52 protein-coding genes and 1 CRISPR repeat array (2 of these 53 cut by a window edge) are annotated in these 56,359 nt (G+C 68.4%); of the genes, 21 read left to right on the top strand and 31 right to left on the bottom strand.

Going from position 1 to position 56,359, the window contains the following annotated elements:
* The 8 genes from lipA to ABD104_RS09610 all read right to left on the bottom strand — a co-directional run.
* Nucleotides 1–461: the 5' end (the start) of a lipoyl synthase gene (gene lipA / locus ABD104_RS09645; protein ID WP_087836787.1), read on the bottom strand. It extends 544 nt beyond the left edge of the window; 461 of the gene's 1,005 nt are visible here — the first part of the coding sequence; its start codon is at nt 459–461; the stop codon falls past the left edge of the window.
* A 60-nt stretch (nt 462–521) separates the two neighbouring features.
* Nucleotides 522–1,208, bottom strand: a complete 687-nt coding sequence (gene lipB / locus ABD104_RS09640) for a lipoyl(octanoyl) transferase LipB (protein WP_087836786.1) — start codon at nt 1,206–1,208, stop codon at nt 522–524.
* A 6-nt stretch (nt 1,209–1,214) separates the two neighbouring features.
* Nucleotides 1,215–1,493 carry a DUF493 family protein gene (locus tag ABD104_RS09635; protein WP_087836785.1) on the bottom strand — a complete coding sequence of 93 codons (279 nt, stop codon included), beginning with the start codon at nt 1,491–1,493 and terminating at the stop codon, nt 1,215–1,217.
* A gap of 6 nt (nt 1,494–1,499) precedes the next feature.
* Nucleotides 1,500–2,363: a D-amino acid aminotransferase gene (locus ABD104_RS09630; protein WP_087836784.1), complete on the bottom strand. Its 864-nt coding sequence runs from the start codon at nt 2,361–2,363 to the stop codon at nt 1,500–1,502.
* Between the two features lie 228 nt (nt 2,364–2,591).
* Nucleotides 2,592–3,842 (bottom strand): D-alanyl-D-alanine carboxypeptidase family protein, encoded by a 1,251-nt coding sequence (locus tag ABD104_RS09625; RefSeq protein ID WP_425543323.1) that lies wholly within the window; start codon nt 3,840–3,842, stop codon nt 2,592–2,594.
* 177 nt (nt 3,843–4,019) lie between these two features.
* Nucleotides 4,020–4,679: an alpha/beta hydrolase gene (locus ABD104_RS09620; RefSeq protein ID WP_343927430.1), complete on the bottom strand. Its 660-nt coding sequence runs from the start codon at nt 4,677–4,679 to the stop codon at nt 4,020–4,022.
* Between the two features lie 7 nt (nt 4,680–4,686).
* Complete coding sequence (locus tag ABD104_RS09615; RefSeq protein WP_087836781.1) at nt 4,687–5,004, bottom strand: (2Fe-2S) ferredoxin domain-containing protein; 318 nt, start codon at nt 5,002–5,004, stop codon at nt 4,687–4,689.
* Between the two features lie 33 nt (nt 5,005–5,037).
* Nucleotides 5,038–6,120, bottom strand: a complete 1,083-nt coding sequence (locus tag ABD104_RS09610) for a VanZ family protein (protein ID WP_165963025.1) — start codon at nt 6,118–6,120, stop codon at nt 5,038–5,040.
* Nucleotides 6,121–6,339: 219 nt separating this feature from the next.
* Here ABD104_RS09610 and ABD104_RS09605 point away from each other — a divergent pair, with 219 nt between their 5' ends.
* The 3 genes from ABD104_RS09605 to ABD104_RS09595 all read left to right on the top strand — a co-directional run bounded on the left by ABD104_RS09605 (nt 6,340) and on the right by ABD104_RS09595 (nt 9,083).
* Nucleotides 6,340–7,179 carry a biotin--[acetyl-CoA-carboxylase] ligase gene (locus ABD104_RS09605; RefSeq protein WP_176400633.1) on the top strand — a complete coding sequence of 280 codons (840 nt, stop codon included), beginning with the start codon at nt 6,340–6,342 and terminating at the stop codon, nt 7,177–7,179.
* A gap of 158 nt (nt 7,180–7,337) precedes the next feature.
* The gene (locus ABD104_RS09600; RefSeq protein ID WP_176400632.1) at nt 7,338–8,186 is read left to right on the top strand and encodes a type III pantothenate kinase; all 849 of its coding nucleotides are present in this window, start codon (nt 7,338–7,340) and stop codon (nt 8,184–8,186) included.
* A gap of 21 nt (nt 8,187–8,207) precedes the next feature.
* Entirely contained in the window at nt 8,208–9,083 is an 876-nt protein-coding gene (locus tag ABD104_RS09595) for an SPOR domain-containing protein (protein WP_343927429.1), read from the top strand.
* A gap of 6 nt (nt 9,084–9,089) precedes the next feature.
* On the opposite strand, the gene rfaE2 is transcribed toward ABD104_RS09595, so the two are convergent.
* Nucleotides 9,090–9,569 carry a D-glycero-beta-D-manno-heptose 1-phosphate adenylyltransferase gene (rfaE2, locus tag ABD104_RS09590; protein WP_087836777.1) on the bottom strand — a complete coding sequence of 160 codons (480 nt, stop codon included), beginning with the start codon at nt 9,567–9,569 and terminating at the stop codon, nt 9,090–9,092.
* A gap of 120 nt (nt 9,570–9,689) precedes the next feature.
* Here rfaE2 and ABD104_RS09585 point away from each other — a divergent pair, with 120 nt between their 5' ends.
* The 3 genes from ABD104_RS09585 to ABD104_RS09575 all read left to right on the top strand — a co-directional run bounded on the left by ABD104_RS09585 (nt 9,690) and on the right by ABD104_RS09575 (nt 13,463).
* Entirely contained in the window at nt 9,690–10,349 is a 660-nt protein-coding gene (locus ABD104_RS09585) for a response regulator (protein ID WP_087836776.1), read from the top strand.
* Nucleotides 10,346–11,671 (top strand): ATP-binding protein, encoded by a 1,326-nt coding sequence (locus tag ABD104_RS09580; protein ID WP_279814709.1) that lies wholly within the window; start codon nt 10,346–10,348, stop codon nt 11,669–11,671. Before ABD104_RS09585 ends, ABD104_RS09580 begins: the two co-directional genes overlap by 4 nt.
* 337 nt (nt 11,672–12,008) lie before the next feature.
* Nucleotides 12,009–13,463 (top strand): DegQ family serine endoprotease, encoded by a 1,455-nt coding sequence (locus ABD104_RS09575; protein ID WP_343927428.1) that lies wholly within the window; start codon nt 12,009–12,011, stop codon nt 13,461–13,463.
* Between the two features lie 38 nt (nt 13,464–13,501).
* Here ABD104_RS09575 and ABD104_RS09570 read toward each other — a convergent pair whose 3' ends face one another.
* From ABD104_RS09570 to ABD104_RS09535, 8 genes are all read right to left on the bottom strand, one after another.
* On the bottom strand, nt 13,502–14,341 hold the full coding sequence (locus ABD104_RS09570) for a ferritin family protein (RefSeq protein WP_087836773.1): 840 nt from the start codon (nt 14,339–14,341) through the stop codon (nt 13,502–13,504).
* Between the two features lie 145 nt (nt 14,342–14,486).
* Nucleotides 14,487–15,920: a high affinity choline transporter 1 gene (locus ABD104_RS09565; RefSeq protein ID WP_343927427.1), complete on the bottom strand. Its 1,434-nt coding sequence runs from the start codon at nt 15,918–15,920 to the stop codon at nt 14,487–14,489.
* Nucleotides 15,921–16,074: 154 nt separating this feature from the next.
* Nucleotides 16,075–16,833, bottom strand: a complete 759-nt coding sequence (locus tag ABD104_RS09560) for a sulfite exporter TauE/SafE family protein (RefSeq protein WP_132979100.1) — start codon at nt 16,831–16,833, stop codon at nt 16,075–16,077.
* Nucleotides 16,834–16,918: 85 nt separating this feature from the next.
* Nucleotides 16,919–18,472: a ubiquinone biosynthesis regulatory protein kinase UbiB gene (gene ubiB, locus ABD104_RS09555; protein WP_087836771.1), complete on the bottom strand. Its 1,554-nt coding sequence runs from the start codon at nt 18,470–18,472 to the stop codon at nt 16,919–16,921.
* 3 nt (nt 18,473–18,475) lie between these two features.
* On the bottom strand, nt 18,476–19,105 hold the full coding sequence (locus ABD104_RS09550) for a ubiquinone biosynthesis accessory factor UbiJ (RefSeq protein ID WP_087836770.1): 630 nt from the start codon (nt 19,103–19,105) through the stop codon (nt 18,476–18,478).
* Between the two features lie 129 nt (nt 19,106–19,234).
* On the bottom strand, nt 19,235–20,215 hold the full coding sequence (locus ABD104_RS09545) for a Tim44 domain-containing protein (protein WP_279814702.1): 981 nt from the start codon (nt 20,213–20,215) through the stop codon (nt 19,235–19,237).
* Between the two features lie 235 nt (nt 20,216–20,450).
* Nucleotides 20,451–21,230, bottom strand: a complete 780-nt coding sequence (ubiE, locus tag ABD104_RS09540) for a bifunctional demethylmenaquinone methyltransferase/2-methoxy-6-polyprenyl-1,4-benzoquinol methylase UbiE (protein ID WP_132979102.1) — start codon at nt 21,228–21,230, stop codon at nt 20,451–20,453.
* On the bottom strand, nt 21,227–21,652 hold the full coding sequence (locus ABD104_RS09535) for a gamma-butyrobetaine hydroxylase family protein (protein WP_087841593.1): 426 nt from the start codon (nt 21,650–21,652) through the stop codon (nt 21,227–21,229). The genes ubiE and ABD104_RS09535 overlap by 4 nt, the downstream gene beginning before the upstream one ends.
* A gap of 141 nt (nt 21,653–21,793) precedes the next feature.
* Here ABD104_RS09535 and phoB point away from each other — a divergent pair, with 141 nt between their 5' ends.
* Entirely contained in the window at nt 21,794–22,492 is a 699-nt protein-coding gene (phoB, locus tag ABD104_RS09530; RefSeq protein ID WP_087841592.1) for a phosphate regulon transcriptional regulator PhoB, read from the top strand.
* A gap of 191 nt (nt 22,493–22,683) precedes the next feature.
* A complete protein-coding gene (gene phoR, locus ABD104_RS09525; RefSeq protein ID WP_132979103.1) occupies nt 22,684–23,970 on the top strand; it encodes a phosphate regulon sensor histidine kinase PhoR in 1,287 nt (428 codons plus the stop codon).
* 168 nt (nt 23,971–24,138) lie between these two features.
* On the opposite strand, the gene ABD104_RS09520 is transcribed toward phoR, so the two are convergent.
* Both ABD104_RS09520 and ABD104_RS09515 read right to left on the bottom strand, forming a co-directional pair.
* On the bottom strand, nt 24,139–25,032 hold the full coding sequence (locus tag ABD104_RS09520; protein WP_343927426.1) for an isocitrate lyase/PEP mutase family protein: 894 nt from the start codon (nt 25,030–25,032) through the stop codon (nt 24,139–24,141).
* A gap of 26 nt (nt 25,033–25,058) precedes the next feature.
* Nucleotides 25,059–25,799 (bottom strand): GntR family transcriptional regulator, encoded by a 741-nt coding sequence (locus tag ABD104_RS09515; RefSeq protein WP_087841589.1) that lies wholly within the window; start codon nt 25,797–25,799, stop codon nt 25,059–25,061.
* A gap of 265 nt (nt 25,800–26,064) precedes the next feature.
* Between ABD104_RS09515 and acnA the strand changes: the two genes are divergently transcribed.
* The 11 genes from acnA to serA all read left to right on the top strand — a co-directional run bounded on the left by acnA (nt 26,065) and on the right by serA (nt 39,801).
* Complete coding sequence (gene acnA / locus ABD104_RS09510; protein WP_087841588.1) at nt 26,065–28,758, top strand: aconitate hydratase AcnA; 2,694 nt, start codon at nt 26,065–26,067, stop codon at nt 28,756–28,758.
* Nucleotides 28,755–30,119, top strand: a complete 1,365-nt coding sequence (locus ABD104_RS09505) for a dihydroorotase (protein WP_087841587.1) — start codon at nt 28,755–28,757, stop codon at nt 30,117–30,119. The genes acnA and ABD104_RS09505 overlap by 4 nt, the downstream gene beginning before the upstream one ends.
* Nucleotides 30,120–30,136: 17 nt before the next feature.
* On the top strand, nt 30,137–30,868 hold the full coding sequence (locus ABD104_RS09500; protein WP_087841586.1) for an isochorismatase family protein: 732 nt from the start codon (nt 30,137–30,139) through the stop codon (nt 30,866–30,868).
* An 11-nt stretch (nt 30,869–30,879) separates the two neighbouring features.
* A complete protein-coding gene (locus ABD104_RS09495; protein ID WP_087841585.1) occupies nt 30,880–31,887 on the top strand; it encodes a CobW family GTP-binding protein in 1,008 nt (335 codons plus the stop codon).
* 36 nt (nt 31,888–31,923) lie between these two features.
* Entirely contained in the window at nt 31,924–33,474 is a 1,551-nt protein-coding gene (locus tag ABD104_RS09490) for an aldehyde dehydrogenase (RefSeq protein WP_132979106.1), read from the top strand.
* A gap of 97 nt (nt 33,475–33,571) precedes the next feature.
* Nucleotides 33,572–34,387, top strand: a complete 816-nt coding sequence (locus ABD104_RS09485; protein WP_087841583.1) for a GntR family transcriptional regulator — start codon at nt 33,572–33,574, stop codon at nt 34,385–34,387.
* A 187-nt stretch (nt 34,388–34,574) separates the two neighbouring features.
* Nucleotides 34,575–35,771 carry an FAD-dependent oxidoreductase gene (locus ABD104_RS09480; RefSeq protein WP_338617414.1) on the top strand — a complete coding sequence of 399 codons (1,197 nt, stop codon included), beginning with the start codon at nt 34,575–34,577 and terminating at the stop codon, nt 35,769–35,771.
* An 8-nt stretch (nt 35,772–35,779) separates the two neighbouring features.
* Complete coding sequence (locus ABD104_RS09475) at nt 35,780–36,514, top strand: maleate cis-trans isomerase family protein (RefSeq protein WP_140416920.1); 735 nt, start codon at nt 35,780–35,782, stop codon at nt 36,512–36,514.
* A gap of 47 nt (nt 36,515–36,561) precedes the next feature.
* Nucleotides 36,562–37,542 carry a Bug family tripartite tricarboxylate transporter substrate binding protein gene (locus ABD104_RS09470; RefSeq protein ID WP_165963029.1) on the top strand — a complete coding sequence of 327 codons (981 nt, stop codon included), beginning with the start codon at nt 36,562–36,564 and terminating at the stop codon, nt 37,540–37,542.
* A 4-nt stretch (nt 37,543–37,546) separates the two neighbouring features.
* A complete protein-coding gene (locus ABD104_RS09465; RefSeq protein ID WP_343927425.1) occupies nt 37,547–38,521 on the top strand; it encodes an aldo/keto reductase in 975 nt (324 codons plus the stop codon).
* A gap of 80 nt (nt 38,522–38,601) precedes the next feature.
* Nucleotides 38,602–39,801 (top strand): phosphoglycerate dehydrogenase, encoded by a 1,200-nt coding sequence (serA, locus tag ABD104_RS09460; protein ID WP_087841580.1) that lies wholly within the window; start codon nt 38,602–38,604, stop codon nt 39,799–39,801.
* Here serA and ABD104_RS09455 read toward each other — a convergent pair.
* From ABD104_RS09455 to ABD104_RS09435, 5 genes are all read right to left on the bottom strand, one after another.
* Nucleotides 39,798–40,268, bottom strand: coding sequence for an HIT family protein (locus ABD104_RS09455; protein ID WP_343927424.1), 471 nt, complete (start codon nt 40,266–40,268; stop codon nt 39,798–39,800). The genes serA and ABD104_RS09455 overlap by 4 nt on opposite strands.
* A 19-nt stretch (nt 40,269–40,287) precedes the next feature.
* Nucleotides 40,288–41,040: a flagellar brake protein gene (locus ABD104_RS09450; RefSeq protein WP_343927423.1), complete on the bottom strand. Its 753-nt coding sequence runs from the start codon at nt 41,038–41,040 to the stop codon at nt 40,288–40,290.
* Nucleotides 41,041–41,083: 43 nt separating this feature from the next.
* Nucleotides 41,084–45,013 carry a DUF3683 domain-containing protein gene (locus tag ABD104_RS09445; protein ID WP_132979112.1) on the bottom strand — a complete coding sequence of 1,310 codons (3,930 nt, stop codon included), beginning with the start codon at nt 45,011–45,013 and terminating at the stop codon, nt 41,084–41,086.
* Nucleotides 45,014–45,166: 153 nt separating this feature from the next.
* Entirely contained in the window at nt 45,167–45,529 is a 363-nt protein-coding gene (locus ABD104_RS09440; RefSeq protein ID WP_087841576.1) for an arsenate reductase, read from the bottom strand.
* Nucleotides 45,530–45,548: 19 nt separating this feature from the next.
* Nucleotides 45,549–46,109 carry a YqaA family protein gene (locus ABD104_RS09435; RefSeq protein WP_087841575.1) on the bottom strand — a complete coding sequence of 187 codons (561 nt, stop codon included), beginning with the start codon at nt 46,107–46,109 and terminating at the stop codon, nt 45,549–45,551.
* A gap of 112 nt (nt 46,110–46,221) precedes the next feature.
* Between ABD104_RS09435 and ilvA the strand changes: the two genes are divergently transcribed.
* Entirely contained in the window at nt 46,222–47,733 is a 1,512-nt protein-coding gene (ilvA, locus tag ABD104_RS09430; RefSeq protein ID WP_087841574.1) for a threonine ammonia-lyase, biosynthetic, read from the top strand.
* Between the two features lie 48 nt (nt 47,734–47,781).
* On the opposite strand, the gene ABD104_RS09425 is transcribed toward ilvA, so the two are convergent.
* Complete coding sequence (locus tag ABD104_RS09425) at nt 47,782–48,192, bottom strand: DUF3830 family protein (RefSeq protein ID WP_087841573.1); 411 nt, start codon at nt 48,190–48,192, stop codon at nt 47,782–47,784.
* A 91-nt stretch (nt 48,193–48,283) separates the two neighbouring features.
* Nucleotides 48,284–48,898, bottom strand: a complete 615-nt coding sequence (locus ABD104_RS09420; RefSeq protein ID WP_087841572.1) for an LOG family protein — start codon at nt 48,896–48,898, stop codon at nt 48,284–48,286.
* A 140-nt stretch (nt 48,899–49,038) separates the two neighbouring features.
* On the opposite strand from ABD104_RS09420, the gene ABD104_RS09415 reads away from it, so the two are divergent.
* Complete coding sequence (locus ABD104_RS09415) at nt 49,039–50,445, top strand: alkaline phosphatase PhoX (RefSeq protein ID WP_087841571.1); 1,407 nt, start codon at nt 49,039–49,041, stop codon at nt 50,443–50,445.
* Nucleotides 50,446–50,588: 143 nt separating this feature from the next.
* Nucleotides 50,589–53,366: direct repeats of the CRISPR family, unit length 29 nt; unit sequence CGGTTCATCCCCGCTCACGCGGGGAACAG.
* Between the two features lie 64 nt (nt 53,367–53,430).
* Here ABD104_RS09415 and cas2e read toward each other — a convergent pair.
* The 5 genes from cas2e to ABD104_RS09390 all read right to left on the bottom strand — a co-directional run.
* Nucleotides 53,431–53,730, bottom strand: coding sequence for a type I-E CRISPR-associated endoribonuclease Cas2e (gene cas2e, locus ABD104_RS09410; RefSeq protein WP_343927422.1), 300 nt, complete (start codon nt 53,728–53,730; stop codon nt 53,431–53,433).
* A gap of 453 nt (nt 53,731–54,183) precedes the next feature.
* A complete protein-coding gene (locus ABD104_RS09405; RefSeq protein ID WP_087841569.1) occupies nt 54,184–54,537 on the bottom strand; it encodes a HepT-like ribonuclease domain-containing protein in 354 nt (117 codons plus the stop codon).
* Complete coding sequence (locus tag ABD104_RS09400) at nt 54,534–54,824, bottom strand: nucleotidyltransferase family protein (RefSeq protein ID WP_087780757.1); 291 nt, start codon at nt 54,822–54,824, stop codon at nt 54,534–54,536. Before ABD104_RS09400 ends, ABD104_RS09405 begins: the two co-directional genes overlap by 4 nt.
* Before the next feature lie 692 nt (nt 54,825–55,516).
* Nucleotides 55,517–56,314, bottom strand: coding sequence for an ABC transporter permease (locus ABD104_RS09395; RefSeq protein ID WP_087841568.1), 798 nt, complete (start codon nt 56,312–56,314; stop codon nt 55,517–55,519).
* Nucleotides 56,311–56,359: the final stretch of an ABC transporter ATP-binding protein gene (locus ABD104_RS09390; RefSeq protein ID WP_343927421.1), read on the bottom strand. 815 nt of this gene lie beyond the right edge of the window; 49 of the gene's 864 nt are visible here — the last part of the coding sequence; its start codon lies beyond the right edge, outside the window; the stop codon is at nt 56,311–56,313. The genes ABD104_RS09395 and ABD104_RS09390 overlap by 4 nt, the downstream gene beginning before the upstream one ends.

Raw genomic sequence — 56,359 nt, 5'->3', positions numbered from 1 at the left:
AGGTCGTCGCGGTCCACCGAGGTGATCACGACATAGTTGAGCTTCAGCGCGGCGATGGTGCGGGCCAGGTTCAGGGGCTCGTCGGTGTCCAGCGGATCGGGACGGCCGTGGCCCACATCACAGAACGGACAGCGGCGGGTGCACTTGTCGCCCATGATCATGAACGTGGCCGTGCCCTTGCCGAAGCACTCGCCGATGTTCGGACACGAGGCTTCCTCGCACACCGTGTGCAGGTTGTGTTCGCGCAGGATGCGCTTGATGTCGTAGAAACGCGACCCCGGGGACGCCGCCTTCACGCGGATCCATTCCGGCTTCTTGAGCCGCTCCACCTGCACGACCTTGACGGGAATGCGCGAGACCTTGGATTCGGATTTCTGCTTCTGCAGCGGATCGTAGGCCGGTGCCGCCACGGGTGCGTCGGCATTGCCGCCCACGGCGGACGTTTCGGGCACAGAGCTCATCGACTGGTTCCTGTTCGGCGTGACCGGGGTAGAACCGGGGGCCGGGATTAGTAAAGACCCTTATTCTACCGCCGCCGGCGCCGGGGCGGCCAAAGCCCCTGCCGGCGCCCGGGCCGTCAGCGTCCGTTCAAGGTGGCGCGCCAGGCGGTTGCCGGCCTCTTCCAGGCCGATCCCGCAACCGCAGGACGCCAGGTCCACGGTCCTCAATCCCGCGTAGCCGCAAGGGTTGATCCAGGTGAAGGGCGACAGGTCCATCGCCACGTTCAGCGCCACGCCGTGATAGGTGCAGCCGCGATGGACCTTGATGCCCAGCGCGGAAATCTTGGCCAGCTCCAGCGCCGCCTGGGGCGGCCGGGGCCAGTCGACGTAGACGCCGGGGGCGTCCGGCTTGCGGCGCGCATCGGGCAGGCCCAGGCCGGCCAGCATGTCGATCACCGCCTGCTCCACCCGCGCCACGTATTCCTTGACGAAGTACCCCGCCCGCTTCAGGTCCAGCAGCACATAGGCCACCACCTGGCCCGGGCCGTGGTAGGTCACCTGCCCGCCCCGATCGCTCTTGACCACCGGCACGTCGCGCGGCGCCAGCACGTGTTCGGGCTTGCCGGCCAGGCCCAGCGTGAAGACCGGCGGATGCTCCACCAGCCAGATCTCGTCCGGCGTCTCGGGCCCGCGCGCGGCCGTGAAGGCCTTCATGGCCTCCCAGGTCTCGTGGTAGTCGGCGGGGGACGGCAGCCAGCGGATCAGCATGCGGCGTTACAGCACGTACTTGACCATGGGGTGCGAGGTCAGCTCGCGATACAGGGCGTCCAGCTGCTCGCGCGAGGTGGCCCGCACGATGAAGGTCAGGCCCAGGTAATTGCCGCCCGAGCTGGGCCGCCTTTCCACCGTTTCTGGGTCGAACCCGGGATCGTGGCGCAGGACGACCTCGGTCAGCACCGCGACGAAATCGGGGTGATGGGCGCCCATGACCTTGATCGGAAAGTCCGACGGGTATTCGATCAGCGAATCGGGAACTTCAGGTAAATCTGCCATGATGAATCAAAGCCTTGCGATCGCCTCGTCGTATCCCTCGCGCAGCCGCGCATAGACCGGCCCGGGTCGGCCATTGCCGACGGGCTTGCCGTCCAGGGATACGACGGGCAGGATTTCCTTGGTGGCCGACGACAGCATCAGTTCGTCGGCCGCGTCGACCTCGGCCCGGGAAATCTGCCGCATCTCCAGCGGAATGCCCCGGGCCGCGGCCATGTCCTCGATGAAACCGTAGCGGATGCCTTCCAGGATGAGGTTGTCCTTCAGGGGCGCCAGCAGCCGGCCGTCCTTGACGACCCAGACGTTGCTGGACGAGCCCTCGGAAAGATGGCCGTCGCGGAACATCACCACCTCGGGCACGTCGCGATCGGCCGCGAACTGCCGCGCCAGCACGTTGCCCAGCAGCGAGGTGGACTTGATCTCGCAATGCAGCCAGCGCTCGTCCGGCATGCTGACCGTCTTCACGCCGTTTTCCCGCGCCTGCGCCGAGGGCCGCGCGAACGGGCTGCTCATGCCGAACACCGTGGGCACTACCTGCGCCGGAAAGGCATGGTCACGCTTGGCCACGCCCCGGGTCAGCTGCAGGTAAACGATCTGGTCCTGTGCATCCGAGGTTTCGATCAGCTTGCCCACCAGATCCTGCCACTGCTGAACCGTATGCGGATTCGGAATCCGGATCGCGGCCAGGCTGCGCTCCAGCCGGGCCAGATGCTGCGCCATCCGGAACGGCTTGCGCCCATACACCGGCACGACCTCGTAGATCCCGTCGCCGAAGATGAACCCCCGGTCCAGCACGGATATCTTGGCCTGCGACAACGGCGTGAACTCGCCGTTCAGATAGACCCGAGGATCACCCTCGATACCAGGAATCATCACATCTCCTCCCCCCCTACGCGCTTCGCGCGCCCCCCAGGGGGCGACGCGGGTGGACCGGCAAAGCCGGATCCACCGCATCCTGAGTCTAGTACGGTTAGCTTGGATTGTGGCAACGGTGAACCAATCCAAGAGGCTGGTACTAGACCCAGGAAACTGCGGATCTGGCTCCGCCAGTCCGCCGGTTTCGCCCCCTGGGGGGCGCGCGTAAGCGCGTAGGGGGGTGCTTCAATTGAACCAGAGACGAACCGCGTCGAACGCCCGGCCGAAGATGCCGGCCACGTCCACGGGTTCGAGCACGGTCAGCGGCACTTCGCGCACCGGCTTGTCGTTCAGGGTCAGCTTGACCGTGCCCACCTGCTGGCCCGCCTGCAGCGGCGCGACCAGGGGATCGGTGCGTTCGATGGTGGACTTGACGTTGCCGGCCTGGCCGCGCGGCACGGTCACCCAGATCGCCGACGGCGAACCCAGCTTGGCCTTGCCCACGCTGCCCTTCCAGACCTTGGGCTCCACCACCGCCTGCTTGGCGTCGTAGACCTTGACGGTATCGAAGTTCTGGAAGCCCCAATTCAGCAGCTTCAGGCTTTCCTGCGCCCGGGCGTTCTCGCTCGAGGCGCCCACCAGCACCGTCAGCACGCGACGGTCGCCCCGCATCGCCGAGGCGATCAGGCAATAGCCCGCGGCATCGGTATGGCCGGTCTTCATGCCATCCACCGACGGATCCACCCACAGCAGCCGGTTGCGATTGGGCTGGGTGATCTTGTTGTAGGTGAACTGGCGTTCCTTGTAGTAGCCGTAGTAATCGGGATGATCCTGGATCAGCCGCTTGGCCAGCAGGGCCAGGTCGCGCACGGTGGTCACGTGCTGCGGGTCGGGCAGGCCCGTGGAGTTGGTGAAGTGCGTCTCCTTCAGGCCCAGGCGCGCGGCTTCCTGGTTCATCAGCGCGACGAACGCGTCCTCGCTGCCGGCCACGGCCTCGGCCAGCGCCACGGTGGCGTCGTTGCCGGACTGCGTGATCATGCCGCGGATCAGTTCTTCGACCGTGACGGGCTTGCGCGGCTCGATGAACATGCGCGAGCCGCCCGTGCGCCACGCCTTCTGCGACACGTTGACCGTCTGGGCCAGCGTCAGGCGCTTTTCCTTGAGCGCGTTGAACACCAGGTAGGCCGACATGACCTTGGTGAGCGAGGCGGGCTCGATGCGTTCGCTCGAACGTTCCTCGGCCAGGACCTGGTCGCTGGTGACATCGATGGTCACCCACGCGCGCGCCGCGATCGCGGGTGCCGGCACGGAAGCCAGCAGGCCGACGGTCGACATCGGCGGCGCGGACGGCGTCGCGGTGGAAGTGGTGGCGGGCGGTGCGGCGGCGGCCAGGGCGGAGGCAGGCATGGCGGCCGGGAACGCGAGAAAGCAGGCGGAAGCCACGGTGGCCAGTGCGAACCGACGTCCCGGACCAGACGAGAAAAAGCGCAGTTTCATGTGGGAGGATGGTCGTGCAAGAGGGGCATGCCGCCGGGCATGCCCTGGGGCCGCCTGGCGCTCGCCCCGCGATGCGGGGTGGAAAACGTGATTATAGGCACCCGGGCCGCCGGGCCGGCGACGCGGTGCCGGACACCTGATGCAACCGAATGCTACAGCTGGATCGCGTCGCGGCGGTCATCCCAGGACCCGGGCCAGGTAGGCCAGCACCAGCCGCTTCACGACCACCAGGTTGCCGTGGAAGAAGTGGCCCGAGCCAGGGATGACCGTTACCGGAAGGCTTTGCGGGCGCGCCCAGTCCATGACGGATTGCAGCGGCACGGTATCGTCCTGTTCGCCGTGAATGACCAGGGTGTCTTCCGGCACGCTGGCCACGGAAAACCGGCTGGCCGCGGTCCCCAGCAGCACCAGGCCCGCGATGTCCAGCCCGCGCTCGCTCCGCGGTCCGCAGCCGGCGTGGACCTGGCTGGCCACCGCGCTGCCGAACGAGAATCCGCCCAGCACGAAGCGCCCGCCGGCCAGGGCCGGGTAACGGTCGCGGAACTGGTCCACCACGCCCAGCATGTCGGCGGCTTCGCCCTGGCCGTTGTCGAATTCCCCCGCCGATGCGCCCACGCCCCGGAAGTTGGGCCGCAGCGCCGCCAGCCCCTGCTGGAGGCAGGCACGCGCGATCGTGGTGACCACCTTGTTGTCGCGCGTGCCGCCGAACAGCGGATGCGGATGCAGGACCAGCGCCCACCCGCGCGCGGCTTCCAGGCCGACTTCGGGAATATCGAGCGCGCAATCGACGGCGCCGGCGCCGCCCTCCAGGACCAGGTGTTCCGTGGTGATGGCCATGCGAACCTCAGATCCTCAGGCGTTCGACCGGCTCGCCCCGCACCAGGTGCGAGTCGATGATCTCGTCGATGTCGCTCTGGTCCACGTAGGTGTACCAGACGCCCTCGGGATAGACCACCAGCACGGGGCCTTCCTCGCAGCGATCCAGGCAGCCCGCCTTGTTGATGCGGATCTCGCCCTTGCCGGCCAGCCCCAGTTGCTTGATGCGTTTCTTGGCGTAGTCCTGCATGGCTTGCGCACCCTGGCGCGCACAGCTGGGCCGGGGGGCATCGGCCCCGCGCTCGTTCAGGCAGAAGAAGACGTGGTGTTTGTAGTAGGACTCCATACCGGCTCGCAAAGGAATGGGGACTTCGGGTGGTCAGGCGGAACGCCGCCGGGCCAGGAAAAAGAGAGCCGCCAGCGGCCAGATCACGGACAGGCCGAGCGTGAGCGACTCCAGGTGCAGCCAGCCCGTGCGGGCCATCGCGGTCGTCATGTCGAAATACTGGTCGGACGGAAACAGGTTGACGATGCCCAGTTGCACGCACAGCGCCGTGATGCCCAGGGCCCGCTGCCAGGCCGGTTTCAGGTAGGCCATGCCCGTCGCCAGCAGCAGTCCGGCCGCCGTGCCCACGGCGGCCCCGGCGGTGACCCACGCGCCAGGCGCCTGCCCGGGGACGGCCAGGGGCTGCAGGGCCGCCTTCGCCAGCACGGCGCAGGCGACCAGCACGAGAGGAAGGATACCGCGCGCCGGCACCGGGCGCGCCACGTGCAGGAGCAGCATCGCGGCCCCCACCACCGCGGCGGCGGTGCAGATCTGTTCGGCAACGATGCGCTGCGCCGGCTCGGGCGACCACAGGAAGCCCACCACGTCCGATGGCAGCGCGGCCCAGTCGCCCAGCAGCAGCCACAGCTCGCCGGTGCCGAACAGCATGGGCTGGCGCGGGATCTGCATAAACACCCACAGCATCGCCAGGATCAGCGCAGGGCCGGCCTCGGGGCGGAACCACCGCTGGCGCCAGCGCGCCAGCGCGCCATGGCCGATCAGCCAGGAGGCCGTGGCGGTGCCGGCCAGCGCGCCCAGCAGGGCGCCGGCGGTATTGGCGGCGAGGTCCACGTTCGAGGCGATGCGATTGGGCAGATAGGTCTGCAATGCCTCCAGCGCACCCGACAGCAGTCCGCAGCACACCGTGGCCAAGGCAACGGCCAGCAGGCCCCTGCAGGCCGGATAGACGGCCCAGACGAACAACGCGCCGACCGGCAGATAGGCGGCGACGTTGGCGATGATCTCCGAGCCGACCCAGTATTGCGGCCATGGCGCGCGCAGGTAGGCGAACGCCGGCACGCCGACGTCCACCCAGCCCGAGAACGGATACAGGCTGGCGTAGACGACCAGCAGGACGATGATGGACAGCGCCAGCCGCGCCAGCGGCGCGCCGTGCAGGCCCGATGGCACGGGCACGGCGGACGGGGGGATCGGGGTGCCCTCGTGTCGCTGCGCGACATCCTCCCTGGGGGAGGGAGCACGTCCTTCGGGCGGCGTGCTCATGGGCGGCGGGAGCAAAACGTAAACGACATGACTCAAGTTTATGCGTTTTGCGGGCTCCGGCATGCGAAATCCGCCGGCTCTGCCTACAATCCCGTGTTTCCGCGTTCCACGCGCGGCCCTCGACGAAGACCCATGGTTGCACCAGACTCTGCCCTCTCCGACGCCCGGCTTGCCCCGCCCGCGGAGCTTGCCGCCGGCTTGCGGCGCCTGCTGCCGGACTGGACCGTGACGTGGCTGGACGCCACCGCGTCCACCAACGCCGACCTCCAGCAATACCTGCGCCGCGGCGGCACCGGGCCGGCGCTGCTGGGCAGCCACGCGCAAACCTCCGGACGCGGGCGCGCCGGCCGGCCCTGGCGCACCCGCGCGGGCGACGCGCTGCTTTTCTCCTGCGGCTGGCAGGCCGACATCCCGCCCGCGCGCCTGCCGCCGCTGTCGCTGGTGGCGGGCGTGGCCGCGTGCGAGGCCCTGAGCAACCTGCTGGGCAGCGGCGCCGACGGCGCGCTGGCGCTGAAATGGCCCAACGACGTGCAGTGGAACACGGCCAAGCTGGCGGGCATCCTGGTCGAGACCGTGACCGTGCCGGCCTCGGGGCGCATGGGCCTGATCCTGGGCATCGGCATCAACCTTCGCGGCGCGGCCGCGCTGTCGCAGGCGCTGGGCCGCGAGGTCGCCGACTGGGCGCAGACCGGCGGCGCCGACGACCCGGCGCGCCTGGCCGCCACGGTGGCAAGATCCTGGCAGGACGCCATCGCCGGCTACGCCGCCGAGGGCTTCGGCCCGTTCCAGGCACGGTTCGCCCGCTGGGACGCCCTGTACGGCCTGCCGGTGCGGGTCATGGACAACGGACACGTCTTGTTCGAAGGCACGGCCCGGGGCGTGGACGAAAGCGGCAAGCTGCTGGTCCAGGCCGCCGACGGCCTGCGCGCCGTCACCGTGGGCGACATTTCCGTGCGGACGGCCGGCGCATGAGCGCGCCCGCGCGGCCGCCCGAAGGGCGCGCGACCTCCCCCGGGGAGGACGTCGCGCAGCGACAGGAGGGTAGTCCGGTGAGCGCGCCCGCGCGGCCGCCCGGAGGGCGCGCGACCTCCCGCGGGGAGGATGTCGCGAAGCGACAGGAGGGTAGTCCGGTGAACGCGCCCGCGCAGCGTGCGGGCACGCTGCTGATCGACGCCGGCAACACCCGCGTGAAATTCGGCTGGCGGAACGACGACGCGACCTCGGGCCAGGCCGTGCCGCGCACGTCCCTGCAGGTCGCGTTCCGCCACGAGGAAGTGCCCGAGGCCCTGCTGCCCTGGCTGGACGAAGCGGGCCTGCGGCCCCGCGCCGCGCTGGGCTCGAACGTGGCCGGCGATGACAGCGAGCGCACCATCGCCTCGCTGCTGGCGCGCAACGGCTGCGCGGTGGACTGGATACGCGCAGGCCGGCGTCTGCTGGGCGTCACGAATGGCTACCGGCACCCCGAGCGCCTGGGCGCGGATCGCTGGCTCAGCCTGGTGGGGATCTGGAACCGCTGGCGCCGCCAGGCCGCCCCCGGCGCCGCGGCCCCGGTGCATGTGCTGGCCCATTTCGGCACCGCCACCACCGTGGATACCCTGGACGGCTCCGGCCGCTTCGTCGGCGGCCTGATCCTTCCGGGGCGCGACCTGATGCGCCAGTCGCTTGCGGCCGGCACCGCCGGCCTGCCGCGCGCCAACGGCCAGGTCGCGCCTTTTCCCGACAACACCGGCGACGCCATCATGTCCGGCGTGGCGGCGGCCCAGGCCGGCGCGGTGGCGCGCCAGTGGCTGGCCGCGCGCGAACGCTTCCGGCAGGAACCGCTGCTGGTGGCCAGCGGCGGCGCCTGGTCCGCCATCGCCGGGGAAGTCGCCCACCTGATGCGCGCGGCCGGCTCGACGCGCCAGGTGCTGGTCGTCGATAATCCCGTCCTCGACGGCCTGGCCTGCCTGGCCGAATCGGGGCTCGCCCCCTCTTCCTGACCCCCTACCCACCGGCTTTCCATGCGCAGCCTGTTCGTCGTCTTGCTCCTGGCCAACGTGGCGCTCTTCGCGCTGGATCGCGGCTGGTTCGGCCAGCCCTTCTCGGAACGCGGCCGCGATCCCGCCCGGATGCGCTCGGAACTGCGCGCCGACACCATACAGGTCCCCCGGCTGCCCGGCATCAACGCCACCGACGAAGCGCCGCCCGCGCCCGCCGCCGAACCGGCGCAATCCAGTCCGGCGGCCCCGGACGCCGAGCCTTCGGCCGGCGCCGCCGACATCGATGCCGCGCCAGGCTCCGCGGCGCAAACCACACCCCCGGCCGGCGCCGTCATTCCCGCGGCCGCCACGGCCAACGCCGAGCCGGCGCCGGCGATTCCCCCGACCGTTCCCCCCGCCCCCGCCGCGGCGCCGGCCAGCCCGCCCGCGCCGCCCGAACCGCTCGCCTGCGTGGAATGGGGCGCGTTCAGCGAAGCCGACCTCATCATCGCCAGGAAATGGGCGAACGACCACCTGCCGGCCGCGAAACAGGGCACGCGGCGCGAACCGGGCAAGCAGGGATGGATGGTCATCGTGCCGCCGCTGCCCAGCGCCTCGGCCGCGCAGGCCGCGGCCGCCCAGCTCGGCAAGAACGGCGTCAAGGACTACTTCGTGATCCAGGAAGGCGGCCCGCTCCAGCACGCCATTTCGCTGGGCGTCTTCAGCACCGAGGCCGCGGCGAAGAAACAGGCCACGATCCTGCAGGGCCAGGGCGTGCGCAACGCCAAGGTCGTGGCGCGCGGCGCCCAGGGTGGCAAGAGCTGGCTGCGCCTGGACGGCGTCGCCGCCGCCGGCCGCCGCGCCATCGAAGGGGCGCGCAACCTGTTCGACCGCCCCACGGTGCGCGACTGCCGCTGACGGCGCTCAGCGCGTCCGGATGCGCTGCACGAGCTTGGTGGTGGAACGGTCGTGCTCGAAGTCGATGGCCACCGCGTCGCCACCCCAACTGCGCACCAGCGCGGTCTCGGGCAGCTTGTCCATGTCGTAGTCCCCGCCCTTGACGATCAGGTCGGGCCGCAACTGGCCGATCAGCTCCAGCGGCGTGTCCTGGTCGAACCACGTCACCACGTCCACCGAGGCCAGCGCCGCCAGCAGCGCCGCGCGGTCGTCCTGGCTGTTCAGCGGCCGGTCCGGCCCCTTGCCCAGGCGGCGCGCCGAGGCATCGGTGTTCACCGCCACCACCAGCATCGCGCCCAGTTGCGCGGCGGCGTCCAGGTAGGTGACGTGGCCGCGGTGCAGGATGTCGAACACCCCGTTGGTGAAGACCAGCGGGCGCGGCCAGGCCGCGCGGGCGGCCGCGCATGCGGCGGGACTGAGTATCTTGGATTCGAAACGGGCTGGCACGGTCTGGCGGCACGGAAAGGGTGGAACGGCCCATTGTAGAGGTAGCGGGCGGCGGCGCGCGCACGGGGCGATACACTGTGCGCGTCCATGGCCGGGACCTGCCCGGGACGAGGAAATGCGATGCGACTGCTGCTGGTCGAAGACGATCCGATGATAGGCGAGAGCGTGCTGGACGTCCTGCGCGCCGAACACTACGCGGTCGACTGGGTCAAGAACGCCGGCAGCGCGGACACCGCGCTGCGCACCGAGGCCTATGACCTCGTGCTGCTCGACCTGGGCCTGCCCGATGGCGATGGCCTGGACGTGCTGCGCGAACTGCGCGCGCGCAAGGCCCGCATCCCCGTCATCATCGCCACGGCGCGCGACGCCATCGACCAGCGCATCGCCGGCCTGGACGCCGGCGCCGACGACTACGTCGTCAAGCCGTACGACGTGGACGAGATCCTGGCCCGCATCCGCGCGCTGATCCGCCGCAGCGCGGGCCGGGCCGAACCGCTGTACGAACACGACGGCGTCGTCCTCGATCCCGCCACGCACACCGCCACCGTCAACGGCCAGCCCGTCACGCTCACCGCCAAGGAATGGGCGGTGCTCGAACCCCTGCTGGCGCGGCCGGGCCTGATCCTGTCGCGCGCCCAGCTGGAAGAAAAGCTCTACAGCTGGAAGGACGAGATCAGCAGCAACGCGGTCGAGGTCTACATCCACGGCCTGCGCAAGAAACTGGGCACGCAATTCATCCAGACCGTGCGCGGCGTGGGCTACGTCATTCCCAAATCATGAAACTCCTGCCCGGCCACTCCCTGCGCGCGCGCCTGCTGGCCTTCCTGCTGGCCGCCATCTTCCTGGCCGCGCTGGTACAAGGCGCCATCGCCTATCGCGGCGCGCTGGTCCAGACCGACGAGATCTTCGACTACCAGCTGCAGCGCACCGCGCTGGCGCTGGGCAACGGCAATCCGCTGTTCAGCACCGGGCCGGAAGGCGGACTGCTGGACGACCCGGCCGCGCGCGACCTCATCATCCAGATCTGGACGCCGGACGGCGTGCGCCTGTTCCGCTCCACGCCCAAGCTCGTGCTGCCCGACCGCGTCGTCCTGGGCTTCTCCACCGTCGAGGCCGACGGCGCCACCTACCGCATGTACTCGATGGAGGCGCCGCTGCAGATCATCCAGGTCGCCCAGGACGTGCGCGTGCGCACCGGCACGGCGCGCACGCTCGCGCTGCGCACCATCTGGCCCATCGCGGCCATGGCCCCGCTGCTGATGCTGGTCGTCTGGTGGGTGATCAGCCTCTCGCTCGGCCCGGTGGATCGCACGCGCCGCCAGGTCGCCTCGCGCCAGGCCGACGACCTGTCGCCCGTCAGCGAGGCCGGCCTGCCCGACGAAGTCCGGCCCCTGGTCCACGAGCTCAACCTGCTGCTCGGCCGCGTCCGCCAGGCCTTCGACGCGCAGAAACAATTCGTGGGTGACGCCGCGCACGAACTGCGCTCGCCGCTGGCGGCGCTCAAGCTGCAGCTACAATCGCTGCGCCGCGCCCAGGACGACGCCACCCGCCAGGTGGCGGTGACCCGGCTGGCGGCCGGCATAGACCGCGCCACCCGGCTGGTCGAGCAGTTGCTCTCGCTGGCGCGCCAGGAAGCGCAAGGGCCGGCGCTCGCGGCGGTGGACCTGGGCGACGTCGTGCGCACCGCGCTGGCCGACATCCTGCCCCAGGCCCACGCGCGCGGGGTGGACCTCGGCATGGAAGGCGCCGCCAGCGCGCGTATCGCGGGCCAGGACGAAGCCCTGGTCCTGCTGGTGCGCAACCTGCTGGAAAACGCCGTCAAATACGCCCCCGAATCCGGACGCGTCGACGTCCGGCTCTCGACTGGCCCGCAGGGCGTCACGCTGGACGTGGACGACAACGGCCCCGGCATCCCCCAGATCGAACGCGGCCGCGTCTTCGACCGCTTCTACCGCGCCCACACCGCCGACACCCCCGGCAGCGGCCTGGGCCTGGCCATCGTCAAGGCCATCGCCGACCGCCACCACGCCACGATAGAACTCCTGGACTCCCCCCTGGGCGGCCTGCGCGCGAGGGTGGTGTTTCCCTCCCCTACGCGCTGACGCGCGCAAGGGAAGCCCACCCCCTACCCGCTTGCGCGGGCCCCCTCAAGGGGGCGAAACCGGCGGACTGGCAAAGCCAGATCCGCGGTTTCCTGGGTCTCGGGAAACTATCTTGAACTGAAGCACGGTTGCTACCGCTGGCAACCAGCGAAGCACCGGCGCCACATCCCAAGACCGCGGTACTAGACCCAGGATGCGGTGGATCCGGCTCCGCCGGTCCACCCGCATCGCCCCCTGGGGGGCGCGCGAAGCGCGTAGGGGGGAGCCCCTTAAGCTCCATTTAAGACAAGCGCTCCACCATGACGCCATGTTCCATCACCTGGCAGAGGAGCCCTCCATGAACACCCGCAAATTCTCCGCTTCGCATCTGGCCGTCGCGCTGGTTGCCGCCGGCGTGTTCGGCGTAGCCGGCGCCACCGCGTTCCAGCGCGTCTCCACGACGCAGGCCAAGCCGGTCTCCGCCGCGACCGCCCAGGCTGCCGCGCCCGTGGGGGCGGTGACGCCGCCCGATTTCTCGCAGATCACGCAGCGCTACGGCCCGGCCGTGGTCAACATCAGCGTGACCGGCACCACCAAGGTATCGGACGACGACGGCGATCCGTTCGCGCAATTCTTCCGCGGCTTCCCCGGCTATCCCGGCGGTGGCGGCGGCACGCATAGCGTGCCGATGCGCGGGCAGGGTTCCGGCTTCATCGTCAGCCCCGACGGCATCATCCTGACCAACGCCCACGTGGTGAAGGACGCCAAGGAAGTCACCGTCAAGCTGACCGACCGGCGCGAGTTCCGCGCCAAGGTACTCGGCTCGGACCCCCAGACCGACGTCGCCGTGATCAAGATCGACGCGCGCAACCTGCCGGTCGTGGTCGTGGGCAATCCCAACGACCTGCGCGTGGGCGAATGGGTGCTGGCCATCGGTTCGCCCTATGGCCTGGAGAACACGGTGACGGCGGGCGTGGTCAGCGCCAAGGGCCGCTCGCTGCCCAACGACGGCTCGGTGCCGTTCATCCAGACCGACGTCGCCGTCAATCCGGGCAACTCGGGCGGGCCGCTATTCAACTCGCGCGGCGAAGTGGTCGGCATCAACTCGCAGATCTACAGCCAGACCGGCGGCTATCAAGGCCTGTCGTTCGCCATTCCGATCGACGTGGCGGCCAAGGTCAAGGACCAGATCGTGGCGCATGGCGAGGTCCACCATGCCCGCCTGGGCGTCACCATCCAGGAAGTCAACCAGGCGCTGGCCGACTCGTTCAAGCTGGACTCGCCCACCGGCGCCCTGGTCGCCAACGTGGAAAAGGGCAGCCCCGCGGACAAGGCCGGACTGAAATCCGGCGACATCATCCGCAAGATCGACGGCAAGCCCGTGGTGGCCTCGGGCGACCTGCCCGCGGTGATCAGCCTGGCCACGCCGGGACAGGACGTCAAGCTGGAAGTCTGGCGCAATGGATCGCCGCGCGACATCGTCGCCAAGCTGGGCAGCGCCAAGGCCGAAGCCACGGCCAGCGCCGATACGCGAGGCGATGCCGCGCACGGCCGGCTTGGCCTGGCCCTGCGGCCGCTCACGCCGCAGGAACGGATGGCCGTCGGCGACAGCGGTGGACTGGTTGTCGAGCAGGTGGGCGGCCCGGCCGAACAGGCCGGCATCGAGCCCGGGGACCTGCTGCTGTCGCTGAACGGCGTCCCGGTACAGAGCGTCGACCAGGTTCGCTCGCTGATCGCGAAGTCGGGCAAGAACGTGGCGCTGCTCGTGCAGCGAGGCGACGCCAAGATCTTCGTGCCCGTGCAGCTCGGCTGATCGCCAGCCCCTCGCATCGCCCCGCGACTGGCCGCTGCTCAGCCAGCGGCCAGCTCCTTGCGATAGCGGTTCAGGTCCTGCACGGTCGCGAAGCTGCGGCCGAGCAGGGTCGACATGGTGTGCAGGATGCGGTCGGCCACCTTGCCTTCCCATTCCCGGTCGAACTGGATCTGGTCGTCCAGCCAGCGGTCGAGCCAGCCCGGCTCGGGCAGCCGGGATTGCACGGTGTCGTTGGGGAACAGGCTTTTGTTGACGTGCAGGTTCGTGGGGTGCAGCGCCTGCGAGGTGCGCTTGGCCGAGGCCATCAGCACGCCGATCTTGGCGAAGGCCGCGCGCGCCTGGTCGGCCAGTTCCTTGCCGCGCTCGGTCAGGGCCCGCCTCATGTAGCGCAGGTAGGCCCCCGCATGGCGGGCCTCGTCCTGCGCGATGAGCTTGTAGATGGCCTTGATGACCGGCTCGCTGTGCCATTGCGCCGCGCGGCGGTACCAATGGTTGAGCCGGATCTCGCCGCAGAAGTGCAGCGTCAGGGTCTCGAGCGCGGGCGCGGCGTCGAACTCGAAGCGCACGTGGTGCAGTTCTTCCTCGGTCGGCAGCATGTCGGGGCGGAAGCGCTTCAGGTATTCCTGCAGCACCAGCGAGTGCTTCTGCTCTTCATAGAACCAGATCGACATGAACGCGCTGAAGTCGCTGTCCTCGCGGTTGTCGCGCAGGAACATCTCGGTGGCCGGCAGCGCCGACCACTCGGTGATCGCGTTCATCTTGATCGTATGCGCCTGCTCGTCGGTCAGCAGACTGGCGTCGAACTGGTCCCACGGCACGTCCTTCCCCATGTCCCAGCGCACGGACTCCAGGGATTTGAATAGTTCCGGGTACAGCATGATGGGCCCTTGTATGGAAGCCGGCAGCTTGAGCGTTTCAAGTCGCCGGAAGGTCGGCGAACGATACAGGGGGCGTCTTACCCCCGCATGACACACTCCTTCCAGATCCGGCCGGGCGTGGCGCGGAAGGCGCCTGTAACAGAACTTACAGGACCGGATGCAGTGCGGGCCGCTCGCGCGCCCGCACCACTTGGGGAAGGAGGCTGCCGGCCCAGATGCCGACGAAACCCGCCAGCAGTCCCGCCAATTGTGGCGGAAAATCCTCCGCGGCAAAAGCCCTGACCAGCACCCAGGCCGCCACGCCCATCACCGAGGACAGCAGCGCCCCCTGCGTGGTCGCCCGCCGCCAGTACAGCCCCATGAGCAGCGGCACGAAGGCCCCCACGAGCGTAACGGTGTAGGCGCCGGCCACCATCTCGTAGATGCTGTCGGACGTGCTGAGCGCGAACGTCAGCACGCACAGTCCGAACAGCACCACGGACACGCGCATCGCGCGCAGGAAATGCTTGTCGGACATGCCGGGCAGGAAGTGGCGCAGGATGTTCTCGGCGAAGGTGGTGGAAGGCGCCAGCAGCGTGGCCGAGGCGGTCGACATGATGGCCGACAGCAGCGCGCCGAAGAAGAACACCTGCGCCAGCGTGGGCATGCGCTCGAGTATGAAGGTGGGCAGGATCTTCTGGGGGTCCTCCTGCAGCAGCGAGCCGACCGTGTCCGGCATCACGCTGAAGGCGGCCACGCCGATGTACATGGGGATGCAGGCGAACATCAGGTAGAGTAGCCCGCCGATGACCGGACCGCGCCGGGCCGTCGTCACGTCCTTGGACGACATCACGCGCTGGTAGACGTCCTGCTGGGGAATGGAGCCCAGCATCATCGTGACCAGCGCAGCGAAGAAGAACAGTATGTCGTGCGTCGTGGCGGGCGGCAGGAAGTTGAGCAGGTCGCGGCTGGTCGCCTCGTGCACGACCACGCCCACGCCGCCGGCCAGGTCGGTGGCGAAATAGGCGATGGTGAACAGGCCGGCCACGATCACGATCATCTGGAAGAAATCGGTCAGCGCGACCGACCACATGCCGCCGAACAGCGTGTAGGTCATCACGATCAGGGTGCCGATGATCATGCCGCTGGTCTGCGAGAACACGCCGGGATCCAGCATGTGGAACACCAGTCCCAGGGCCTTGACCTGCGCGGCCACCCAGCCCAGGTACGAGATGATGATCGCCAGGCTCATGATGACCTCGACGATGGGGCCGTAGCGCTCGCGGTAGTAGTCGCCCAGCGTCAGCAGGTTGTGCCGGTAGAGCCGCGCGGCGAAGAATACGCCCACCAGCACCAGGCACATCGAGGCGCCGAAGGGATCCTCGATCACGCCGCCCAGCCCTTCCCGCACGAACACGGCCGACACGCCCAGCACCGCCTCGGATCCGAACCAGGTGGCGAAGGTCGTGGCGACCACGATGAACAGGGGCAGCGACCTGCCGGCCACCGCGTAGTCGGCTGAGTTCGACACCCGGCGGGCGGCGACCACGCCGATGCAGATGGAAACCAGCAGGTAGAGCAAGACGAACCAGAACACCATGATGCCGAGCCCACCCGGGAAAAAAAGCCAAAACCGCGCGAGTATCGCACAGCGGGCCAGGGCTTTCCAGGTCCGTCGGGGCGGGAGTCACGGCATGTGGGCATGGGCGCCACGGTGGGGGCCGGAGCGTCGCGGCCGGCATCCCCGGGCAGGTTCAGAAGCACAGATACAGGCCCAGGAGGCCGAGCCCCGTGAAGAATCCCCGGCGGAACGCCGCGGGGCTGATGCGGTGGCGCAGGTACTGGCCCGCCCACATGCCCGCCATGGCCGGCACCAGGGCCACCAGGGAAGCCGCCATCTGCTGGTAGCCCAGCGCGCCGCCGCGCGCCAGCGCCACGGCCAGAGCCAGCGTCGAGACCGTGAAGGCCATGCCCAGCGCCTGCACCAGCTCGTCCTTGGCCAGGCCCAGCGCCTGCAGGTAGGGCACGGCGGGAATCACGAACACCCCCGTGGCCGCGGTCACCGCGCCGGTCGCCAGGCCGGCCAGCGCGCCCAGCCGGCGCTCGGCGCCCGGCGGCACGCGCAGTTGGAAGGCCATCAGGCCGAAGGCCGCGTACAGCACCAGGGCCACGCCCAGCGCCCGGACCGCCCAGGGTTGGGACCCCGTACCGGCCAGCGCCGCCGTCAGCCAGGTGCCGGCCACCACCCCCGCCAGCAGGGGCCACAGCCGCCTGGCCAGGTGCACGAAGCGGCCGCCGGCGGCCAGTTGCCAGACGTTCGTCACCATGGACGGCACCACGAGCAGCGCCGCGGCCTGCGCCGGGACCATGGCCAGCCCCAGCAGCCCCATGGCGACGGTGGGCAGGCCCAGGCCGATGACGCCCTTCACGGCGCCAGCCACGAAGAAGGTACCCAGGATAAGCAGGATCAGGGGCCAGCTGGCCGCGGAATAGAGAGAGAGCAAGGAGTCCATGGCGCCATGCTGCCGCAAGCCGCGCCGGCCGGAAATGCGGATTGCGCCGATCCAGCCTTCGGAAAGTCCTGAGCCAGGCCCCGGGCTACCTCGAGACCGCCCACAGCGCTACGGCCACGCCCACCGCCAGCACCGCCGCGATCACCGCCATCAGGCGATTGGTCTGCTGCTGGGCGGCCCGCAGCCGCTGCAGCTCGGCCAGGGTATCGGCGGAACGATCCGGACGGGCCAGTTGATGGTGCACCAGGCGCGGCAGCTCGGGCAGCATCTGCGCCCATTGCTGCGACTCGCGCCGGAGGTTGTTGCGCAGCGCCGCCCAGCCGACGCGCTCGTTCATCCAGCGCTCGAGATAGGGCTTGGCCGTCTTCCAGAGGTCCAGCGAAGGATCCAGTTCGCGTCCCAGCCCTTCGACGTTGAGCAGGGTCTTCTGCAGCAGCACCAGTTGCGGCTGGATCTCGACGTTGAAGCGGCGCGAAGTCTGGAACAGGCGCAGCAACACCTGCCCCAGCGAGATCTCGGCCAGCGGCCGGTCGAAATAGGGCTCGCAGCAGGCGCGGATCGCCCCTTCCAGCTCTTCCTCGCGCGTGCCGGGCGGCACCCAGCCGGACTCGATGTGCAGGCGGGCGACCTGGCGGTAGTCGCGCCGGAAGAAAGCCAGGAAGTTCTGCGCCAGGTAGTTCTTGTCGAACTCGGACAGCGATCCGACGATGCCGAAATCGAGCGCGATGTAGCGCCCCAGCGTGCGCGGATCGTCCGACACGTAGATGTTGCCCGGATGCATGTCGGCGTGGAAGAAGCCGTCCGCGAACATCTGGGTGAAACAGATCTCCACCCCGTCGCGCGCCAGCTTCTTCAGGTCCACGCCGGCCTCGACCAGCCGCGCGGCGTGGTTGACAGGTATGCCGCGCATGCGCTCCATCGTGAAGATGGACGACGAGCAATAGTCCCACATCACTTCCGGCACGATCAGCAGGTCGCCGCGCGGCCCGCCCGGGGCGAAGTTGCGGCGCAGCTGGCTGCAGTTGGCCGCCTCGCGCAGCAGGTCGAGTTCATCGTGCAGGTATTTGTCGAACTCGGCCACCACCTCGCGCGGCTTCAGGCGCCGTCCGTCGGCCGAGATCTTCTCGATCAGCGTGGCCGCCGCCCGCAACAGCCGCAGGTCCTTGTCGATCACCGGCGCCATGTTGGGCCGCAGCACCTTCACCGCCACGTCGCGGCCGTCCTTGAGCACCGCGAAGTGCACCTGCGCGATCGAGGCCGAGGCCACCGGCTCGCGCTCGAAGCTGGCGAACAGTTCGTCCGGATGCCGGCCCAGCTCCTTGCGGATGCTGGCGATCGCCACCTCGGACGGGAATGGCGGCACGCGGTCCTGCAAGCGCGCCAGTTCGTCGGCGATGTCCGCGGGAATCAGGTCCCGCCGCGTCGACAGCACCTGGCCGAACTTGACGAAGATGGGGCCGAGCGTCTCCAGCGCCAGGCGCAGCCGCTCGCCGCGCGGCGCATGCAGCTTGCGGCCCAGCCTCATCACGACCAGCAGGCGCTCGGTCCAGGGGTGCTGGATGCCGGAGATCACGAGTTCGTCCAGGCCGTAGCGGAAGCTGACGAACATGATGCGGATCAGGCGCAGGAAGGTGAACATGGCCTAGCCCTCCGCGCCCAGGCGGGCTTCCAGCCGGGCCAGCCGGGCCCGCAGGTGCTCGACCCGCTTGCCCGCGCGCTCGGCGTCGTCGCGCAGGCGCCGCACCTCGCCCCCCCAGGCTTGCAGGGCATGCGAGGACGCGACGGCGCCGCTTTCCTCGGTCAGGTACTCCGCCACGTTCTCGGCCAGCCGCCAGGCGCCGGCGCGCAGCCCGCCCGCCAGGCCGCGCGCCGTGCTGACCAGGCGGGCGGCGGGAATGTCGCCCACGATCCCGGCCAGGTCTTCCTCCACGTCCCACCGCAGGTCCCGCGCCAGGTCGCCCAGCACGTGGGCCAGCGCCGCGTCGCCCTCGATGCGCACCGCCCCCATCCTGCGGGCGGCATCGCCCGACAACAGTTCCGGCAGCCTGCCGCCATCGACGGTCAGGGTCACGTCGGGCATGGCATCCGCGACGGCGGCCTCGACCAGGCCTTGCGGGGTGATCGTCAGCGTCACGTTGAAGGCACCGGCGGCCAGGCGAGCCGTCTTGCCGGCATGCGGGCGCAGCCGCTCGCGGGCCCAGGGCTCGCGCAGCAGCAGCGTGTCGAGCGCCCGGATGGCGACGGCGGAAGGGTACGGCAGGGACACGGGCATAGGATGGAAGGCGGAAACCTGTAGGGAGAATCGACCGGCAATCCGGCCTGCCAATGAAAAACGCCCGTCCGAGGACGGGCGTTCCACGGGGTTCGACCCCGCAAGTTTACCGGGTGGCGCGCCGGCGCGTTACCGGTTGTGCTCCTGCACCGGGATCTGCTGCACGCCCGCGAGCAGCCAACCGCCGTCGTTGGGCTTGAACAGGTTCCAGACTTCCTCGAAGCGGAACGCCTCGGTGCCGGGGGCCTCGCGCAGCATGCCGGAGAAGCGGACGCTGGCGAGGTGGCCGTCGGAGACGGTCTCGATGCCGAGCAGTTCGGCGTTCAGCAGCACTACCTCGGTCACGTTCTGCCCCTGGCGCTGGCCGATCTGCTGGCTGAGTTCGGCCAGCAGGTCGTCGGTGACCAGGTCGCGCAGTTCGTTCACGTCGCCGCGGTCCCAGACACCTTGCAGCTTCACGAAGTAGCTCTTGGCGTGGCTGAGGAAATTCGCGGTGTCGAAATCGCTGGGAATGCCCCACTCGCCGGTGGGCGCGGCACCCGTGGCCGCCGCGGAGGCGGCAGGCGCGGCCGCCGGCGCGGCGTTCACCGGCGCCACCGATTCGCGCGCCATGGTGGCAGGCGGGTCGTTGCGCTGCTGGAAGCGGCTGTTGCCCGCGCCCTGGAGCGCCGGCTGCTGACCGACGCCGCGCAGCCGGCGAACGATGAACAGCACGGCAAAGACGGCCAGCGCGATGAGCAGCAGGCTGCCGATGAACTCGGCCGCGGCCGCGCCCAAGCCCAGGTGCGACAGCAGCGCCGCCAGGCCCAGGCCGGCGGCGATGCCGGCGATGGGGCCCAGCCAGCGCGACATGCCGCTGCGCGCGGCGGTGGCGCCGGCGGCAGCCCCCGCGGCGGCAGGCGCCGCGGACGGCGCGGCCTGCTGGTTCTGCTGGGGCGTACGCGCGGGCGGCGTGGCCTGCCGCTGCGTCACGTTGCTGGACTGGCGGCCCATGCTGCCGCCTCCGCCCAGGCGCTTGGCCAGGGCGTCATGCGAGACGCCCAGCATGGCCACGGTCGATACGGCGATGACCAGCGCCGGGATGAACCTGGAAAAAAATCGTCGGGACATTGTGTGGATTCTCCTGTAATCAATGTCGTGGCGCCGCCCTGCCGGCCCCGATGCCGGATTTGCCGGGCAGCGCGGACGCCATTGCTGCCAGGTGGGGATGCCCGGCGCCGCGACGTCCCCGCAGACGGGCGGTCGTAGCAGCCTTTCCTGACAATAAGCTGAAATTTAACGGACTATGGCGCAAATCGCCAGCCGGAACGCCCCGGATTCGTGAAGGAATTTGAAACAGCGGGCGCTACAGCCGCACGCCCTCGTGCAGGGCGACCACCCCGGCGGTCAGATTGAAATATTGGACACGCGCCAGGCCCGCCTGTTCCAGCATGCCGGCCAGGGTGTCCTGGTCCGGGTGCATGCGTATGGATTCGGCCAGGTAGCGGTAGCTGGCCTCGTCCTGGGCCACCTTGCGCCCCAGCCAGGGCAGGATGTTGAACGAATACCAGTCGTAGGCCGCCCGCAGCGGCTTGGCGACCCGGGAGAACTCCAGCACCAGCAGCTTGCCGCCGGGGCGCAGCACCCGCGTCATCTCGGCCAGGGCCCGGTCCTTGTGGGTCATGTTGCGCAGCCCGAACGCCACCGAGACGCGGTCGAAATAACCGTCGGGGAAAGGCAGTTTCTCGGCGTCGCAGACGGCGGTCGGCAGCATCAGCCCCGCGTCCAGCATCCGGTCCCGGCCCACCCGCAGCATGGAATCGTTGATGTCGGTCAGCCAGACCTCGCCAGTGGGCCCGGCGCGCCGGGCGAAGGCCTTGGCCAGGTCGCCGGTGCCGCCCGCGATGTCCAGCACCTTCATGCCCGGGCGCACGCCGGCGCGGGCCACGGTGAAGACCTTCCAGGCCCGGTGCAGGCCGCCGGACATCAGGTCGTTCATCACGTCGTAGCGCGCGGCCACCGAATGGAAGACCTCGGCCACCTTGCGCGCCTTGTCCGCCTCGGCCACCTGCTGGAAGCCGAAATGGGTCGTGCCCGGCGGCGTGGTGTCGCCGGCCGGCGCGGGGGAGTGCTGCTTATCGCTCATTGCTTACCTTCACGGCGTACTTCGGTTGTTGCCATTCCGTCCCGGGGCTCGGGGTCCCGCGATGCGCCCGCCGCCTCCAGGGCGGCGAGGTACTCCGCCCACAGGCGGTCCTGGTCGCGGCCCAGCGCATAAAGGATGTCCCAAGAGTAGATCCCGGTCGAATGCCCGTCGGAGAACGTGGGCTGGACCGCGTAGTTGCCCACCGGCTCCAGGGACACGAGGTCCACGTCGCGCTTGCCCACCTGCAGCGTCTCCTGGCCCGGCCCGTGGCCCCGGACCTCGGCGGAGGGGCTGTAGACGCGCAGCAGTTCGAAGGGCAGGCGGAAGCTGCTGCCGTCGTCGAACGCGACCTCCAGCGTCCTGGACTGCCGATGCACGACGATGTTGGTGGGAAGAGGGGTATTCTTGTCCAGGCCGGCCATGTTGTTCTCGCGTAAGGACTCCATGGTAGCCGATGGGGGCCGCCGCCGCGCCGGGCCCCCGCCGGGAGCCGGATCATGTCACATACCTGAAACAATACCGCCATACTATGGACATGCTTCAGCAACCCAACCGGCATACCCATGTCCAGCACTATTTTAGTCGTCGAAGACGAACCGGCCATCCAGGAGCTGGTCTCGGTCAACCTGTCCTTCGCGGGCCACAAGGTCCTGCGCGCGGCCGATGCCGAACAGGCCCAGACCCTGATCCGGGCCGAACTCCCCGACCTGATCCTGCTCGATTGGATGCTGCCCGGCACCTCGGGCGTATCGCTGGCCCGCAAGCTGCGGACGGAAGAGCGTACCAAGGCCGTTCCGATCATCATGCTCACGGCCAAGGGCGCCGAGCAGGACAAGGTCGACGGCCTGGAGGCGGGCGCCGATGACTACATCACCAAGCCGTTCTCGCCCAAGGAGCTGATGGCCCGCATCAAGGCCGTCCTGCGGCGCCGCGCGCCCCAGCTCACCGACGACCTGATCGACGTCGCCGGGCTGCGCCTGGATCCGGTCACCCACCGGCTCAACGGCAACGGCGTGACCCTGAACATCGGTCCCACCGAGTTCCGCCTGCTGCACTTCTTCATGACCCACCCCGAGCGCGTGTTCTCGCGCTCGCAACTGCTGGACCAGGTGTGGGGCGACCACGTCTTCGTCGAAGAGCGCACGGTGGACGTGCACATCCGGCGCCTGCGCAAAGCACTGGAGCCCAGCAAGCACGACGGGCACGTGGAGACCGTGCGCGGCAGCGGCTACCGGTTCACGGCGCATCCTGTAGGCCAATAACCCTCTGCGCGTGACGCGCGCCCGGCATGGGGAGCCCCCCAGCCGCCATGCGGTGGCCCCCCGAGGGGGCCGGGGCCCGCGGGGCTCTACTTGCGGACCGGCAAGCCAGATCCGCCGTGCCCTGGCAAACTCATACGAAAAACATACAAGACGGCAGAGTCCGGGCTCCGGGCAATGCGACAATCCGCTCCATGGTCTGGATACGCAACCTCATCGTCGTCCTCTTGTGGGCCGGCCTGGCGGCCCTCACGCGGCCGATCACGGGCCGCTTCGGCTGGGCCGTCTTCAGTTTCGGCCTGGGCACGCTGCTGGTCTGGCACATCTGGCAGCTCTCGCGCGTCACGCGCTGGACCAATGACCTGCAGCGGCCACCGCCGCCCTCGGCCGGCTCGTGGGACGAGGCCCTGGCCCGCATCTACCGGCACCTGCGCAACCAGGAACGCCAGCTGGCGATGCTGGAAGGGAACGTGCAGGGCTTCTTCGCCGCTGCCCAGGCGCTGCCCGACGGACTGGTCACGCTGGACAAGGAATTCCACATCGACTGGTGCAACCGCATCGCGCGCCAGCACCTGGGCCTGCGCCTGCCGGCCGACCGCGGCCAGAACCTGCTCAACCTGGTGCGGGCCCCCGAGTTCGTGGACTACGCCCGTCAGGAGGACTGGCCCGCGCCGCGCCTGGTGCGCAGCCCCGGCGGCGGCGACCGCCTGCTGATGGTGCAGCTCATTTCCTACAACAAGCACCAGCGCATGCTGCTGACGCGCGACGTGACGCAGATCGAGCGGCTGGAGACCACCCGCCGCGACTTCGTCGCCAACGTCTCGCACGAGCTGCGCACGCCGCTGACGGTGCTGTCGGGCTTCCTGGAAACGCTGCGCGACATGCCCACCGAAGCGCTGAGCGACGAGCAGCGCGAACAGTACATGAAGCTGATGCTGGACCAGGCCCAGCGCATGCAGGCCATCGTGGCCGACCTGCTGACCCTGTCCACCCTGGAGTCGTCCCCCACCACCGATCCACAGCCGGTGAACATGCCCGCGCTGATCGAGACGGCCCTGAGCCAGGCCCGCGCCCTGTCGGGCGGCCGCCACGAGATCGTCGGCGAGATCGACGAAGGCCTGGACATCCTGGGCACCGGTACCGAAATCGCGTCGGCCATCTCCAACCTGCTGATCAATGCCGTGCGCTACACGCCCGAGGGCGGCCACATCACGGTGCGGTGGCGGCGCGACGCCGACGGCGATGCCCGCTATTCCGTGAAGGACACCGGCATAGGCATCGCCTCGCACCATCTGCCCCGCCTGACCGAGCGCTTCTACCGCGTGGATCGCAGCCGGTCGCGCGAATCGGGCGGCACGGGGCTGGGACTGGCGATCACCAAGCACATCGCCATGCGGCACGACGCCGAACTGGAGATCGCCAGCGAGCTTGGCCAGGGCAGCACCTTCGCGCTGCATTTCCCCGACAGCCGGGTGGCGTAGGGCCTGTTCCCGCTAAAAGGAGGCCCGCATGCCCACCCAGACGCGCGCCTGGCAAGGCGCGAAGCACAGTCGTGGCGGGACCACGACGAGCATTCGCAACGCAGTCAGGGGTGCGTTTGGGTGGGCACCCTACGGGCAGGCAGGGAATGCGAATCGGGAACGCGGCGGCTATTCGGCCAGCGTGGTCAGGCGCTTCTCCAGCGCGCGCATTTCTTCGTAGCCCATCAGCTTCATGATGTCCTCGATGCCCACCAGCAGGTCGGGACGATCGACGGACTCGCCGCTTTCCATCACGCCGCGCATGGCCTGCAGCGCATGCTGCATGGCGTGGATGGCGGCGGCCGGCAGCATGCGCGGCAGGCTGATGCGCTTGACGCCCAGCGCCTTCAGGCGCGGCAGCGGGATCAGCGGCGTCGTGGGCCGGCTGCGTATGCCGAACCCCATGTTGACGGTGACCGGGATGCCGGCGGCATCGACGATGCGCTTGATGTCGTCCTCGGTGCGCACCGCGTCGGGAAACAGCATGTCGGCACCGGCCGCCGCATACGCCTTGGCTCGGCGCACCGCGCCCTCGATGCCTTCGATGGCCAGCGCGTCGGTGCGGGCGATGATGACGAAATCATCGTCGCGGCGCGCCAGGCAGGCGGCCTCGATCTTCTTCAGCATCTCGGCCTGGCTGACCACGTCCTTGCCGGGCATGTGGCCACAGCGCTTGGGACTGACCTGGTCCTCGAGATTGACGCCGGCCACGCCGGCTTCCTCGAACATCCGCACCGTATGGAACACGTTCACCGGATTGCCGTAGCCGTTGTCGGCATCCGCCGTCAGCGGAATGGACACCGAGCGGGCCAGGTTGCGGCAATGGTTGACGTTCTCGGTCAATCCCATGACGCCGATGTCGGCGATGCCCAGCAGCGCGTTCGAGATGGCGGCCCCGCTGGTGCAGGCGGTCTTGAACCCGGCGGCCTCGACCAGCCGGATGCTGTACCCGTCGTACACCCCGGGCGAGACGATGAACGCCTCGTTCTTGAGCAACTCCCGGAACTTGCGGGGACTGTTCATGCGATGACTCCGAAATGGTCAGTGTTTCAGGTGCCCGTCCCGGCCGCCCGCCCTCCCCGCCTCCGGGCGGCGTCGGATTCGTCCCGGTCCGCGAGATGGGTGAACAGGTGCCGGGCCGCGCGTTCGATATGCGAGCGCATCAGCGACTCCGCCAGTTCCGCATCGCGCGACTTGATCGCGCGCAGGATCTGCCAGTGCTCGGCATAGGCGTCCTCCTTGCGTTCGAGCACGGTCCCGGAATGCCGGCGGTACACGCGCAGCAGGTGATAAAGGTCCTCGCACAGCGCGTGGATGATGCGGTTGTTGCCGCTGGCCCGCACGATGCGCTCGTGGAAATCGAATACCCGGGGGCCGGACGACTCGCCCCGCTCCTTGCGCAGCTGGCGCTGCCTGTCCTGCTCCAGTTCGGCCAGCAATTGCGCCACTTCCTCGTCGCTCATGCGCTGGGTGGCCAGGCTGCAGGCCACGCCTTCCAGCGCCATGCGCATCTGGAACAGCTCCAGCGCGGACTCGGCCGATAGCGAGACGACCCGCGCCTTCTGGTAGGGCTCGCGGGTGACCAGCTGGATGCCCTGCAGGCGGCGCACCGCTTCGCGCACCGGCCCGCGGCTCACGCCGAACTCCTGGGCCAGCGCCACTTCGTTGATGACGCTGCCGGGCGCCAGCCGGCCCTGGTAGATCGCGTCCAGCACCTGCTGGAACACCGCATCGGCCAGCGGCCCCTGGGCGTCCTCCCTGTTGATGAAGGTCTCGGCTGATTCGTCCATAGTGTCGACAGATTATCAAAACGGTTTTAAAAGTGTCAACTCTTTTGCATGGGCCTGGTTTGCATGGAGTATGCGCTCCACCCCGAACAGCGGCTCATCAATCAAGCCATATTTACAGAGAATATCAGCTGACTCCATGGTTTATCGCAAGGCGGCCACCGTACACCGCCAGCTTCCCATCGGCGCCAAAGTGTTGACATTTAACAAATGGTGCTCATAAGATTCATACCATAGCAAAGCCGCAAGCATTTTCGCCGCCCCGCCCATGATCCGTACGCTTTCCTTCCGATCCGCCACGCTGCACATCGCCGACCTCGCTGCCGTGGCGCAGGCGGCGGGCAAGCGGCTGGTCGACTATCCCTACGTCGTGCGCGTGCTGCTGGAGAATCTCGCGCGCAACCGCGCATGGGGCCGGCCCGTCGCCGAAGGCGACCTGCGCGCCCTGCTCGACTGGCAGGACCACATCGGCGCCGACCTGCCGCTGCACGTGGCGCGCGTGATCCTGCCCGACTCCAGCGGCCTGCCGGCGCTGCAGGACCTGGCGGCCCTGCGCGATGCCGTCGCGGCCCGGGGCGGCGACGTTTCCACCGTGGACGCGCGCGTGCCGGTGGACCTGATCGTCGACCACTCGCTGCAGGTCGACCACTGGGGCGGCAGCGACGCGGCCGAACGCAACCTCGCCCGCGAGTTCCAGCGCAACGCCGAACGCTACCGCTTCCTGAAGTGGGCCCAGCAGGCCTATGCCGGCCTGCGCGTATTCCCCCCGGGCACGGGCATCATTCACCAGGTCAACCTGGAACACATCGCCCCGGTGGTCTGCCGCGCCGAGCGTCCCGACGGCACCTGGGCGCATCCGGACTTCGTCATCGGCGGCGACTCCCACACACCCATGGTCAACGCGCTGGGCGTGCTGGGCTGGGGCGTGGGCGGCATCGACGCCGAAGCGGCGCTGCTCGGCCAGGCCTACACCTTCCCCGTGCCCCGCGTGGTGGGCGTGCGCCTGCACGGCCGCATCCCTCCCCCGGCGCTGACCACCGACGCCGCGCTGCTCATCACCGAAACGCTGCGTCGCGCCGGCGTCACCGCCTGCGCGGTCGAATTCTTCGGCCCCGCGGTGGCCGGGCTCACGGTGCCCGAACGCGCCACCATCGCCAACATGGCGCCGGAATACGGCGCGACCTGCGGCTACTTCCCCATCGACGACCAGACCCTGTCCTACCTGCGCGCCACCGGCCGCCCCGAGGAACAGGTCGCGCTGGTCGAGGCCTATGCGCGGGCCAACCACCTGTTCCGGGACGCCGATGCCGCCGTCCCGGCCTACAGCCAGGTCGTCGAGATCGACCTGGATACCGTGCTGCCCGCCATGGCGGGACCGCGCCGGCCCCAGGACCGCCTGCCGCTGTCGCGCATCGCGGAAGACTTCCGGGCCCGCCTGCCGCGCGCGCTGGCCGATGGAGGCTTCGCCGCCGCACCGGCCTCCGGCGCCGGCACGATGGACCACGGCAGCCTCGCACTAGCCGCCATCACTTCGTGCACCAACACCTCCAATCCCGTCGTCATGCTGGCGGCCGGCATCGTCGCCCGCAAGGCGGTCGCGCGCGGACTCCAGCCTCCGGCATGGGTGAAGCGTTCGCTCGCGCCCGGTTCGCGCACCGTCACGCGCTACCTGGAAGAGGCGGGGCTGCTGGCGCCCCTGGCCGCACTCGGCTTCCACCTGATCGGCTACGGCTGCACCACCTGCGGCGGCAAATCCGGCCCGCTCGTTCCCGAAGCCGCGCGCGAAATCGAACAGCGCGGCCTGGTCGCGGCGGCGGTGCTGTCGGGCAATCGCAACTTCGAAGGCCGCATCCACAAGCTCATCCGCGCCAACTACATCGGCGCGCCGCCGCTGGTTGTCCTGTACGCGCTGGCCGGCCGCATCGACGTCGACCTGACGCGCGACCCCATCGCCACCGATCCGGCCGGCGTTCCCGTCTACCTGCGCGACCTGTGGCCGACCCCCGAGGAAATCGCGCAGGCCATGCCGGTCGCCACACGGCGCGAGATCTTCGTCGACACCTACGAGGCCCGCGCCGCCGGCGGCTCGCTGTGGGACACGCTGGAAGCGCCCACCGGCCCGCTCTTTCCCTGGGACCGCCAGTCGCACTACTTGGTCGAACCTCCTTTCTTCCGCCAGGCCGGCGCCGCGAAAGGCCTGGACCAGTTGGAACGCGAGCTGCAAGGCGCCCGCGTGCTGGCCGCCTTCGGCGATTCGCTCACCACCGACCACATTTCCCCCGGCGGCGAGATCCCCGCCGACACGCCCGCCGGCCGCTACCTGACCCAGGCCGGCGTGGCGCCGGCCGACTTCAACACCTACGTGGCGCGGCGCGGCAACCACGAGATCATGGCTCGCGCCACCTTCGCCAACATCCGCATCAAGAACCTGCTCGTGCCCGGCACCGAAGGCGGCGTCACCATCCACTTTCCCGGGCACACCCCCTGCACCATCTTCGACGCGGCCCGCGCCTACCGCCAGGACGGCATCGCCACCCTGATCCTGGCCGGCAAGGAATACGGCACCGGCAGCAGCCGCGACTGGGCCGCCAAGGGCTCCGCGCTGCTGGGCGTGAAGGCCGTGCTGGCCGAGTCCTTCGAACGCATTCACCGCGCCAATCTGGTGGGCATGGGCGTGCTGCCCCTGTCCTTCCTGCCCGGACAGGGATGGCGCCAGCTGGGCCTGACCGGCGCCGAAAGCTTCAGCTTCCAGGGGCTGGCCCGCGGCGTCATGGACGGCACCCCGATCACGGTGGAAGCCGTCGGCCCCGACGGCATCATCCGCTTCCAGGCGCAGGCCCAGGTCCTGACCCAGGCCGAACGCCAGCTGATGCAGGACGGCGGCATCCCGGCCAGCGTCCTCCGCGCCTGCCTGGCCCCCAAGGACACCACCCCGGACTTCAACGAGGAAACGCAACCATGAACCTGGACCTCGTCCTGGCCAACGCCAGGATCCTGCTGCCGCAGCGCGGCCTGACGCCCGGCCAGATCGGCATCAGCCAAGGGCGCATCGCCGTCATCGCCGAACCCGGCGCGCAGCTGGCGGCGGACGAGACCGTCGACTGCCAGGGCCTGTGCGTGCTGCCGGGCGTCATCGACCCGCACGTGCATTTCGGCTTCGGCTCGCCCGAGACCGACTTCGAGACCGAGTCGCGCACGGCGGCCCTGGGCGGCACCACCTCGGTCCTGTCGTTCCATCGCTCTCGCGACATCCGCGAGTCGTTCCAGGCGGCCCACGACCGGGCACTGGCGCAAAGCTGCATCGACTTCGGCTTCCACTTCGGGCTGACCAGCCACCTGCACGTCGAGACGCTGAAGGAAATCTCCGAGCGCTTCGGCGTCTCGTCCTACAAGCTCTACATGATGTACAAGGGCGCCGCCGGCCTGGCCCAGGGCTTCACCGACATCGACGACGGCCTGTTGTTCGCCGCGCTGCGCGAGACCGCGCGCATCCCGGGCGCGATCCTGGGCGTGCACTGCGAGAACGTGGAAGTGATTCCGCTGCTGCGCGATCCGCTGCGCGCCGCCGGGCGCGACGACCTGAGGGCGTGGAACGAGCAGAGCCCCGACTTCCTGGAAGCCGAGAACGTGCACCGCGTGTGCTACTTCGCGTCCAAGACCGGCGCCGCCGTCAACATCGTCCACCTGAGCAGCGGCGAGGCCCTGGACGAAGTCCGGCGCCATCGGCGCAACCGCAATGCCCCGCCCATCCACGTCGAAACCTGCCCGCACTACCTGTTCCTGACGGACGAGAGTCCCGCCGGCACCTATGCCAAGGTCAACCCGCCCGTGCGTGGCCAGGCCGACGTCGACGCCATGTGGGAAGGCGTGCTGGACGGCTCGGTCACCACCATCGGCTCGGACCACGTGCCGCGCAAGCGCAGCACCAAGGACAAGGATATCTGGGCCGCCAGCAACGGCTTCCCGGGCACCGGCATGATCCTGCCCATCCTGCTGCACGAGGGCTACCACCGCCGCGGCGTGCCGCTGGAGCGGCTGATGGAAGTCGCCTCGGCCAACTCGGCCCGGCACTACAACATGCCGTCCAAGGGCGGCATCGAGGTCGGCAAGGATGCCGACCTGCTGGTGGTCGACCTGGACCTGGAGAAGACCGTGGACCCGGCCACGCTCGAATCCTATGCCGACTATTCGCCCTACGAGGGCATGACGCTCAAGGGCTGGCCGGTGCGCACGCTGGTGCGGGGCCGCACCGTGGCCCTGGACGGCAAGATCACCGATGAAGCGCGCAGCCGGCCCGGCGGCCGCTACCTGCGGCGCCTTTGATACCCCAAGGAAACGACATGAGCCAAACCAAACGCATCTGGGACGACTTCCTGACCGAACGCGACCAGCAGGTCCTTGCCGTGGCCGGCTACGGCAAGCGCGGCGGCTTCGGCACGCGTCCCGCCCTGTTCATCATCGACGTCCAGTACAACTTCTGCGGCGATACCCCGCAGGACATCCTGGAAGGCCTCAAGCAGTACCGCACCCATTGCGGCAAGGAAGCCTGGGACGCCGTCGCGCACATGGTGCCGCTGCTGGAACTGGCGCGCGAGAAGAACATCCCCGTGTTCTACACGGAAAGCGCCCGCCGCCCCGACCTGCTCGACAGCGGCGTGCAGGTCGGCAAGAACCATCGCGGCGGGGAAAAGACCGTGCTGGCCGATACCCACGCCACCCGGACCGTCGAGGCGCTGGCCCCGCGCCCGCAGGACATCCGCATCACCAAGACCAAGCCGTCGTGCTTCTTCGGCACGACCTTCATGAGCCACCTGAACTTCCTGGACGTCGACACGCTGATCCTGGTCGGCTGCACCTCGTCGGGCTGCCTGCGCGCCACCGCCGTGGACGCCTACTCGTACAACTTCAAGGTGATCATTCCCGAAGAAACGGCGTTCGACCGCTTCCAGGCCAGCCACGCGATCAACCTGTTCGACCTGAACTGCAAGTACGCCGACGTGATTCCCTCGAGCGAGGTCCGCGACTACCTGGCCACGCTGCCGGTGCGCCAGGGCGGCGGCTCGGCCGGCTGAGCGGACCAGGCATGCCGTCCGCCACGTCCGCCGCCCCCATCCCGGTCTACCTGCTGACCGGGTTCCTGGGCAGCGGCAAGACCACCCTGCTCGCCCGGCTGGTGCACAGCCGCGAATTCGCCGACACCGCCGTGGTCATCAACGAGTTCGGCGAGGTCGGCCTGGACCACGTCCTGGTCGGCCAGTCCAGCGAGGACGACATCGTGCTGCTGGACTCGGGATGCCTGTGCTGCGCCAGCAACAACTCGCTGCAGGAAACGCTGGAGTCGCTGTACTACCGGCGGCTGCGCGGCGAGATTCCGGCGTTCTCGCGCATCGTGGTCGAGACCTCGGGGCTGGCCGAACCGGCCCCGCTCATCAACGCCCTGGCTTCCGACGCCTCCATCGCGCGCCACGTGCGGCTGGCCGGCGTGATCACCACCATCGATGCCGAGCACGGCGCGGCCACGCTGGACGAATACGAAACCGCCGCCACGCAGCTCGCGGTGGCCGACCTCGTGGTCCTGACCAAGACCGACAAGGTCGCGCCCGAGGCCGCCTCGGCCATGGCCGGGCAACTGCGCCGGCAGGCGCCCGGCGCCCCGGTCCTGCGCGCGGATCGCGACGGCCTGCAAGAGCGGACCGATCTCTTCCAGGCCGCGGACCGCCGGACCGTGGCGCCGGGCCAGTTCGGGCTGGAACGTCCGCGGGCCTGGACGCGGCTCGCCCACGTCCTGCGCTACGGCATCGCCTCTCACGTGATCCGGGCCGATGGCCCGGTCGACTGGGCACGCTACGCCGCCTGGGTCGACTACATGCAATCACGGCTGGGCGAACGGCTGCTGCGCGTCAAGGGCATCCTGCTCATGGAAGACGGCGCCCACTACGCCATCCACGGCGTGCGCCATGTCTTCAGCCCGCCGCGGCCGCTGGACGGCGAAGTACCCGGCGACCTGTCCGGCGTGCTGGTGCTCATCACCCGCGACGCCGACGAGGAGGAGCTCGCGCTTGCCGCCGCCGTGCTCGACGGCGGCGCCTGACCCCAACCCTCGCTTTCCACGACTTCGATTCCTTCCATGCAACGTCCCGACACCCAGGCCTACGCCCAGCAGTTCCCCAAGCTCCCGCCCACCGCCACCGACGCGCAGGGCCACCTGGTCTACACCCAATTCATCGACGGCGGTTTCACGGGCGCCGACGGCGCCCGCTTGGCCACCAGCGATCCGGTCACCGGACGCCAGTGGGCCAGCATCGCCCGCGGCACCGCGCAGGACGTGGACAAGGCCGTGCAGGCCGCGCACCGCGCCTTCACCCGGGGCGCGTGGCCGGCCATGAACGCCAGCCAGCGCGGCGCGCTGCTGCGCCGCATCGGCGACCTGGTCACCGAGCACGCGGAATGGCTGGCGCACGTGGAACAACGCGACAACGGCAAGCTCAGCGCGGAGCTGTCCATGCAGATGCGCTACATGGCCAACTACTACTATTACTACGGCGGCCTGGCCGACAAGATGGAAGGCACCGTCATCCCGACCGACAAGCCGGGCGTGTTCAACTACACCGTCTACGAGCCACTGGGCGTGGTCGCCTGCATCACGCCCTGGAACTCGCCGCTGCCGCTGGCCAGCATGAAGATCGCGCCCGCCCTGGCGGCCGGCAATACGGTCGTGCTCAAGCCCTCGGAATTCACGTCGGCCTCGCTGCTCGAACTCATGAAGCTGTTCCAGCTCGCCGGCGTGCCAGACGGCGTCGTCAACGTCGTGACCGGCCTGGGCGCCGAGGTCGGGGCCGCGCTGGTGGACCATCCGCTGGTCCAGCGCATCGCCTTCACCGGCGGCCCGGAGGCCGGCCAGCGCATCAACGAGCAGGCCGCCTCGCGCATGAAGCGCGTGACGCTGGAGCTGGGCGGCAAGTCGCCCAACATCGTGTTCGACGATGCCGACTTCGAACAGGCCTTGAAGGGTGCCGTGGCCGGCATCTTCGCCGCCTCGGGCCAGACCTGCGTGGCCGGCTCGCGCCTGCTGCTCCAGGACGGCATCCACGACCGCTTCCTGGAACGCCTGGTCGAGATCGCCGGCAACGCCCGCTTCGGCCACCCGGCCGATCCGCAGACCCAGGTGGCGCCCATCTCCACCGCTCCCCAGCTGGACAAGATCGAGTCCTACGTCCAGGTGGCGCTGGCCGATGGCGCGCGGCTGGTGGCGGGCGGCAAGCGCGCCCACGTGCCGGAGTGCCCGGACGGGCTGTTCTTCCAGCCCACCATCTTCGCGGACGTGGACAACCGCATGCGCATCGCGCAGGAAGAAGTCTTCGGCCCCATTCTGTCGGTCATCCGCTTCCAGGACGAAGACGAAGCCGTGGCCATCGCCAACGACGTCGACTTCGGCCTGGCGGCCGGCGTCTGGACCACCTCCATGCCGCGCGCGCTGCGCATGGCGGGCAAGGTGCGGGCCGGCACGGTCTGGGTCAACAACTACCGCTCGACCAGCGTCACCTCGCCGTTCGGCGGTTTCAAGATGAGCGGCGTCGGACGCGAATGCGGCATTGCCGGCATGCGCGAGTACATGGAGATCAAGAGCGTCTGGCTGTCCATGGAAACCGACATCCCCAACCCCTTCGTGCGGCGCTGAGCCGGCTCCCGGCGGCGGAAAGGCAAATTGGCTATGATGGCGCGAGTCCCCAGCGACCTACCCGGCATGACGGCGCGCGCCGCCGTGCCGCCCCACCGTGACCAGAACCGACCCCACCCGCTCCAGAAAGAGCGAGGACGCCGCCGCCTCGCATCGCATCGCCGACTACGTCCCGCTCTACTACCGGGTCTATACGCTGCTGCTCCAGCACATCCGGGACCACGGCTACGACGAGCACACGCCGCTGCCGACCGAGGCCGAGTTCGCCGAACGCTTCCAGGTCTCGCGCGTGACCCTGCGCAAGGCGATGAACATCCTGGAGGCCGACGGCCTGATCACGCGCCAGCGCGGCCGGGGGACCTTCGCCCGCAAGCCCGTCCGCCCGCCCGGCAAGACCGGCTTCAGCGGCCTGATCGAGAACATCGTCCACTTCCAGGAAACGACCAAGGTCAAGCTGCTGGCGTTCGAGCGCGTCGGGCTGCCGACCAACATCGCGCCGCTGCTCGACAGGCAGCAGGGCGAACCCGGCCTGCGCATCGTGCGCGTGCGCAGCGACGCCACGTCGCCCTTCTCGCACATCACCTGCTACCTGCCGGAACCCGAGGCCAGCCTGCTCAAGCGCAACGAACTGCGCAACACGCCGGTGTCCATCCTGCTCGAGCGCCAGGGCGTGAAGGCCACCCAGGCCGAGCAGTGGATCAGCGCCACGCTGGCCGACAAGGACACGGCCCAGGCCCTGCAGGTCGAGATGGGCAGCGCGCTGATCAGCCTGACGCGGATCTACCGGGATACCGCCGGGCGGCCCATCGAGATCCTGCACGAGCTCTATCGGCCCGATCGCTACGAATACCGCGTGAACCTGTCGCGCGTCGAGCAGGGCGACGCCCCGCGCTGGTCGGAAGTCCCGGACTGACCCGGGCGGCGCCGCCGCGCGCCCCGCCCCTCCCCTTGATCCCGCCGATACGCCCGTCGCCGGCCTGAGCCGTCGCGTCCTGATTCGTATCCGCCATCCCAACCATAAAAGTATTATGTATGATACAAAATACTTTTAGACCGGCCCGATGCCAGCGCCGGCCGCCTCGTCGAGACAGAAGGATCCCATGCAGCAGCCTCACCACGTCATCGTTGCCGGCGCAGGGCCGGTGGGCCTGACCGCCGCGCTGATCATCGCGCGTGCCGGCGTGCGCGTCACGCTCCTGGAAAAGCGCGATCGGCTCAACGAAGCCTCGAAGGCCTCGACCTTCCATGCGCCCACCCTCGCGGTGCTGGACCACCTGGGCGTCCTGCCCGCCATGCTGGCACAGGGCCAGGACGTCACGCACATCCAGTACCGCAGCACCGAACAGGGCATCCTGGGCGAGATCGCCCTGGCCGAACTGAAGCACGACACCGACTACCCGTATCGCCTGCACCTGGAACAATCGCGCATCACGCCGCTGCTGCTGGCGCAACTGCGCGCGCATCCGCATGCCGACGTGCGGTTCGGCACCGCCTTCCTGGACGCCGCCCCGGATACCGGCGGCGTCACCGTGCGCGTGCAGGACCCCAAGGGCGTCCACACGCTGCGCGCCGACTACCTGCTCGGCACCGACGGCGCGCGCAGCCAGGTACGGGAATCCATGGGCCTGCCGTTCGATCCGACCCCCTATCCCGGCTGCGTGCTGCGGGTGCTGGCCGACGAAAGCCTGGAGCGCATCCTGCCCGGGCTGCGGCCCATCAGCTACCTCGTGAACGGCGACGCCTCGGCCAGCTTCCTGCGCATGCCCGACTGCTGGCGCATCATCCTGCGCGTGCCTCCCGACGTGGACCAGGCCCACGCCCAGTCGCGCGCCTGGATACTGGAACGGCTCCGGCAACTGGTGCCCGGCCTGGCGGAACTGCCCAACATCCTCGGCCAGGACGTGTACTCGGCCAGCAAGTTCGTGGCCGGCACGTACCGCGCGGGCCGCATCTACCTGGCCGGCGACGCCGCCCACCTCAGCAATACCCGCGGCGGCATGAACATGAACTGCGGGCTGCACGACGCCTACTTCATGGCCACCGCGCTGGTCGAGGGCCTGCGCCAAGGTGACCAGGCCATCGTCGACGCGGCCGCCGACCGACGCCACCGGGTCGCCGCCGATTCCCTCCTGCCGCGCACCGATGCCATGGTGACCGGGCAGGCCACCTGGCTCGACAACGTCAAGGGACTGCTGGGCGACCCCGCCCAACGTCTCGCCTTCCTGCGCCGGACCGCCATGCTGGACATGGCGCCCGAACTGGCGCGCCGCATCGACCCCGTTTCCGCCGCCGCATGAGACCCGCCATGACCGACCTCCCTCTCGTCAGCCGCCCCCAATGGCGCGTCGGCGCCCTGGTGCCGCCCGCCAACCCCACCGTCGAAGTCGAATATCCGGCACTGCTGCCGGCCGCCGCCGCGCTGCACGCGATGCGCCTGCCCGTGGTGGCCGGCGATCTCGACACCCGCAACCTGGCCTACCTCGACAGCTACGTGTCCTGTCTGCAAGGCTTCGGCTCGCTCAAGCTCGACGGCGCCGTCATCGCCCTGACCGGCTCGCAATACCGCATCGGCCACCAGGAAGACCTGCGCCGCTGCGAGCAATTGTCCGAGCGGTTCGGCATGCCGGTGGAAACCGCCAGCTCCGCGCTGGCGCGGGCGCTGCGCCACCTGGGCATCACGCGCATCAGCATGGTGTCGCCCTACCCCGACTGGCTGACCGAACTGGCCATCGCCTACTGGCGCGGCGCGGGCGTGCAGGTAGACCACGTCGAACACTTCGCCGACGAACTGGTGGCCTACAAGGTCTCGCCGGCCGAGGTCGCCCAGCGGCTGGCCTCGGTACAGGCGCATCCCGACGGCGCCGTGCTGCTGTCGGGAACGGGCATGCCGACCATCGAATCGATCATGCAGGCGGGGACCGGCAAGCAGGTCCCCATCCTGTCCTCCAACCTGTGCAGCATCTGGAGCATCAGCCGGACGCTGGGGATCCCCCATCCGGAGTGGATGGCACGGGCCTTCCCCTGGCTGTGCACGGCCTGATCCGCACCGCCCGTCTTCGCCCCTTCATGTCACCGAGGATACCCGCCATGACCTCCGTTCGCCTCGTCGTCCTGCTGGCCGCCCTGGCCGGCGCCGCCAGCCTGCCGTCCGCCCCCGCCCTCGCACAGGGCGGTGCCTATCCCAACAAGCCGATCCGCGTCATCGTGCCGTTTCCGGCAGGCGGCACCACCGACGTCGTCGCCCGCCTGATCGGCGCGCAGGTCGGCGAGGCGTGGAGCCAGTCCGTAGTGGTCGACAACGTGGCCGGCGCCTCGGGCCTGATCGGCACGGCCGCGGGCGTGCGCGCCGCGCCCGACGGCTACGTCCTGACGCTGGGCAACAACCAGACTCATTCGACCAACGCGTCGCTGTTCCCCAAGATCCAGTTCGACCTGAACAAGGACGTCCAGCCCATCGCGCTACTTACCCGCACCCGCCACGCCATCGTCGTGCCCGCCTCGTCGCCGTACAGGACGCTGTCCGAGCTCATCCAGGGCGGCCGCGGCAAGCCGGTGAACTACGCCTCCTCCAGCCCCGGCTCGTCCTCGCACCTGGTGTCCGAGACCCTGTGCTCCAGCATGAAGATGCGGTGCACGCACATTCCCTACAAGGGCGCCGCGCCGGCGGTGACCGATCTGATCGCCGGGCACGTGGACTTCATGACCGCGAGCTATGCCAGCGCCATCGCCTACATCAAGGCCGGCAAGCTGCGCGCGCTGGCCATCTCGGGCGACACCCGCGAGGCGCAGGCGCCCGACGTCCCCACGCTGCACGAACTCGGCTACGAGACGTTGTCGGCCGACAGCTGGATCGGACTGTATGCGCCCGCCGGCACCCCGCGCGCGATCCTGACCAAGTGGAGCGACGAGCTGGCGCGCGTCATGGCCCAGCCCGACATCCAGCAGAAGCTGGCCGGCGCGGGTTTCGAACCCTGGTTCAAGCCCCTGGCGCAGTTCGAGGAATTTCACCGCAACGAGATCGCCCGCTGGCGCAAGATGGTGCAGACGGCCGGCGTCACCCTGGAATAGCGCCATGGCCTCGCGCACCGGCCCCACCCTGCCGCGGATGTCGCGCCTGTGCCTGGGCATGATGTCCTACGGCGCCCCCGCCTGGGCGCCCTGGGTCGTCGGGCAGGACGCGGCGCGTGTCCTGTTCCGCCAGTGCCTGGAGAACGGCATCACATGCTTCGATACCGCCAACTACTACTCGGACGGGGAAAGCGAGCGCATCCTGGGCCGGCTGGTGCGCGAGCACGGCGGCCGCCATGAGCTGACCCTTGCCACCAAGGTCGGACTGCCGGTGGCCGACGGCCGGGGCCTGTCGGCGGCGCAGATCGCCCGGCAGGCCGAGGCCTCGCTCAGGCGCCTGGAGACGGACTACATCGATCTCTACCAGGTCCACAGCTGGGACGACGCAGTTCCCGTCGAGGAAACGCTGGGCGCCCTCGAAGCCCTGGTCGACGCGGGCAAGATCCGCGCGTACGGCTGCTCCAACCTGGACCATCTCCAGATCGGACAGGCCGCGCGGGCCGCCGCCGCCCTGGGCGCGCGCGGCTACGCCAGCGCGCAGTTGCAGCTGAACCTGCTCTATCAGGAAGAACTGCGCGCCACCGTGCCGGCCTGTGCCCGGCACGGCCTGCACATCATGGCCTACAGCCCGCTAGCGCGCGGCTACCTGGCCGGCCCGGCGGCCGGCGACGCCGAAGCCGCGGCGCGGCTAGCCTCCGACGCCAAGGGGCAGCGGCTGTACGGCGGGCCGCGCGGCGCCCGGGTCCGCGCCGAGCAGCTGCGCATCGCCGCGGACCTGGGCGCCGAGCCCGCTGCCGTCGCGCTGGCATGGGTGCTGGCCCAGCCCGGCGTGCGCTCGGTCATCGTCGGCGCCTCCCAGTCCTCGCACCTGGACGTCGCACTGCGCGGGCGCGACCTGCGCCTGCCCGCCCAGGCCCTGGACCGCCTGGCCGCGGCCTACGAACCGCGCGACTACCTGCGCGTGCGGCTGAACCCCTGACGACCGTAGGCTCAAGGCCGTCCGCCGGCGGACCTGGCGTTACCATAGGGACATCAGCGTTTCAGCCGGAGCTGCTTCCCATGGCACAAATCGTCTTGCTCGAGAACATCCATCCCAGCGCGGTCGAAGTCTTCGCCGCCGCGGGCTACAGCGACATCGCCACCCACGCCAGCGCCCTGCCGCCCGACGCGCTGCGCGATGCCCTGCGGGGCGCCAGCGTGGTCGGCATCCGCTCGCGCACCCACCTGGATGCGAGCATCATCGACAGCCTGCCCGACCTGCGCGTCATCGGCTGCTTCTGCATAGGCACCAACCAGGTCGACCTCGCCACCGCGATGGAACGGGGCGTGCCCGTCTTCAACGCGCCGTTCTCCAACACCCGCTCGGTGGCCGAACTGGTGCTGGCCGAGGCCATCCTGCTGCTGCGCCGCATCCCCGAGAAGAACCTGCGCGTGCACCAGGGCCACTGGGACAAGAGCGCGACCGGCGCCTACGAGACCCGCGGCAAGACCCTGGGCATCATCGGCTACGGCAACATCGGCTCGCAGGTCGGCATCCTGGCCGAGGCCCTCGGCATGCGGGTCATCTTCCACGACGTCGAGGCCAAGCTGCCGCTGGGCAACGCCCGCGCCTACCCCGACCTGTCCGCGCTGCTGGCCGAGTCCGACGTGGTGACCCTGCACGTGCCCGGCGGCCGCTCCACGGAAAACATCATCAACGAGGCCACGCTGTCGCAAATGAAGCGCGGCGCCATCCTGATCAATGCCTCCCGCGGCACCGTGGTCGACATCGATGCGCTGCGGGCCGCGCTCGATGCCGGCCTGCTGCGCGGCGCGGCGCTGGACGTCTTCCCGGTCGAGCCCAAGAGCGTGGACGAACCGCTCAAGAGCCCGCTCATCGGCCTGCCCAACGTCATCCTGACGCCGCACATCGGCGGCAGCACGGTCGAATCGCAGGAAAACATCGGCAAGGAAGTGGCCGAGAAGCTGGTGCGCTTCATCCAGGGCGGCACGACCAAGGGCGCGGTGAACTTCCCCGAGCTGTCCCACCAGGACCTGGCGGGCACCTCGCGCATCCTGCACGTGCACCGCAACGAACCGGGCGCGCTGGCCCTGCTGAACGCCGTCTTCGCCGAACGCAAGATCAACATCTGCAGCCAGCAGCTGCAGACCAAGGGTCCGATCGGCTACGTGCTGACCGACATCGGCAACCAGGCCGACGCGGCGCTGATGGACGCGCTGCGGGCGCTGCCGATGACGGTGCGCTGCGACCTGCTCTAGGCCGAAGGCAGGAAGCGCACCGCCAGGCGCTCTTGCAGGCGGCGGTGGAACTCGGGCACGCGCTGCGCCGCCGCCCGCGTCAATTCGCGGAACGCCTCGGTCTCGGCGCCGGGCGCGACGCGCGGCGCGGCCCAGATCGCATCGGGAAAGTGGCGGTCGCCGCGCCAGCGCGGAATGACGTGCCAATGCAGGTGGGGCACCATGTTCCCCAGCGCGGCCAGGTTGACCTTGTCGGGCCGCATGTGGTCGCGCATGACGGCCTCCACCTCCAGCACCACCCGCATCACGTGCAGCCGGTCCTCGTCGGCCAGGTCGGTCATCTCCGCCGCGTGGGTACGCCAGATCACGCGCACGTAGCCCGGATAGTCGGCATCGTCGACGGCGATCACGCGCAGCCTGTCGTCGCGCCACAAGGCCGGCGAGCCATCGCTGGCGCACAGCGGGCAGGAATCGGCGGGGGAACTCATCTCGTGTGCACCTCGATGGCTATGACGCGCCCTGGCGCAACTGCACCTGGCTGATGAAGTGCTGCAGGACCTGCAGGCCGTCCTCGTCCAGGCCGTCCAGGGTACAGCCCATGTGATGCCCTTGCTCCGGCGCCCGGCGCGGCGTGACGTGCATCACCTTCAAGTCCACCGCCAGCCGGGTCGCCGGCCCCAGCGCCAGCGTGGCCCGCGGCAGCGGCGTGCCCACGGGGAAGGGCGGACTGCCGGGCGGCAGCAGCAGCCCGACCCCGGTCATGCTGATGTCGATCACTTCCAGCTCGACCGGCCCGCCGGCCTCGGGAGCGTGCGCCCGCACCACCGGAGCGGGGCGCATGACCGGCCGCACGCGGAAGTACGAACGCCGCTGGAAGCGGTACAGCTCCAGCGGCAACAGGCACGCCAGCCGGCTGCCCGCGTCGCCCGGCAGCCATTGCAGGTTCTGGACGCGGAACTGGATCTTGACGTGGTCCAGGTAGCCCACGGCCACCATCCACGGAGAAGCGAGCAGATGCTCCAGGCGCGCGTCGCCTGGGGTGCCGAACAGCCACAGCAGCCGCCGGCCGCGGTCCACACCGGCGATGGCCGACAGGCACGAGACGCCATCGGCGGCGACCAGGGCCACGATCTCGGCCTGCTCGACCATGCGCCCGAGCAGGGTCAGGATTTCCAGCGGCTGCGAGATCCGGAAATCCTCGAGCGAGGCGTCGTCGCCGGCAGGCTCGGGCGTCAGAGGCAGCAGCGGATGCTCCCTCATGGCTTGCCTCCCCGTGCGTGCGCGCCCGTTCCCAAGGCCGCGCCTACAGCAGGACCCGTTCGATACCGCCGTCGTTGGCCCGCCTGACGTAATCCTCCATCCATTGCTGCCCCAGCACGTGACGGGCGATCTCGACGACGATGTAGTCGGCGTCCAGGTTCGCGTCGTCGTTGTAGCGACTGAGCCCTTGCAGGCACGACGGACAGGAGGTCAGCACCTTGACGTCGCCCTGGAAGCCGTCGGCCCGCAGCTTGTCGGCCCCCTTGCGCAGCTCCTCCTCCTTGCGGAAACGGATCTGCGTGGAGATGTCGGGACGCGTCACCGCCAGCGTTCCGGACTCGCCGCAGCAGCGGTCGCTCTTGTCCACGCCCTCGCCCACCAGCGCCCGGACCGTCTTCATCGGATCCTGGAGCTTCATGGGCGTGTGGCAGGGATCATGGTACATGTACCGCGCGCCGGTCACGCCCTCGAGCTTGACGCCCTTCTCCAGCAGGTATTCGTGGATGTCGATCAGGCGGCAGCCCGGGAAGATCTTCTCGAACTCGTAGCCGGCCAGCTGGTCGTAGCACGTCCCGCAGCTGACCACCACGGTCTTGATGTCGAGGTAGTTGAGCGTGTTCGACATCCGGTGGAACAGCACCCGGTTGTCGGTGATGATCTTCTGCGCCTTGTCGTCCATGCCGTTGCCGCGCTGCGGGTAGCCGCAGCACAGGTAGCCCGGCGGCAGCACGGTCTGCACGCCGGCATGCCACAGCATGGCCTGGGTCGCCAGGCCCACCTGCGAGAACAGCCGCTCGGAACCGCAGCCCGGGAAATAGAACACCGCCTCGGTGTCGGCCGAGGTGGCGCGCGGGTTGCGGATGATGGGGATGTACTTGGCGTCCTCGATGTCCAGCAGCTTGCGCGCGCCCTGCTTGGGCAGGTTGCCGGGCATCTTCTTGTTGACGAAGTGCACCACCTGTTCCCGCATGGGCGGCTTGCCCACCGTGGCCGGCGGATGCTCGGTCTGCTTGCGCGCGAACTTGGCCAGCACGTCGTGGGCCAGCCGCTGGGCCTTGTAGCCGACGTCGACCATGGCCTTGCGCGTGGCATTGATGGTGCGCGGATCCTTGGCGTTCAGGAAGAACATCGCCGCGGCCGTGCCCGGGTTGAACGACTTGCGGCCCATGCGGCGCAGCAGGCTGCGCATGTTCATGGACACGTCGCCGAAGTCGATGTCGACCGGACAGGGCTTCTCGCACTTGTGGCACACCGTGCAGTGGTCGGCCACGTCCTCGAACTCTTCCCAGTGCTTGATGCTGATGCCGCGGCGCGTCTGCTCTTCGTACAGGAAGGCCTCGACCAGCAGCGAGGTCGCCAGGATCTTGTTGCGCGGAGAATAGAGCAGGTTGGCGCGCGGCACGTGGGTGGCGCACACGGGCTTGCACTTGCCGCAGCGCAGGCAGTCCTTGATGGCGTGCGAAATGGCGCCGATGTCGCTCTGCTGCATGATCAGCGACTCGTGGCCCAGCAGGTTGAAGCTGGGGGTATAGGCATGGCGCAGGTCGCCGCCGGGCATCAGCTTGCCGGCGTTGAAGCGATTGTGCGGGTCGATGCGGCGCTTGTAGTCCTGGAACGGCGCCAGCTCGGCCTCGGACAGAAACTCGTACTTGGTGATGCCGATGCCGTGCTCGCCCGAGATCACCCCGTCCAGGCTGCGCGCGACGTCCATGATGCGCGCGACGGCCTCGTTGGCCTCCTGCAGCATCTCGTAGTTGTCGGAGTTGACGGGGATGTTGGTGTGCACGTTGCCGTCGCCCGCGTGCATGTGCAGCGCGACGAACACCCGGCCCTTGAGCTCCTTGTCGTGGATCTCCTGGGCCCGGACCAGGATGGGCGCGCAGGCCTGGCCGGAGAAGATGCGCGACAGCGGCGCCTTCAGCTCCGCCTTCCAGGACACGCGCACCGTGCGGTCCTGCACCACGTCGAACACGCGGGCCGTGGGCTGCACCTGCAGCCGCTCCTGCAAGGCCGGCAGCAGCTGCCCCAGCCCGATGCGGGCGAACTCGCCCAGCGTGTCGGCCAGCGGCAGGTCCATGCTGCGCAGGATCCAGTTCCAGCGCTCGCGCACCGACTCCAGCAGTTCCAGCGCCTGCACGGCGCGGTCGCCCAGGATCTCCTCGCGCGACAGCTTCTCGCCCTCGCCGTCCTCGCTCTTGCCCACCGGCAGCTCGCCGTCGAAGAACTCGGCCAGCCGGTCGATCAGCCGCAGCTTGTTGCGGGTCGACAGCTCGATGTTGATGCGCTCGATCTCGTCCGTGTACTCGCCCATGCGCGGCAGCGGGATCACCACGTCTTCGTTGATCTTGAAGGCGTTGGTGTGGCGCGCGATGGCGGCCGTGCGCGAACGGTCGAGCCAGAATTTCTTGCGGGCCTCGGCGCTGACCGCCACGAAGCCTTCGCCATGGCGGGTGTTGGCCAGCCGCACGACCTCGCTGGCGGCAACGGCCACCGCATCCTCGTCGTCGCCGACGATGTCGCCGATCAGCACCATCTTGGGCAGCGTGCCGCGCTTGCTCTTGGTCGCATAGCCCACCGCGCGCAGGTAGCGCTCGTCCAGGTGCTCCAGGCCAGCCAGGATCGCTCCGCGCGCGCGCCCCTCGCCATCCAGGTAGGCCTTGACTTCGACGATGGACGGAATCGCATCGCGCGCCTGCCCGAAGAACTCCATGCAGACCGTGCGCACGTGCTTGGGCATGCGGTGCAGCACCCAGCGCGCCGAGGTGATCAGGCCGTCGGTACCTTCCTTCTGCACGCCCGGCAGGCCGGCCAGGAACTTGTCGGTGACGTCCTTGCCCAGACCTTCCTTGCGAAAGACCCGGCCATTGATCTCGAGCGTCTCGGCGCGCAGCAGGCGCTCTCCCGGCTTGCCCATCCCGTCGAACCACTTGAGCTCGAACCGGGCCACCGGCACGTCGTGGATCTTGCCCAGGTTGTGCTCGAGACGCGTGACCTCCAGCCAGTTGCCCTCGGGGTCGACCATGCGCCACCAGGCCAGGTTGTCCAGCGCCGTGCCCCACAGCACCGCCTTCTTTCCGCCCGCGTTCATGGCGACGTTGCCGCCCACGCAGGAAGCCTCGGCCGAGGTGGGGTCCACCGCGAACACGTAGCCGGCCTTGTCGGCCGCGTCGGCCACCCGCTTGGTGACCACGCCGGCGCCGGTGAACACCGTCGCGACTTCGCGGTCCACGCCGGGCAGCGGCCCGACAGTGACGTCGCCCAGGGTCTCGAGCTTTTCAGTGTTGATGACGGCGGACTTCCACGTCAGCGGCACCGCGCCGCCGGTATAGCCCGTGCCGCCCCCGCGCGGGATGATGGTCAGGCCCAGCTCGATACAGCCGCGCACCAGCGCGGCGATCTCGTCCTCGCTGTCCGGCGTCAGCACCACGAACGGGAATTCCACGCGCCAGTCGGTGGCGTCGGTGACATGCGAGACACGGGACAGCCCGTCGAACTTGATGTTGTCGCGCGCCGTCGCGCGGCCCAGCACCTTCTGCACGCGGCGGCGCAGTTCGGCGGTCTCGTTGAACTCCTGCTCGAAGGCCCGCACGGCGCTGCGCGCCATGTCCAGCAGCCGCCCCACCTTGCCGTCGCGTTCCGCGTCGTCGGGCTCGCGCCGGCGCTCGACCTCGCGCAGCCGGTGGTTCAGCGCCTCGACCAGCAGGCCGCGGCGCTTGGGGTTGTCCAGCAGGTCGTCCTGCAGATAGGGATTGCGGCGCACCACCCAGATGTCGCCCAGCACTTCGTACAGCATGCGCGCCGACCGGCCGGTGCGGCGCTCGCCGCGCAGGTCGCACAGCATGTCCCAAGCCTGCGAGCCCAGCAGCCGCTGCACGATTTCCCGGTCGGAAAACGACGTGTAGTTGTACGGAATCTCCCGCAGGCGGGTCGGTGCGTGCGCAGGAGCGAGGGCGATGGGCAGAGGGGCGTTCATGGTGGGGGCTGTACTTCATCCCGAGGGTAGCCGACCATTCTAGCCGATTGCCCCACCCTCCCGCTGGAGCCGCCCGCCTTTTCCGACCCGCTAAAAGGGTCATATCTGGCGGGAAATGCATCCAACGCGGGGACATTCGCCCCGCCAGGGCGCCTAGGAAGCCACGCCCAGGCGCCGCGCCCAGCCCGTCTCCGAGAACCCCACGCTGGCCACGCCGTCCGCCGTCACCAGCACCGGCCGCTTCACCAGCGTCGGATGCTCGGCCACCAGCGCCAGCCACTGCGCCTCGCCGGCGGGCTGCTTGCGGTCCTCCGGCAGGTTGCGCCAGGTCGTGGACGACCGGTTCACCAGCTTCTCCCAGCCCCCTACCTGGGCCGCCCAGTCCTTCAGCGTGGCCGCGCCCACCGGATGCTCCCGGTAATCGACGAAATCGGCCTCCAGCCCCTGGGCGGCCAGCCATTTACGCGCCTTGCGGCAGGTATCGCAATTGTTCAGTCCGTAGACCCGCGTCGTCATGTTCCAGATCCTTTTCTTGCTACTTGTCGGGGAACACCCACAGCAGCGCGGCGGTCATCGTGGCGTAGCGCCCGAACTTGCCGATGGCCATGTAGACCACGCAGGCCCGGAAATCCAGCCGCAGCCACCCCGCCACCGCGCACAGCGGATCCCCCACCAGGGGCACCCACGACAGCAGCAGCGTCTTGGCGCCAAACCGCTCTATCCACGCGTGGGCATAGGCATGCCAGCGATCCTTCCGCGTGGGCGCGTGCGCCTCGCCGTCGTCCGGTTCCGCCTCGTGTTCGTGAGGATGCCGGGCCTCGCGCCGCGCCTTGATGCGCTCCACCGCCCGCTTGGCTCCCACCCCCATCCAGTAGCTGATCATCCCCCCCACGGTATTGCCCGCCGTCGCCACCAGCACCGCCACCCAGAACATCGGCGGCGCCAGCTTCACATAGCCGAACACCGCCGGCTCGGACCCCATGGGCAGCAGCGTGGCCGACACCAGGCTGACCAGGAAAACGGCCGACAGCCCCACCTCGGGCAAAGCCAGAGCGTGGAGCAGCCAGTGAACGGAGGATTCCAGCCATTGATGCATGGCGAGGAGTTTAGCCCACCCCCTGGCTCTTTCCAGGTGGCGAAGCGCCTCTTGAGCCATCTGTGTCAAACTTAAGGATTACGCTTTTTCCACCAACCCCTGACGCAGCATCATGGCCACCGACTATCTCAAGCGCATACTCACCGCCAAAGTCTATGACGTCGCTATCGAGTCCTCCCTCGACGCGGCTCCCCAGATTTCGGCGCGAATTGCGAACACGGTGCTGCTCAAGAGGGAAGACACCCAGCCCGTCTTCAGCTTCAAGCTGCGGGGTGCCTACAACAAGATGGCCAATCTGCCGCCCAAGGCGCTGGAACGCGGCGTCATCGCCGCCTCCGCGGGCAACCATGCCCAGGGCGTGGCGCTGGCCGCCCAGCGCATGGGCTGCCGGGCCGTCATCGTCATGCCGGTCACCACGCCCCAGCTCAAGATCGACGCGGTCAAGGCGCGCAACGCCGAAGTCGTCCTGCACGGCGAAAGCTTCACCGACGCCTACAACCACGCCAAGCAACTGGAGGCGAAGGAAAAACTCACCTTCGTCCACCCCTTCGACGACCCCGACGTCATCGCCGGCCAGGGCACCATAGGCATGGAGATCCTGCGCCAGCACCCCGGCCCCATCGACGCCATCTTCGTCGCCATCGGCGGCGGCGGCCTGATCTCCGGCGTGGCCGCCTACGTCAAGCAGTTGCGCCCCGAGATCCGCATCATCGGCGTGCAGACCGAAGACTCCGACGCCATGGTCCAGAGCGTGAAGAAAGGCCGCCGCGTCACCCTGCCCGACGTCGGCCTCTTCTCCGACGGCACCGCCGTCAAGCTCGTGGGCGAGGAAACCTACCGCCTTACCCGCAAATACGTGGACGACTTCGTCGTGGTCGACACCGACGCCATCTGCGCGGCGATCAAGGACGTGTTCGAGGAAACCCGCAACGTGCTGGAGCCCGCCGGCGCGCTGGCCCTGGCCGGCCTCAAGAAATACGCCGCCCAGCACCGCCTGAAGGGCAAGACCCTGGTGGCCATCGCCTGCGGCGCCAACATGAACTTCGACCGGCTGCGCTTCGTGGCCGACCGAGCCGACGTGGGCGAGTCCCGCGAAGCCGTGTTCGCGGTCACCATGCCCGAGGAACGCGGCAGCTTCCGCCGCTTCTGCGAACTGGTCGGCAACCGCAACGTGACCGAGTTCAACTACCGGATGGCCGATTCCGAACAAGCCCACGTCTTCGTGGGCCTGCAGACCGAGTCGGCCGGCGAATCCACCAAGATCGCCGCCAACTTCCGGCGCAACGGCTTCACCGCCATCGACCTCACTCACGACGAGCTGGCCAAGACCCACCTGCGCCACATGATCGGCGGCAGCGGCCCGCAGGCCAATCACGAACTGCTGTACCGCTTCGAATTCCCCGAGCGGCCCGGCGCGTTGATGCGCTTCCTGAACTCCATGTCGCCCAACTGGAACATCAGCCTGTTCCACTACCGCAACCAGGGCGGCGACTACGGGCAGATCGTGGTCGGCCTGCAGGTGCCGCCGTCCGACAAGAAGGAATTCGCGGCCTTCCTGGCGGAATTGGGCTACCGGCACTGGGACGAGTCCGAGAACCCGGCCTATAAGCTGTTCCTGCGATAGCCGCGGCTGCGGCCTCCGCGCGGCGTCCCCGCCGCCGGAGGCCCGCCCTTACGCCAGTTCGAAAACGATATCCTGCGCGCCTTCCCACAGCGTCTTCACGCCCAGCGCGCGCAGGTTTTCCTTGCCCTCGACCACCGTCAGGAAATGGTTGCCGGCCAGTTGGCCCATCTTGCTGGCGAACATGCAGCTGCCATAGGCCAGGATGATTTCGGTCTCGCTGTAGCCGCCCGGATAGAACAGGATGTCCCCCACCGAGGGATGGCTGGTATGGTTCTCGAACCCCACGCCCAGCTTGAACTCGCCCAGCGGAATCCAGCAGCCCTCGCCGCTCCAGCGCACGTGGATGATCTTCTGCTTGTAGGGCAGCAACTTCAGGAAGGCGGCCACGGTCTCGGGAGCATCCGGATTGGTCTCGGCGATGAACTCGTATTCGGCGGCGCGTATGCGGATTCTTGTCATGGTGGTCTGCGAAGGATTGGGGCCCTGACGGGCCCCGGATGAAGGAAAAAAACCGGCCAGGCGCCTCAGTTTAATCAAATGGCTGTCCGGTTCAGGCGGCGGGAGCGGGGTCGGGATCGCCGATCCACTTCGTGACGGTCGGCGCCTTCCAGGCCGCCAGCCCATCGAGCAGCGCGCCCGGGTCGGCCTCGATCACGATCATGTCGCGGTGCTCGGCCTTCATGAAACCCTCCTGCACCGCGTGCGTCAGCATGGCCCGCATGGGCTCGTAGAAGCCGCGCACGTTCAGCACGCCGCACGCCTTGGTGTGGTCCCCCAGCTGCGTCAGCGTGGCCGCCTCGAACAGCTCCTCGTAGGTCCCCAGCCCGCCGGGCATCGCGATGAAGGCGTCCGCCAGGTCCGCCATGCGCGCCTTGCGCGCCCGCATGTCCGCCACGATCTCGTGCGAGGTCAACCCCGGATGCAGATGGCCGCGGTCGTGCAGCCGGCGATTGATGACGCCCACCGCCTGGCCGCCCGCCTCCAGCACCGTGTCGGCCATGATGCCCATCAGGCCCTTGTGGGTGCCGCCATAGACCAGCGTCAGGCCCCGGGCGGCGAACTGCGCGCCCAGTCGCCGCGCGGCCTGCGCGTACTCGTCCGAAAAACCGAAATTCGAGCCGCAGAAAACTGCGACCCGGCCAAGAGCAAGCGCTGTGGTGTCCATGAAAAAAATCCTCGGTACCGAAGCATGAAAGTGTAAACGCGCCGGGCCGCCCCGATGGCGTCAACACCCTGTAACGCGAGGCACGCAGGATGGCAGCGCTCCACGCCCGAGCATCTCCCCCCATCCGCACCCCGACAACGATGAGCGAACATACCTACCCCGTCATCCCCCTGGACTTCTCCCTGCGTCGCGCCTTCCTGCTCAAGACCTTCCGCACCGCCGGCGCGGTCAGCCTGACGGGCTTCCTGGCCGCCTGTGGCGGCGATGGCGACGACGCTTCCGCCAACCCCGCGCCGGTCGATCCCAAGCCCCCCGTCGACCCCGAACCACCGGTCGAGAAGTTCAACCCCTTCGCCAAATTCAGCGCCCTCCAGCCCGCCGACGCCAACGGCGTGATGTTGCCCAAGGGCTTCTCCTCGCGCATCGTCGCGCGCAGCGGCAAGGCCCCGGTCAGCGGCGGCAGCTTCCTGTGGCATGCCGCGCCCGACGGCGGAGCCTGCTATGCCACCGACGACGGCGGCTGGATCTACGTCAGCAACGCCGAAATGACCGCCCCGCTGGGCGGCGTCAGCGCGCTCAAGTTCGACAAGACCGGCAAAATCGTCGACGCCTACCCCATCCTGAAAGGCACCTCGGGCAACTGCGCCGGCGGCCCCACGCCCTGGAACACCTGGCTGTCGTGCGAGGAATTCGAACTCACCCAGCAGATCGCCGGCATGGTCTGGGAATGCGACCCCTACCGCCCCTGGTCCGACGCCAACCCGCCCCGCGCCTGGCCCGCCCTGGGCAAGTACGCGCATGAAGCGGTCTGTGTCGATCCGGCCAATCGCATGCTGTACCTGACCGAGGATGCCAGCGGCGGACGCATCTACCGCTACGTCTGCGACTCGACCGACTGGCCCACCGGCGCCGCACGCCCCGTCAAGTTCGAATCCGGCCAGCTGCAAGTGCTGCGCATCGACGCCCTGCCCCGCGACGCCGACGCCTCCGACGCCGCCTACGCCGACCTCATCGGCTTCGGCAAGACGCCGGCCTCCGTCACCTGGGAGCCCGTGGCCTTCCCCGACCAGGGCCAGAAGAACATCCGCGACACCCTGCGCAAGGGCGGCATCCTGCCCCCCGGCAACTACTTCCAGAAGGCCGAAGGCATCTGGTTCTTCAACGGCATCGTATTCTTCGTCACGTCCCGCAACAGCCGCATCTGGGCCTACGACACCGCCCACCGCACCCTCGAAGTCATCTTCGACGGCAAACTGGGCCCGGCCGACACCCACAGCATCGACGAACCGGACAACATCACCATCACCTCCTTCGGCGAAATGCTGGTGGCCGAGGACGCGGGCAACCTGGAGATCGGCGTGCTGCGCGACGACGGCACGTCGCAGGCCGTGATGCGGCTGGTCGGCCACGACGACAGCGAGATCACCGGCCCCGCCGTTTCGCCCGACGGCACCCGGCTCTACTTCAGCTCGCAGCGCGGTACGGCGGGCAAATCGGAGGAAGGGATCACGTTCGAGGTGCTGTTGCCGACGAAGCTGGTGGAGTAGCCAGGCAGTGAGGAGGCATGGGCTCATGCCCAGCCTGAGCGGGAGCATTCGAACGAACCCATTCGACGGCTGATCTCGAATGGTTCAGCCCCCGCTCACGCGGGGAACAGGGGCGCCTGCGGCACCAACCGGCATCCGCAATGCGGTTCATCCCCGCTCACGCGGGGAACAGTGCGGCATCCCCACCAGCACTCTGAGCCGGGCCGGTTCATCCCCGCTCACGCGGGGAACAGTACTTCGGAGTGGCCCAGCGACGGCGACGTGTCGGTTCATCCCCGCTCACGCGGGGAACAGGCGTTGGCCTCGGTTTCCCGGCCGCCCACGGCCGGTTCATCCCCGCTCACGCGGGGAACAGATGCGAACTGGCTGGGGCGAGTGCTACGACGGCGGTTCATCCCCGCTCACGCGGGGAACAGTGCGAATGCGGCGCATGTCAACCCGCCATGGTCGGTTCATCCCCGCTCACGCGGGGAACAGTTTCAAGTTCTCGGCGTCACCGACGACAAAGACGGTTCATCCCCGCTCACGCGGGGAACAGTGCGACGTCCGTCTGCTCTGCGCAAAACGGGGCGGTTCATCCCCGCTCACGCGGGGAACAGAGAGCAGCCATGACCATCGACATCCCCCTGTACGGTTCATCCCCGCTCACGCGGGGAACAGCGCAAGGGCGAACGTGGAGTAATTCTTGTTTTCCGGTTCATCCCCGCTCACGCGGGGAACAGGCCAGGGTGACGAGTTTGTCGCTGAATCCCACCGGTTCATCCCCGCTCACGCGGGGAACAGTTGCAATCGGATAAACGCGTTTAAATTCAACGCGGTTCATCCCCGCTCACGCGGGGAACAGGTTGTCGTCCATCATCGTTCCCCCTGCGGGATCGGTTCATCCCCGCTCACGCGGGGAACAGAGGCGAGGGTTCCATAAGGGCGGTAAAAGCGGCGGTTCATCCCCGCTCACGCGGGGAACAGAAGCGACGGAACAGCGCCGCTTGGTGGTGCGGCGGTTCATCCCCGCTCACGCGGGGAACAGTCGATGACATTCTCGGTCTCCTGCTGCGCCAGCGGTTCATCCCCGCTCACGCGGGGAACAGTTCTTGGCTTGCAGGGCATCCCACTGGGACGCCGGTTCATCCCCGCTCACGCGGGGAACAGAGGCCTCGGTCGTCGGGCGCGGTGAACAGGCTCGGTTCATCCCCGCTCACGCGGGGAACAGGCCATTGATCCAGTGCACGAATTTCTGCAGCGGCGGTTCATCCCCGCTCACGCGGGGAACAGGCGGTAAGGATCAGTTTCACCAGGCCGGTGAACGGTTCATCCCCGCTCACGCGGGGAACAGTGGCAGCGACGAGGCCCTGGCCCTGTGGGACACGGTTCATCCCCGCTCACGCGGGGAACAGGAGTGGGTCGAGGACTTCGGCGAGGACTCGGACGGTTCATCCCCGCTCACGCGGGGAACAGGGATGGACATGGTAGGCGACGAACTGCTGGCCCGGTTCATCCCCGCTCACGCGGGGAACAGTTCCACGCATGGCGCGGCATGTCCCAGTCGAACGGTTCATCCCCGCTCACGCGGGGAACAGCTCCCCGATTAGGCGTAGGATTTAAACACTGCCGGTTCATCCCCGCTCACGCGGGGAACAGGGGAGGCCATGGCTGCGGAACGGGGGCGATCACGGTTCATCCCCGCTCACGCGGGGAACAGCAAACGGTTTTAATCAGCCGCAGCATCGTTGACGGTTCATCCCCGCTCACGCGGGGAACAGTCATGCGCGCCCAGGCGAACGAAAAACCATTGCGGTTCATCCCCGCTCACGCGGGGAACAGAATGTGTTTGCTGCGGCCCTGCGTCAAAATCGCGGTTCATCCCCGCTCACGCGGGGAACAGCGCCGCCACGGCCGTGATGGCGGTCGATAGGGCGGTTCATCCCCGCTCACGCGGGGAACAGCGCGGTGTCCCCGCCAGGCGACAGCACCATGACGGTTCATCCCCGCTCACGCGGGGAACAGCCCCGCAGGCAAAAAGTTCCCGGAAGAACCTACGGTTCATCCCCGCTCACGCGGGGAACAGGGTTCAGGTGGATGTGTGGGCAAAGACGGCAGCGGTTCATCCCCGCTCACGCGGGGAACAGTGGGCAGCCATGGCCTGCTGGAACTCCAGGACCGGTTCATCCCCGCTCACGCGGGGAACAGATCGAGGAGCGTTGGATTGCCAGGAATTGGCGCGGTTCATCCCCGCTCACGCGGGGAACAGCGCTCGAACTCGGCAACGGGCGCCACCTCGCCCGGTTCATCCCCGCTCACGCGGGGAACAGGCCCGAGGCGATGCAGCGTCGCCTGGTCATGCTCGGTTCATCCCCGCTCACGCGGGGAACAGGAGGGTCTTGGCGGCGGCAACGGCCTGCCATGCGGTTCATCCCCGCTCACGCGGGGAACAGACCACGCGCAATACCTGCGCTGGGAGAACGTGACGGTTCATCCCCGCTCACGCGGGGAACAGCTTTGCCATGAAGTTGCGCAGGTTGTTGGCCGCGGTTCATCCCCGCTCACGCGGGGAACAGGGCGGATGCGGCGCATGTCAACCCGCCATGGTCGGTTCATCCCCGCTCACGCGGGGAACAGGCTCGGTCCTCGGACTGGAGGCGGTCCAGCAGCGGTTCATCCCCGCTCACGCGGGGAACAGGGAGGAAGATGGTAAGGCCTTCGCCGGCACCGCGGTTCATCCCCGCTCACGCGGGGAACAGGACCTGGAGCTCCACGAGCGACAGTCGGACGCCGGTTCATCCCCGCTCACGCGGGGAACAGATAGCGCGGCCGGTGGCAGTCATCGGCGACCGCGGTTCATCCCCGCTCAGGCGGGGAACAGCGGCACTCTGCCACGCGGCGGGCGTGATCCGCCGGTTCATCCCCGCTCAGGCGGGGAACAGTCCAAACATAACCGATTGTTTTCAAAGGGAAAAATCGGATGCCAAAAACCCACCAACTTTTCTGTTAAAGAGTTGACCCCTCTGGCAGAAGAAACGCAACCAGCCTCAACCCATCGTAGTCGTCCGGTTCCCGGCGATTCGCCCCAAGCGTCTGGAAGTCATAGCCAGATTCGCTGTTGCTGGCCCAAGCCATCACGATGTTGCCGTCTTCATACCCTGAATCGAGCTGCTGCCAGATCATTTCCCGTGTACGGCGCGATACATCACCGGTATAGGCACCGGCTCGGACCTCGAGCAACCAGATGGCCGATCTCCCGCGCAATCTTGGCGGGACGTTCTCGGTGAGAACCACGAGCAAGCTCATCAGCGACTCCGATGCCCGACGTCGCCGTCGCTTTCTGGATTCGGAATGGCTGGAGGTACGGATTCAGGAGGGGCCTCGGGCGGCTGGATACCACCAGCGGCCAACACATCGTCGATCAGGGGAATGATCCGTCCAAGCAGCTTGCCAGATCGAAACAAATCCCGGCAGGCCAATCGCACTTCGCGCTCGGGCGCCTCCGGAGACTTTGCGGCTATGCGAAAAGCCAGGGGGATCGACGATGATGTGCGAAACGGCTGCTCAAGAAGAGACACGGAGCTATTCGGCCGCATGACCCGGATTTGACCTGGGTACCCAGACAACCAAATGAAGTTAAAGCGATTGAGCGCGTGCAGAGAGAAAAACTTAGAACAGCGAGCTAGCGTTCGGAGCAGGGGAGCTTTGTGCTGCCACTTGGAATACCGGTGCAAACGGACCTGGCTCCCGTATTCTGAATCATTGTCCGCCAGCTTCGTCGCGCAGATTTCCTAGCTGCAGCAGTAGTGTGGGCAAGGCCAGCTTCACAGTGTCCCACACAATGCCGAGATCGATATCAAAGTAGCCATGAGCCATGCGATTACGCATCGCACGCATATTGCGCCAAGGCACCTCGGGATGGGCTGCGGCAAAGCTGGCATGGTGATCTATGATTTTCGTAACAGCCTCTCCGATGATGATGAGGCTCATTACAACCGCCTGCTGCGTCCGCCGGTCCGTCAGGAACTCGTCTTTGGACATGCCCTCGGTGAAGGCGCACGCATTGACGGCGGCTTGGTGCATGTGATCGAGATAGTCAGGAAGGCGATTCATACGGGTTGGGCTTCCGCAAGAACCTTGGCCCGAAATTTCATGGGCAAATCGCCCGGGGTAAGCAAGTCGACATGCACCCCAAGCAGCGTTTCCAATTCGTCCTGGAGGCCGCCGAGGTCGAACAATGTAGCGCCGGGCAGAGCATCGACCAAGATGTCAAGATCGCTACCGTCCTGATCGGTACCGTGTAGAACCGAACCAAAGACACGTGGATTCGCTGTCTTGAAACGAGCTGCCGCTTCGCGTACCGCGCTTCGTTTCAATGCAAGAATTTCGGATGGTCGCATGGTCGTCCTCCAGGATTCATTGCGAGGGCACTTATATTGTAGTTCCCGACAAGACGGAGGCCGGCTCGGCAGTTACGCCGCTCACTTCGTTTGGCTCGCAGATGCTGGCGGCACTTCTGGTGTCGCGAAGCCGCTCAGTTGCGTGTTTGATTACACCACGCTTCCCATCTAGCCGACCGATTCATCCCCGCTCACGGGGGAAACACTCCAGCGACTCGTTGAAGACCTGCTCGATGTTCGGTTCATCCCCGCTCACGCGGGGAACACCAGCTGTGGCGTATCTCATCCCTGGCCCCTCGCGGTTCATCCCCGCTCTCGCGGGGAACACAGCGTCACGCGCATGATGTCGCGGATGATGTACGGTTCATCCCCGCTCCCGCGGGGAACACCACCAAATATAAGCACTTGTTTTAAAAAGAGAAAATCGGCCTCTTTAAATCCACCAATTTTTTAAAGAACCAGACCCAGCTGAAAAAAAAATCGTCCCCAAGCCATCATAGCCAATCAGCTCCCAGCCGCAACAAATGCGAGCTCTGGACGTCCCATATGGAATGAGAACCCAGGCTCCATCCGCAAGCACAGCCCGCTCACATCCTTAACTCAAGGCGGCTTTTTCCTCGATCATGCAACCGGCGGTTGATGACGCCCAACTCCAGCCGTGGTGCTCATGAGATGTCCGATCGCCGGCCGCATCACGCCATGGCCATGTCGTTCTTGCGCTGCGCCCACCCTGTCAGCCTGACTTCGATCAGGGCCGAGACCGCATACAACGCGACGCCCAGCACCGCCAGGATGAACAGGCCGGCGAACACCAGCGGCACGTCGAAGTTGCCGCTTGCGATCATCATCACGTTGCCGATGCCCTTGTTGGCGGCGACGGTCTCGGACAGCACGGTGCCAACGAACGAAAGCGTGATGGCGATCTTCAGGGATGCGAACAGATAGGGCAGCGCGCGCGGCAGGCCTACGTTCCAAAGCACGTCGCGCTTGCTGGCACCCAGCACTTTCAGGACGTCCTCCAGTTCGGGCTCGGTATTGGCGAGGCCCGTGGCCACGTTGACCACGACCGGGAAGATGCTGATGACGAGCGAGGTCAGGATCGCGGGCATCGTGCCGGCGCCGAACCAGACGACGAAGATCGGTACCACGGCCACCTTGGGAATGCTGGAGAAGCCGACCAGCAGCGGATAGGCCACGTCGTAGGCCAGGCGCGAGGAGCCGATGATCATGCCCAGCACGATGCCCACCAGCACGCCGAGCACGAACCCGGTCACGGTCGTGTACAGCGTCTGCACGGTATGCGGCCAGAGCAGCGGCATCTTCTCCACCAGCACGGCGGCGATCTGGCTGGGGCGCGGCAGGACCAGGTCGGACACGCCCGTTGCCAGGCAGATTACCTCCCATAGCAGGAAGAAACCGGCCAGTGCCAGGACGGACAGGATGTAGCGCTTCGTCTTGGGCGAAAGCAGCGGCTTTTTCTCATCGCTCATGCGACTCTCCTTGCGATCGGTTCGATATTGGCGGGAGCGGTATCG

Origin of the sequence: Pigmentiphaga daeguensis, from assembly GCF_039523035.1 — a bacterium.
GTDB classification, from domain to species: domain Bacteria; phylum Pseudomonadota; class Gammaproteobacteria; order Burkholderiales; family Burkholderiaceae_B; genus Pigmentiphaga; species Pigmentiphaga daeguensis.
Note: the sequence above shows the minus strand (reverse complement) of the source record. Positions and strands in the feature narration are given on the sequence as shown.

Bases quoted from the DNA above. Each gene is read 5' to 3' on its own strand.
- ABD104_RS09545 (WP_279814702.1), bottom strand. From the start codon at position 20,215: ATGTCCCGACGATTTTTTTCCAGGTTCATCCCGGCGCTGGTCATCGCC.
- ABD104_RS09500 (WP_087841586.1), top strand. From the start codon at position 30,137: ATGAGCCAAACCAAACGCATCTGGGACGACTTCCTGACCGAACGCGAC.
- phoR (WP_132979103.1), top strand. From the start codon at position 22,684: ATGGTCTGGATACGCAACCTCATCGTCGTCCTCTTGTGGGCCGGCCTG.
- ABD104_RS09475 (WP_140416920.1), top strand. From the start codon at position 35,780: ATGACCGACCTCCCTCTCGTCAGCCGCCCCCAATGGCGCGTCGGCGCC.
- lipB (WP_087836786.1), bottom strand. From the start codon at position 1,208: ATGCTGATCCGCTGGCTGCCGTCCCCCGCCGACTACCACGAGACCTGG.
- ABD104_RS09595 (WP_343927429.1), top strand. From the start codon at position 8,208: ATGCGCAGCCTGTTCGTCGTCTTGCTCCTGGCCAACGTGGCGCTCTTC.
- ABD104_RS09415 (WP_087841571.1), top strand. From the start codon at position 49,039: ATGAGCGAACATACCTACCCCGTCATCCCCCTGGACTTCTCCCTGCGT.
- ABD104_RS09585 (WP_087836776.1), top strand. From the start codon at position 9,690: ATGCGACTGCTGCTGGTCGAAGACGATCCGATGATAGGCGAGAGCGTG.
- ABD104_RS09520 (WP_343927426.1), bottom strand. From the start codon at position 25,032: ATGAACAGTCCCCGCAAGTTCCGGGAGTTGCTCAAGAACGAGGCGTTC.
- ABD104_RS09535 (WP_087841593.1), bottom strand. From the start codon at position 21,652: ATGGCCGGCCTGGACAAGAATACCCCTCTTCCCACCAACATCGTCGTG.
- ABD104_RS09515 (WP_087841589.1), bottom strand. From the start codon at position 25,799: ATGGACGAATCAGCCGAGACCTTCATCAACAGGGAGGACGCCCAGGGG.
- ABD104_RS09580 (WP_279814709.1), top strand. From the start codon at position 10,346: ATGAAACTCCTGCCCGGCCACTCCCTGCGCGCGCGCCTGCTGGCCTTC.
- ABD104_RS09470 (WP_165963029.1), top strand. From the start codon at position 36,562: ATGACCTCCGTTCGCCTCGTCGTCCTGCTGGCCGCCCTGGCCGGCGCC.
- ABD104_RS09420 (WP_087841572.1), bottom strand. From the start codon at position 48,898: ATGGACACCACAGCGCTTGCTCTTGGCCGGGTCGCAGTTTTCTGCGGC.
- ABD104_RS09605 (WP_176400633.1), top strand. From the start codon at position 6,340: ATGGTTGCACCAGACTCTGCCCTCTCCGACGCCCGGCTTGCCCCGCCC.
- ABD104_RS09465 (WP_343927425.1), top strand. From the start codon at position 37,547: ATGGCCTCGCGCACCGGCCCCACCCTGCCGCGGATGTCGCGCCTGTGC.
- ubiB (WP_087836771.1), bottom strand. From the start codon at position 18,472: ATGTTCACCTTCCTGCGCCTGATCCGCATCATGTTCGTCAGCTTCCGC.
- cas2e (WP_343927422.1), bottom strand. From the start codon at position 53,730: ATGAGCTTGCTCGTGGTTCTCACCGAGAACGTCCCGCCAAGATTGCGC.
- ABD104_RS09450 (WP_343927423.1), bottom strand. From the start codon at position 41,040: ATGAGGGAGCATCCGCTGCTGCCTCTGACGCCCGAGCCTGCCGGCGAC.
- ABD104_RS09565 (WP_343927427.1), bottom strand. From the start codon at position 15,920: ATGGTGTTCTGGTTCGTCTTGCTCTACCTGCTGGTTTCCATCTGCATC.
- ABD104_RS09505 (WP_087841587.1), top strand. From the start codon at position 28,755: ATGAACCTGGACCTCGTCCTGGCCAACGCCAGGATCCTGCTGCCGCAG.
- ABD104_RS09455 (WP_343927424.1), bottom strand. From the start codon at position 40,268: ATGAGTTCCCCCGCCGATTCCTGCCCGCTGTGCGCCAGCGATGGCTCG.
- ABD104_RS09560 (WP_132979100.1), bottom strand. From the start codon at position 16,833: ATGGACTCCTTGCTCTCTCTCTATTCCGCGGCCAGCTGGCCCCTGATC.
- ABD104_RS09405 (WP_087841569.1), bottom strand. From the start codon at position 54,537: ATGAATCGCCTTCCTGACTATCTCGATCACATGCACCAAGCCGCCGTC.
- ubiE (WP_132979102.1), bottom strand. From the start codon at position 21,230: ATGAGCGATAAGCAGCACTCCCCCGCGCCGGCCGGCGACACCACGCCG.
- ilvA (WP_087841574.1), top strand. From the start codon at position 46,222: ATGGCCACCGACTATCTCAAGCGCATACTCACCGCCAAAGTCTATGAC.
- ABD104_RS09615 (WP_087836781.1), bottom strand. From the start codon at position 5,004: ATGGAGTCCTACTACAAACACCACGTCTTCTTCTGCCTGAACGAGCGC.
- ABD104_RS09435 (WP_087841575.1), bottom strand. From the start codon at position 46,109: ATGCATCAATGGCTGGAATCCTCCGTTCACTGGCTGCTCCACGCTCTG.
- ABD104_RS09620 (WP_343927430.1), bottom strand. From the start codon at position 4,679: ATGGCCATCACCACGGAACACCTGGTCCTGGAGGGCGGCGCCGGCGCC.
- ABD104_RS09550 (WP_087836770.1), bottom strand. From the start codon at position 19,105: ATGCCCGTGTCCCTGCCGTACCCTTCCGCCGTCGCCATCCGGGCGCTC.
- ABD104_RS09395 (WP_087841568.1), bottom strand. From the start codon at position 56,314: ATGAGCGATGAGAAAAAGCCGCTGCTTTCGCCCAAGACGAAGCGCTAC.
- ABD104_RS09630 (WP_087836784.1), bottom strand. From the start codon at position 2,363: ATGATTCCTGGTATCGAGGGTGATCCTCGGGTCTATCTGAACGGCGAG.
- acnA (WP_087841588.1), top strand. From the start codon at position 26,065: ATGATCCGTACGCTTTCCTTCCGATCCGCCACGCTGCACATCGCCGAC.
- ABD104_RS09440 (WP_087841576.1), bottom strand. From the start codon at position 45,529: ATGACGACGCGGGTCTACGGACTGAACAATTGCGATACCTGCCGCAAG.
- serA (WP_087841580.1), top strand. From the start codon at position 38,602: ATGGCACAAATCGTCTTGCTCGAGAACATCCATCCCAGCGCGGTCGAA.
- ABD104_RS09570 (WP_087836773.1), bottom strand. From the start codon at position 14,341: ATGCTGTACCCGGAACTATTCAAATCCCTGGAGTCCGTGCGCTGGGAC.
- ABD104_RS09480 (WP_338617414.1), top strand. From the start codon at position 34,575: ATGCAGCAGCCTCACCACGTCATCGTTGCCGGCGCAGGGCCGGTGGGC.
- phoB (WP_087841592.1), top strand. From the start codon at position 21,794: ATGTCCAGCACTATTTTAGTCGTCGAAGACGAACCGGCCATCCAGGAG.
- ABD104_RS09490 (WP_132979106.1), top strand. From the start codon at position 31,924: ATGCAACGTCCCGACACCCAGGCCTACGCCCAGCAGTTCCCCAAGCTC.
- ABD104_RS09495 (WP_087841585.1), top strand. From the start codon at position 30,880: ATGCCGTCCGCCACGTCCGCCGCCCCCATCCCGGTCTACCTGCTGACC.
- ABD104_RS09625 (WP_425543323.1), bottom strand. From the start codon at position 3,842: ATGAAACTGCGCTTTTTCTCGTCTGGTCCGGGACGTCGGTTCGCACTG.
- ABD104_RS09425 (WP_087841573.1), bottom strand. From the start codon at position 48,192: ATGACAAGAATCCGCATACGCGCCGCCGAATACGAGTTCATCGCCGAG.
- ABD104_RS09635 (WP_087836785.1), bottom strand. From the start codon at position 1,493: ATGGCAGATTTACCTGAAGTTCCCGATTCGCTGATCGAATACCCGTCG.
- ABD104_RS09400 (WP_087780757.1), bottom strand. From the start codon at position 54,824: ATGCGACCATCCGAAATTCTTGCATTGAAACGAAGCGCGGTACGCGAA.
- ABD104_RS09445 (WP_132979112.1), bottom strand. From the start codon at position 45,013: ATGAACGCCCCTCTGCCCATCGCCCTCGCTCCTGCGCACGCACCGACC.
- ABD104_RS09575 (WP_343927428.1), top strand. From the start codon at position 12,009: ATGAACACCCGCAAATTCTCCGCTTCGCATCTGGCCGTCGCGCTGGTT.